The organism is Roseibium sp. Sym1, assembly GCF_027359675.1.
Classification (GTDB): domain Bacteria; phylum Pseudomonadota; class Alphaproteobacteria; order Rhizobiales; family Stappiaceae; genus Roseibium.
Genome location: NZ_CP114786.1, coordinates 171440 through 229110, shown reverse-complemented (window position 1 = coordinate 229110; position 57671 = coordinate 171440). Strand labels below are relative to the sequence as shown.

Sequence of the window (57671 nt, the reverse complement as noted above, 5' to 3'; positions counted from 1 at the left end):
CCACATCCAGCCGGGCATGAAGGTCAGGTTCATGATGATCGAGATGAACGGGAAAAAGCCGATTTCCAGAAAGAACAGGAACGACAGGTGCATGGTCATGAAGGCCAGCATGACGACGGTGCGCAGTGTGCGGTGGAAGATGGGCGAGAAGATCAGGAACGGACCGATCAGTTCGAGCGCGTAGACGTAATAGGTCAGGCCGCTCATGAGATCGTCGAATTGCCGGAACCAGAGCGCAAACGGCGTCACCAGGTAGTCGAGCTGCAAGGCATAGTGGACGGCCGTGCCGTCCTCGTACCAGATCGGATGGGTCTTCAGGAGCGCGCTGAAGAAGTACATCGACATGCCCTGAAGCAGCAGGGCGGCTGTCGCGAGCGTGCAGTAGGCATTGGTCGTGACGCGCTCTGCCCGCTCAAGAGCCGCATCGACGGAGTAACGTGCGCCGAGCGGCAGGAACATGGCCCAGAACAGCAGCAGCACGGACAGATTGTCTTCACCCGACAGGATATACGTGTTGCGGTTCTGCAGTGACAGCATGAGTGCCCAGCAAAGCACCGTCATCAAACGGGTGCGCCAGCCCAGCAACAGGCCGAGCGCCGCGAAACCGGCGATCGTGAACAGAAGCGCCTGGAACCACGCGGCGCCGTTGGCAAGATGCAACGACCAGGTGGTGACGTAGAGATGATCGATCTGGACGGACCGGGGCATGATCCCGGCATCGGTGTAATGGGCCGCCAGATCGCCGGTGCGCATCACCAGATCGATGAGGATATAGACGCCCAGCAGCACCCGGAACAGCGCCAGCGTGCGCAGGTCGATCCCGAAGATCGTTCGTATCGAGGCCAGTTTGATGGTCACCACCGTCACCGCTGTCCCTGTGAGAGGTTCGCTAAGCAAAACTCTGATCAGGGGTCAGGATAGCCACACATGGTTAATTTTTCGGAGAAAACACAACTCACGCAAATGGCCGCAGTGGCAATCGCGCCTCAGCACCCACCTTCCTTCAAAAACGGCAGGAACCCGTCCAGAAACCGGGTCGTTGCCGGCATGAAATGGCTGCCGTGATGATACATCGGGTCGAGCGACGTGATCAGGAGCTTTCCGGGTGTCGACACCGTGTCTTCGTAGAAGATCGATCCGGTGTTACCGACATCGACCAGCGAGCGTGCATCGGCGGGAACCTGGAAATAGCCGTGATAGTGCCAGGTGACGTCGGCCAGCGACAGGTGGCTGAACAGGGGATGGTCGGGCGCGGCGATCTTCAGGCCGATCTCCTCGCCCTCCTTCCACCACCAGAAATTGGTCGGTGTGTCTGTCCAGTCGACATTTGGCAGCCAGGACGGGTGGCCGGTCGAACCCATGGCGACAACGGTCTTTCCCTTGCTCAGGAAATCCGCGATCCGGTCTTTGCACGGGCCGAGGACAGACGGGTCGGTCCGGCAGGAGACCAGCAGGATGTCGACATCGCAGAGGTCGGTTTGCGGCAGGTCGCGCGTGTAGATGATCCGGTCGAAGAAAGACCGGTAGCGCGGTTCGTAAATGGTGCGGTGATGATAATAGGTTCCGGCGTCCAGAACGGCGAGCTGGGGCATGGTCACGTCTTCCTTCCGGCGGCCCAGGCACAGAGTTGCGGCGGGATGCGGGCCGTCGTGTCGGCTGAGCCGACATACATCCACAGGTCATTGCCCGCATGCATCAGGATCCGGCCGCCGCGCGGGCGCTCGTAGACCCAGTCGCAGGGCAGGCGTCGCGGCCCGACCCCGTGCAGCACGGTCGCCCCCTCCGGCGGAGGGTTGCAGCCGCGGGCATAGAAGCCGGCAACGCCGCGGCGGTAGGTCAGGTGTTCGGTCGAGACACCTTCAAAGACAGGGTGCTCCGTGACGCGGTGGATCTGCAGGGCGTCCACGTTGAACCGGTCCAGTGGCTGAAACGGCTCGAACTCCGGCAGCATGGGCCAGGCGACATGGCCGTTGAAGACCAGCGTGCCGCCGCCGTCCAGAAACCGTTCGATCTTTTCGCTCAGGCCGCCGAAAAACCTTTGGTCCAGGTGAGCCGGCAGCAGCAAGGCGCGGTAGGCCGAAAGATCGACGGCTTCGAGTGCGTAGTGATCGATCTCGTCGATGTCGGATACAAAGTCGCCGACATCGGGAAGATCGTTGCCGGCACCCTTGATCGGCTTGAGGAACAGGCAGGAGGCCATGTCGTGCTCCGTGAATATGGCGAGGTGCCCGGCGGTATAACGGCCGGGCACCTTCCTGGCTTACTGTTTGGAAACGGCCTTGAAATTGTAGAAGAACCCGGACGGGTGAACCTTGTATCCGGTGACGTCCCTCGCCGAAGCAGCCACGTAGATCTTGTGCACGAGCGGCAGGATCGGGGCGTCTTCCTGCAGGATCTCCTGGGCCTTGGCATAGGTTTCCAGCGCTTCCGGCCCGGCATCCAGCGTGCGGCCCTTGTCGACAAGGGCATCAAACGCGGCGTTGGACCAGTTCTGGTAGTTGAGGCCGGCCCGGGAGTGGAACTGGGATTTCAGGTGCAGGTCCGGATGGCCGGTCATTTCCGGGGTCCAGAAGACAACCGACACGTCGTAGTCACCCTGTTTGACAAGGTCGAGCATGCCGGCCCAGGTGAACAGCTCGACATCGGTTGCCACGCCCTGCTGCTCCAGCAGCGCTGCGAGGGTCTCGGTGATCGCGGACATTTCGGCGCGGCTGGAATAGCTCAGGATGCGCAGCGTCAGCGGTTCGCCGTCCTTGGTCCAGGCGCCGTCGGTCTTTTCGTAGCCGGCTTCGCTCAGGAGCGTGGCGGCCCGGTCCGGGTCGAAGCTGTAGGCGTCGATTTCCGGAGCCGCCCAGGGGAATTCCGGCGGGAAGAAGGTCCAGGCCGGCTTGCCGATGCCGTCGAGAGCACCCTTGACGAGTATGTCGCGGTCGACGAGCAGGTTGATCGCCTGACGGAGTTTCGGATCCTTGAGCACGCTTGTTTCACCGGCATTGAAGGCGCCGTAGTAAAGACCGGCGCTCGGGTCCATGTGAACGGTGAAGTTCTCGTCCGCCTTCATACGCGCAACGTCGGACGGCAGCAGGTGGACGACAAAATCGACTTCACCTGTTTCGAGCGCGAGTGCGCGGGCGTTGTGGTCCGGGATATAGCGATAGGTGATCTGCTCCAGTGCCGGGGCGTCACCCCAATAGGCGTCGTTGCGGCTCACAACCGTGCGATCCTGTTTCGAATAGGAGCCGAACACCCAGGGGCCGGTGCCGACCGGCTTGACGAATTCGCCGTCGGCGTCGAAGGAGGCGGCGCCATAGATACCCGTGATGGCGTCGGTCAGCTGGTTGGGCAGGGCGGCGAACGGTTCGTTGGTCTCGATTTCAAGCTCGTGGCTGGAGACCGCACGCAGTTCCTTGATGTTCAGAAGGTCCGACGCGTAGGGCAGCAGCGCGATCACACGCTCCAGCGAGAACTTCGCGGCCTCCGCGTCAAAGCTGGCGCCGTCATGGAAGGTGACCCCCTCGCGCAGTTTGAAACGCCAGACGGTGGGGGAAACCCGCTCCCACGAAGTGGCCAGGCCCGGGACCAGTTCCATGTCGAAATCCAGCTTGACCAGCGTGTCGAGGATTTCGCTCTCGTTGAAGAATCGGCTGCGCCGCGGCTTCATGGACAAAGGCAGGGCTTCCCACATGGTTGCGACGGTGAGGGTCTTGTCGGCATCGGCCTGCGCGGGCGCAAGCGGCAGGGCCATCAGGGCGGTGGCGGCCATGGCGAAAGCGAGGCGCGGCAGGGTCTTGTGTTTGAACACGAGGGTCAACTCCTTGAGTTTTGGAGGGTCTTGGGAAGGGTGAGAAGGCTGGTGTGGCGCCGTCGGAGCCGGTCGCCGACGCTGTCGCCGATGAGGTTGATCGCCATCACGAAAGCCATGATCGTGAAGCCGGGCGCCATCACCAGATACGGATGGCTGCGCATGTGGGTACGTGCGTCGGCGATCATCCGGCCCCACTCGGCGGTGCCGGGCTCGACACCCAGCCCGAGGAAACTCAGGCCGGCGAAGGCGAGAATGACCCAGGACAGGGAATAGGCACTCATGGTGAGCAGCGGGCCGGAGATGTTCGGCAGGAGATGACGGCGAATGACGCTTTGCCGCGACGTGCCGAGCGCTTCCGCAGCCATGATGTAGAGCTTGGATCGCTCCACCAGGATCATGTTGCGGACGAGGCGGGCGTATTCGGTCCAGTGAACCGCCGCCAGGGCCACGATCACGGCCCCGAGGCCAAGGCCCATCACACCGGCGATGATCATGGCGATGGCGAGCGCGGGCAGGACGGAAAAGCCCTCGCAGAAGCGCATGAGCAGGCGATCCGGCCAGCCGCCGATATAGCCCGCAACAGTGCCGAGCAGCGTGCCTGCGATCGCCGCGAACAGCACCACCAGAAGCGCGCTGCCAGCCGTCAGCCGTCCGGCGAAGAGCAGTCTCGACAGCACGTCGCGCCCCATCTGGTCGGTCCCAAGCAGATGCTCGAACGTGGGAGGCGACAGCCGGTTCAGGATATCGATCCGGTCCGGTGCGTGGGGAGCCGCCAAAGGCGCGAGAATGACCAAGGCGACAAGCGCCGCCAGAAACAGGGATCTGTTGAGCACGGTTGCCCTGGAGGCGCGTTTCGCACGCGTCGCCATTCAGACGGCCTCCTCGACACGCGGATCCGCCAGGGCTACCAGGTAGTCCACGGCCAGGTTGATCACGATGTAGCCGCCGGCAATCAGGAGAAAACAGGCCTGGATCAGCGGGTAGTCCCGATTGAGCAGGGACTCGACCAGGAGGCTGCCGATGCCGGGCCAGGCGAAGATCGTCTCGATGATGACCATGCCGTCGAAGGCCCGGGCGAATTGCAGGCCGGTGAGCGTCAGCGTGGATGGCAGGATGTTCGGCAAGGCATGCCCGAAAAGCACGCGGGACTGGCTCAGGCCTTTGGCCCGGGCGGTCCGAATGTAGGCGTGATGGAATTCGTCCAGCAGCCGCGCCCGCACGAACCGGGCAAGGACTCCGGTCATCGTCGTCGCGATCACCAGCGTGGGCAGGACTGCATGCGCAAGTGTGCCGTGGCCGGAACTCGGCAGCCAGCCGAGTGCAAGCGCAAACAAGAGCGCCAGCAGCAGGGCATACCAGAAATTGGGAATGGACAGGCCGGCAACGCTGACAATCGCCAGCACCCGGTCGCAGGCACCGCCGGCATGATAGGCACAAAAGCATCCCAGCGGGATGGCAATGGTGAGGGCCAGACAAATGGACAGCACCGCAAGGAACAGGGAGCGGTTGAGGCGCAGAAGAATGTCCGAGGCGACCTCTTCTCCGGTAACGAAGGACCGGCCGAGATCTCCGGTCAGCACACCGCCCAGCCAGCGCAGATACTGGACGGGCAAGGGATCGTGAAAGCCGTTCTCCGTCGCGAATTTCTGCACGGCTGCCTGGTCGGGCAGGGTGCCGTCCATCTGCGACAGCAGCAGGACTTCCGCAAAATCACCCGGCAGCATGCGCAGGAGCGCGAACCCGGCGATGGAGACCAGGAGCAGAAGGATCAATGACTGGATGAGCCGGTGGCCCAGCCGGTGCAGCATCGGTTGGTTGTCCCTCAGTTTTTAAAACCTGAGAGTAACAATCATATTAAAACGGGGGCTGTCGAGAGGTGGGAGTAAAATATGAGAAAAAAATTCAGGAATTATTCGGTTTTAAAATCAGGGGTGGTTCTTGAGCGGATGGAATCAATTCAGGGTTTGGATTCCGCGAGTCAATCTTCCGGCTTCATCCAGACATTTTTGCGGAGGTTTTTTTGAAACTGTCGGATTCCGGTGATGTCAAACGTCGTAACAGCATGACATAGACCGCGACGAAGCGCGCGGAGCAGAGTGAAAAGGGGCTATCGAATGATCAGGATCGGGATTTCAACCTTGGCTTATTGTGCAATCGTGTTTCCGTTGGCACTGATCTGGCACGTCGGGCTGTTCAAGGAACGATACCAGGCTTTCGGGTATTTTGACGGGGAGCCGAATGTGAGCCTGGGGCTGGTGACAATCGTCATCCAGGGCGTGGTGCTTGCGCTTCTGTACCCGGTGATCAATATCGGGAGCAGTGGGTTGGCGAAGGCCGCACAGTTTTGCGCTCTCACGGGCGTTTTTTTATGGACGACGCACGTCCTTGCCTTTGTGGCGAAGCAGCAGGTTCCGGATCCGTTGCCCTTCGTTCTCATGGAAACCGGTTATCTTGCCTTGCAATTCGGGCTTTTCGCCGGAGCGCTTGCCCTGATCTATCGAAACACCTGAGGTGCGTTCGAAAGCATCCGTGCCGCTTCCCGTGCCGGTCGGCGCCGCTGGAGCGATTTCCCGACGGGCCGGGGTCACTCATTCAAGTTGCCCGGGCGCCGGCTGTGCGGTGTTTGCTATCGCATCTTTCCGCTGCCTTGATGAACCCTTTGGGCCGCGAGAAGTTCACTGGTGCACACGGCTTTGATCGCGGGGAAATGTCTCGGAAAATGGCGTAAGCTAATCTTAAGTTGCAGTCCTTATAAGTCTTGACGCTTGATTGTGGTGAGGGCGTCATGAGGCAACAGAATTCCTTCGGCAAGCGCGGGCAGTCCGGGGGACGGCCCGACATGCAGCCGGCAGGCCGGGAAAAGCCGTTTCACCAGGAGGTGGACGATGTCGAGGATCCGGTGGTGACGAGGTTCGTTGCCAACCAACCCTGGCCGGCCTTCGCCGCTGCCGCCATCACCCTGATGCTCACAGGCGGGTTTCTCTTCACCGGTGTCGGCAAGGGCATGCCTTCCCTCGCATTCATACCCGTCATGCTGATCGTCGGCTATGTCCTGTATCTGCAGTTCCGGGGGCTGCAGGCAAACATGGGGGACAGGGAAGAGCGCATCAAGCGCGCGATCGGCGCCAGGTATCCCCTGGTTCCTATCCTGGGCATGATTGCAGGTCTCGTCTATTTCATGGTGACAGAACAACAGAGCCTGAGCGACATCGTCGCCTATGACTGGGCGGATATCTTCGGCCTGCGCACGGATATCGAAGCGCAAGAGCCGCTCTCCGCCACGCTCTTCGACACCATGGCGAGCTTCGGCGGCGCGGGGCTGTTCCTGGCCTTCCTCTGGTATCGCGCCTCAAGGCACTTCAGCGACAAGACCTAGTTGTGGAATCCAAGGCGGGCATTTTCAAAAGCGCCCGGCTTCTTGGAAACCAACGCCGCCCCCCCCCCCCCCCCCGTGCCACAAGGCGGCACAAAAAGGAGTGATGGGCGGCGCAGGATGCAAAAAGGGCGGCCCGAGGACCGCCCTTTCCGTCAAGCTTTTTGAGCGTGGGCTTCTTAGAAGCCCATGCCGCCCATACCGCCCATGTCGCCACCCGGCATGGCCGGACCGGAGTCCTTCTTCGGCAGTTCGGCAACCATGGCTTCGGTGGTGATCAGCAGGCCGGCGACAGAAGCCGCGTCCTGCAGAGCCGTGCGCACAACCTTGGTCGGGTCGATGATGCCGGCTTCGATCATGTTGACGAATTCTTCGCTCTGAGCGTTGAAGCCGAAGGTGTCGTCGTTGCTTTCCTGGATCTTGCCGACCACGATGGAGCCTTCGACACCGGCGTTTTCTGCGATCTGACGGATCGGAGCTTCCAGAGCGCGCAGGACGATCTTGATGCCGGCTGCGATGTCGGCGTTATCGGAAGCAAGCGCTTCGACAGCCTTCTTCGCACGCAGCAGAGCCGTGCCGCCACCCGGGACGATGCCTTCTTCGACGGCAGCGCGGGTTGCGTTCAGGGCGTCGTCGACGCGGTCTTTCTTCTCTTTCACTTCGATTTCGGTCGCACCGCCAACGCGGATCACGGCAACGCCGCCTGCGAGTTTTGCAAGACGCTCCTGGAGCTTCTCACGGTCGTAATCGGAAGTGGTTTCCTCGATCTGGGCCTTGATCTGGCCGACGCGACCGTCGATGTCTTCCTTGGAACCGGCACCGTCAACGATGGTGGTGGTTTCCTTGGTGATGGACACCTTCTCGGCGGTGCCGAGCATGTCGAGCGTCACGTTTTCCAGCTTGATGCCGAGATCTTCGGAGATCACGGTGCCGCCGGTCAGGATCGCGATGTCTTCCAGCATGGCCTTGCGGCGGTCGCCGAAGCCCGGAGCCTTGACGGCAGCAATCTTCAGGCCGCCACGCAGCTTGTTGACCACGAGGGTGGCCAGGGCTTCGCCTTCAACGTCTTCTGCAATGATCAGCAGCGGACGGGAGGACTGAACGACGGATTCCAGGATCGGCAGCATGGCCTGCAGGTTGGAGAGTTTCTTCTCGTGCAGCAGGATGTACGGCTTTTCCAGGTCAGCCAGCATCTTGTCGGCGTTGGTGACGAAGTAAGGCGACAGGTAGCCGCGGTCGAACTGCATGCCTTCGACGACTTCCAGCTCGGTCTCGAGGGACTTGGCTTCCTCGACGGTGATCACGCCTTCGTTGCCGACTTTCTGCATGGCTTCGGCAATGTCCTTGCCGACCTGCTCGTCGCCATTGGCGGAGATCGTGCCGACCTGGGCAACCTCGGCAGAGGTGGTGATCGGCTTGGAAGCAGCTTCCAGGGCCTTCACGGCCGCAGCCGCAGCAAGATCAACGCCGCGCTTCAGGTCCATCGGGTTCATGCCGGCGGCAACAGCCTTGGCGCCTTCCTTGACGATGGACTGGGCCAGGACGGTTGCGGTGGTGGTGCCGTCGCCAGCGATGTCGTTGGTCTTGGAAGCCACTTCGCGCACCATCTGTGCGCCCATGTTTTCGAACTTGTCTTCGAGTTCGATTTCCTTGGCAACGGAAACACCGTCCTTGGTGATACGCGGTGCGCCGAATGCCTTGTCGAGGACAACGTTACGGCCTTTCGGGCCGAGGGTCACTTTGACGGCATTTGCCAGGGTGTCCACGCCACGCAGCATGCGCTCGCGGGCGTCGGAGGAGAATTTTACTTCTTTAGCAGACATGTGGTCGTCTCACTTGTTCTGGAACTTGGTTGAGATCAAAAGCGGTTCGCTGCGTTAAGCGATCACGCCCATGATGTCGGATTCCTTCATGATCAGGAGGTCTTCACCGTCGATCTTGACTTCGGTGCCGGACCACTTGCCGAACAGGACGCGATCGCCTGCCTTGACATCGAGAGCTACGATCTCGCCATTGTCTTTGCGGGCGCCGGTGCCGACAGCGATGATCTCGCCTTCCTGCGGCTTTTCCTTAGCGGTGTCCGGAATGATGATGCCGCCTGCGGTCTTCTCTTCAGAGTCTACGCGGCGAACAACGACACGGTCGTGCAGTGGACGAAATGCCATAAGACTGTTTCCTCTCATGAGCGCGCCCCACGCAATTGGCAGCGCGCGAGACATGATTTCTAGGTTGACTAGGCACGGAGAGGTATTGCCTCCCGTGGCATGTTAGCACTCCCTACAGGCGAGTGCTAACAGCGCCATGGATTTATGAAGCTGAGCCCGTCTTGTCAATGCTCTGTGACGAGAATTTAATCAGATTCCGCGCGCTGTGCCGGAGAGGAACGGCCTTTGACGGGCAGGCAAGCCGCGGTCCCGCCCTCAACCGTCGGGGGTCAATTGGTTCCCATCACCGAAAAAGGCAAGGTGACGGTCGACTGGCTGCCGCCGATTTCGTCCTGGAAACGGGTTTCCAACTGATAGTCGCCGGCCGGAAGACCGCTGAACTGGAAGGTCAGTGCGGCGGACAATTCCCGCTTTTTGGTCCTGCCTTCGCCGGCGAACGTCGCGAAATTGTCCTGCTCCGCCAGCACCTGACCGGACAGGTTGAGCAGACGGAAGCTCGCGGTCAGTTCATAGGCAAAGCTGCCGTCACCCTCGCGGAACCCGTAGCCGACAGGTTCGGCATAGACGGTCAGGGCTTCCTCGTCGGTGAAAACGGTGTTGGTCCGGGGTGTATATTGTCCGTAGCCCGTGGCGCCACCGTCGGTGAAGGTCACCTTGGTGAAGGCGAGGCCGGAGGCGTTCCAGGCCTGGTCGTAGGCGGCAAGGGCGTCCCGGAATGCGTCCGAAGGCTGGACTGTGTCCGATTGGGCAGCAGCGCCCGCCACACCCATGAGCAGTCCGCCTGCAATCACAACCGCAGAAACAATCTGCCCGCGAGCACGTCTTCCAGCCACCATTATCATTTTCCCCGCACGCCTTTAAATCTTTTCGTTTTCAGCGATTTTTTGCCGATATAGACCGACTTGCCCGATTACACAAGACAGGGCGTGCAACGCGGTAAACACCGGAGCGAACGAGAAACGGTAATTTGCACGTGAAAAGATACAACCCGATGAGGGATCGCGTGCCCAGGCCGCCCTTCCGGAATGCGGCGGTCCTCCCCGGTGCGTCAAAGACTGCGGGAGGACCAGGACTGGCGCTTGCGGTAGATGGTCGACGGACTGATCTCCAGTGCGGCGGCCGCCATGGCGATATTGCCGTCAAATGCATCGAGCGCGTCCTCGATGATCCGCCGCTCTTGCGCCCACAGCGGCTCGATCGTGCCGAACGGGCGGCTCGGAGGCGCCGCGCGCGACCTTTCCCGCGACAGGTCGATGATGGCATTCGGACGGGTGCTCTGGTCCCGGATCATCAGGGGCAACATGTCGTAAGTGACAGCCGCGCCGTCATTCATGACGACGATCTGCCTGATCGTGTTCTCGAGCTGACGCACGTTGCCGGGCCATGGATAGGTGATGATGCGGGCTTCGGCATCCGCGTCGAAGCCCTTGAAGGCGCGCCGTTCCTCGTTCGAATAGCGGTCGAGGAAAGCCTGCGCCAGCGGCAGGATGTCGTCGCGGCGTTCCCGAAGCGGTGGCAGGTGGACCGGCAGCACGTGGAGGCGGTAATAAAGGTCTTCGCGGAACCGGCCCGCGGAAATTTCCGTCACCGGATTGCGGTTGGTGGCGCAGATAATGCGCGCATCGACCTTGCGGGTGCTGGTGTCGCCGAGCCGTTGAAAGCTGCCGGTCTGCAGGAAGCGCAGCAACTTGCTCTGCAGCAGAAGGTCCATCTCGCCGATCTCGTCAAGAAACAGCGTGCCGCCATCGGCCTGTTCCGCGGCGCCGGCGCGGTTGTCGGTCGCGCCCGTAAAGGCCCCGCGCACGTAACCGAAGATTTCGCTTTCGATGAGGTCCCGGGGGATGGCGGCGCAATTCAGGGTCACAAAGCGGTTGTTGCGCCGCTCGGACCGGGTGTGCACGGCGTGGGCGCACAGTTCCTTGCCCGTCCCGGATTCGCCGGTGATGAAGACCGGCGCCTGAGAGGGCGCCATGCGTCCGATCTGGTCGTGAATGTCCCGCATTTGCGCCGAGACGCCGATGAGCTGGTTCTGGCCGGCACCGGTCTGCCTGTTCAGCTGCGGCCGGGAAGATGCGGTCTCCTGCCGGAGCGTTGACGGCTCCTTCGGCGCAGGAGGAGCCGTGGCGGCCGCCGCCGATGCCGGACGGCGCTGCTGGAGCTGGAACATGATCTTCGATGCCAAGGCGTCCAGGGAGAACGGCTTGGTGAGAAAGTCATGTGCTCCGGCACGCATCGCGCCAACGGCCCGTGAAACCGATCCTTTCGCGGAAACGGCTATGATGACCGCCTTGGGACAGCGCACCGCGTAGGCTTCCAGCGCGTCGTCACCGCCAATGGTTTCCAGGTCAATGATCAGCAAGTCGGTGGTCTTGTCGGCCAGATCCTGGAGGCAGGAAGCCGACTCCGTGTAGAGAATGGGGTCCGTGCAGGCCGCTGAAAGTTTGGCACAAACCGCGGATGTGCGTGCGGCTTCAGTCGCTGACGCATCCAGCACACGTACGATTGCAGGCAATTCTTTGCCCTCTTTACTCCCCATTGCTGGGCAACTCCCATTCTGCGAACCGGGTCCTTCGAATATCGAAAGATTCGTCAATCTGATAATTCTTCGAACAGGGTAAACAAAGCGTTGTCAGACGGTGCAATTTGCGGAAATAGGAGGGCAGGGGGCCGGTTTCTGCGAATATTGGGGTACGGACCCGAAAAATTGTGCTTTCAGGCGTCGGTCTGGCACGGAAACGCGAGGACAAGCCCGCAGCACCGAGCCGGCCGTGGCGCAAAGGGTTTGACGCGGCTGTTCAACGCCCGATCGGCGTTCTCCGGATCGCTCATGAAGCGACTGGCGCCCGTGTTGTGAAAGCTTGACCCCAACAAGCCAGCGCGCTTTCCCGCCTTGGATACGGGCTGTCACCTAATCCGCGGCAATCAGATAGCCGGCGAGAAAACAGACGATGCCGACGAGAAGTGTCAGCTGCAGCGGCACCGGTCGCCGCGCGAGCTGAGCGAGCTGCAGGAGAAACCGGCCGAACCTGTCGCGTGGCCGGAAGTCTTGCGGCACGGTGACGGTTTTCTCCTGCATGATGGCGTCCGGCCCGGGGAGGGCGTGTCGAACCGGCGTTGCCGTTTCGCCATCCTGTCCGATCTGGTCGACGGCAGGAGCAGGCGAGAAGTGAGCCTCCTCTTCCTGAAGGGCGAGCACATCGCCTGCGGGCTGGTCGCGCAGCTTTGTGAGTTCGTGCAGAAAGAACTCCGGTGCGTAACTGCCCTTGCGAATGACCATGCGCACCGTTTCGCCCGCGCCCGTACCGGAATAGTATTTTTCCAGACGCCGGCGCAGACGGGCCGCCTCGACCCTTACAATCGGGTCGGTAACGGGATTGAAGTCTTCCGGCCGGCCAAGGGCCTCCACGGCGATCGTGTAGCCCTTCAGCTTTTCCTGTTCGTTGTTCAAGGTGGCGCGGACCACAAATCCGAGAAAGGCGCGCAACTGCGGCGCGGATTGAAATTCGCGGCTTTGAAGCGCTGTTACAAGCGCTGCCTGAATGCGTTCCGGGGAAATGTCAGGGTCCGCAGAGGGCGGGTCGGGCGTGGGAAAAGCCTTGTCCGGCTGCGGGGGGTTGGTGCTGATACGCGCGTCGGGGGGATCTTGGGCACAGGAAAGCGGTGCGCTCTGGTCCTGAACGCATTCGTCTTTCCGTGTGTTCCGCGCGGTGCCGTGTGGAACACGACGGGATGTCCGTCCGGCTGCCTGCATACCGGCCCCCATGAAAAACAGCTAAAAAATCATTGCCAAGACACAACTTCCCTTGCGTAAGATTAGCGGAAGCTACCTGGCTTGGAAAGTCCAAATGGCTCGGGCCGGGCCCGCGGCTGCCAAACGGGTGGCCCGATCTTTGCCCGGACGTAGCGTGTTGCAGCGGCGCCTGACGGCCGCCGAATTGCGTGCGGGAAAGCCATAACCGGGGACAAGTTCCGGATTTCATGCCCGAATGCGGGTTGCGGATTCGGTGCCGACTGGTTCTTAAGGCATGATTAAGCAGTAACTTTTGATTCGGGTTGGAACATTTAATCGCCATGGGCCGGACAGGGACCATCTTTGTAGCAGTATGCATGGCCGTGATTGCGCTGTCGTCGGCGACGGTGCTGGTGTTCCAGTTCGGCCGTCCCCTGGGCGAAGCCGTGTCCCTGTCCCTCGCACTCATGTGCACCATGATCCTGTTTCATCTTCTCATCGGCCGGGCACGTGACCGCGGCGCCGTCAACGAGGCGGTTGACCGGCTCGAGGAACGCATGGCGGACCTGGACGAGGATGTCGGCAATCTGGAAGGCCGCCTGACGGGCATGGAGCACTCCGCACCGCGCCGGACACGCGCGGAGATCGATCCGCTGTTCGCGGAGGTCGAGGTCCTGGGCACCCTGGTCAAGCAGATGGCCGAGGCCATGTCGGACCTGGAAGCGAAGGTCGAGGACCAGCAGGCGCTTGCGCCGCCGCCACAGGCTCCGAGCCTGCCGCGCTACGCACCGGCAGCGCCGCACCAGCCGGCTCCGCAACAGGCTTATCCGTCCCCCCGGGACTGGCCGCCGATGCAGCAGCATGTGGAGCCTGCCGCGCAGTTCGCACCGCCGCCGGAAGCAGCGCGGGACCAGCAGGACCCTTATGCGGTCGCGCCGGCTCCGGCACATCGCGGCATGAGCGAGCTTGACCACCGATATGGCGTGCACGCACCTCGGCAGGCTGCCGAACAGGCCCATCTCAGCGCTTATCCGCACTCCGGTCATTATGACGGAGAGCCCCAAGGTGAGCAGCTTGCGGAAAATGCGCCGCAAATGTCCGAAGACCCGGTCATGATGCCGGCGCCGGAAAAACCGCAGCCGAACATGGCCATGCGGGAGCTGATCACGTCCGCGCTCAATGCCAACCGGGTGGAACTGCACTTGCAGCCGATCGTGACGCTGCCGCAGCGCCAGGTGAAGTATTACGAGGCTTTCACGCGTCTGCGCGATACCCAGGGCAACCTGATCGACGCGGCGACGTTCCTGCCGGAAGCTGTCCTGTCCGGTCAGATCGCGCGCATAGACAACCTGTTGCTGTTCCGCTCGATCCAGGTCGTCCGCCGGCTGACCTCGCGCAACCGCAACGCCATCCTGTTCTGCAACATTTCGTCCTTGTCCCTGGTCGACGAAACCTTCTTCCCGGGCTTCCTGGAATTCGTCAAGGCCAACCAGAACTTTGCCGACGTGCTGGTGTTTGAATTCTCGCAGGATGATGTCGCCGAGATGGGGGCCATGGAACTGGAAAGCCTGAGCGCGCTCTACGATCTCGGTTTCCGCTTCTCCATCGACCGGATCTCGGACATGAAGATGGATTTCAATTCACTGGCCGGACGCGGGTTCAAATACGGCAAGCTCCATGCCGACTACTTGATCGGCCGCCGTGAAGCCAAGCATGGCCACATCCACCCGTCGGATTTTGGCGACCTGCTGCATCGCTACGGCATGGAACTCATCACCGATCACGTCGAAACGGAATCCCAGGTTCTCGAGCTGCTGGATTACGACGTGCAATTGGCGCAGGGAACCCTGTTCTCACCACCGCGGCCGGTGCGCGCCGAGGTGCTACAAGGTGCCCCGGCACCCGGGCCGAGACGGTCGGCGGCGGGCTGACCCGCCGCTTCGATACTCTACCAAGCCTGATTTTGCTCAACCCTGCTTCGGTCCGACCGTAACGATGGTCGGGTTTTTCTCCGCCAGAAGACGTTTGGCGACCCTTTGGATATCAGCCAGGGTGATCGCCTCTATCTCGCTGTTGCGGCGGTCGAAATAGTCGATGCCGAGATCCGCGTTCTGCAGGGCGACAAGTTGCCGGGCGATCTTGCCGGAGCTGTCGAAACGCAGCGCGTAGGATCCGGTCAGATACTGCTTGGCGGCACGCAGCTCCTCTTCCCGCGGACCGTCCTCGGCCATGCGCTGCAACTGGTTGAGCATCACCTCGACCGTCTCTCCGGCCCTGTCCGCCTTGGTGGCGGCGGACGCTATCAAAAGGCCGGTATGGGCATAAGGCGACAGGGATGTGCCCGTGCTGTAGGACAGGCCGCGCTTCTCTCGCACTTCCTGGTACATCCAGGACGTGAAGGTGCCGCCGCCCAGAATGTGGTTCATGACATAGGCGGCCTGATAATCCGGATCATTCCGTTTCAGTCCCGGCAGACCCAGCAGGATTGTGGTCTGGGGAACCGCCAGGTCGTCGCTGACGGTGTTGCCGAAGGAGGGAGCCAGTTCCGCAACCGGGACCAGATCGGCCCGCTCGGGCAGGTTCGCAAAGACCTTGTCGAGGATCGCGGCGAGGGTCTCGGCGTCGATTGCGCCAACCACGCCGATTGTCAGGCCGTCCCGGGCAAGGAGCCTTTCCTGATGGTTTTCCAGATCCGCCGGGGTCAGTTGCTCCAGCGAGCCGACGGTGCCCAGGGTCGGCCGGGCATAGGGATGCTCTCCAAACATGGCGTTGGCCAGGGACCGGCCGGCAATGGCGTCCGGGTCGCTCTCGTTGCGCCGTGCCCGTGTGACCAGCTGGGCTTTCATCCGCTCAACCGGCGTGTCGTCGAAACGCGGTTGGTTGACCGCGAGCGCCAGCAGGTCGGAGGCCTCCTGCAGGGTCGGCGTCAGCGTGCGCAAGCTGCCGTAGAAGCGGTCCTTGCCGGTGCTGAAGCTGATGCTCACGGCAAGGTCCTCGAGCCGGGCCTGGAAGGTCTCGGAGTCCAGGTCGCCCGCGCCCTCGTCGAGCGTCGCGGCCAGGAGCCGGGTCAGGCCTTCCTTGCCGGCGGGGTCCTGGGCACTGCCGCCCTCGAAGGAGAAGTTCAGCGCGACCAGGGGAACGGTGTGATCCTCGACCAGCCAGGCCTTGATGCCGCCGGGGCTGGTCACTTCCTGGATTTCGACGGCCTGAGCCATGCGGACCGGTGCGGCGAATGCCACGAGTGTCAGGCAGATAAGGGCGAGAAAGCCGCGTGCCGTAATCGGGTTGGCCATGTCAGGACTTGTCCTTCAATTTTTCGGCGCTGGTCTGGGCGGCGTCGGGAACGTTTGGCGGAGCCACGCGCAGCTCACCGGTGACAGGGCGGCCTTCCAGATAGGCCCGCGCCGCGTCAAGGACATCGTCGGGCGTGACCCGGCTGACCTGTGCCGGCCAGGTCTGGACGTCTTCGATCGTCAGCCCGGTTGTCAGCGCGCTGCCGAAAAGGCGGGCCAGCCCGGACTGGTTGTCCTGCGCATAGATCGCGCCGGCGACCATGGAGTTCTTGGCCCGTTCGACCTCCTCCTCGGTAACGCCCGTCTTCAACAGGGTTTCGATTTCCTCGGAAATGAGACGTTCCATGTCTTCCAGCGTGTGGCCGGGACGCGGCGAGGCGTAGACGCCGAAACGGCCGTCATCGAGTGCGTTGCCCTGGTAGTAGGCACCGGCTCCAAGCGCCGCTTCCTTTTCAAGGACAAGTGACTTGTGCAGCCGGCTCGAAGGGCCTTCACCGAGAATATAGGCCAGCACGTCGAGAGCCTCGGGTGTCTGGCCCGTACCGGTCGACTGGCTCGGCACGATCCAGGTCTGGGAAAGGGACTCCTGACGAACGCGCGGATCGCTGACGGCGATGCGGCGTTCGCCGGACAAGGGGGGCTCGGCAGGGCGAACGCGTACACCTGGCTCGGCGCGCCGCGGTACCTTGCCGTAGGTTTCCGTCGCTATGCGGCGGACGTCGTCCACATCGACGTCGCCGGCGACAACGAGAACCGCGTTGTTGGGGGTATAGAACCGGTCATAGAATGCGAGGGCGGAGTCCTTGTTCAAGGCCTCGATTTCACTTTCCCAGCCGATGACCGGCGATCCGTAGGGGTGGTTGACGAAGGTGATCGCATTGAGGGCTTCCCGCAGGCGGGAACCGGGCTCGCTGTCCACGCGCATGCGCCGCTCTTCAAGCACCACGTCGCGCTCCGGTGCCACGACGTCCTCGGTCAGCACCAGGTGTTCCATCCGGTCGGCTTCCAGTTTCATCATCAGCGGCAGGTGTTCCTTCGCCACCCGCTGAAAATAGGCGGTGTAGTCCGTGCTGGTGAAGGCGTTTTCCTGTCCGCCGCGTTCGGCAACCATCTTGGAGAAGATGCCGTCGGGATAGTCGGTCGTTCCCTTGAACATCAGGTGCTCGAGGAAATGGGCGACACCCGACTGGCCCTCCGGCTCGTCCGCCGATCCGACCTTGTACCAGATCATGTGCGTGACGACCGGAGCCCTGCGATCCGGGATGACGACCACCTGAAGCCCGTTCTCGAGCGTGAAGCTTTCCAGGTTGGGTGCAATGCGGATATCCGCCGAAGGGCCGGCCTTGGCAAATGCGGCCGTCGGTTTGACCAGAGCGACGCCGCTCATGAGAAACACCGGGATGAGCACTAGGGCAGCCGATCGCCCGAGGCGAAGTGCGGACGTGTGCGGATGCCGTTTGGTGGATGGGTTCACGTGCAGCTCCCTTTCAAGGCGACTGGTGCCTGGGATTTTTTCAATCGTCTATCAATATAGGTTTCAGGGACGGAAGGTCCCGTTACAATTTTGTTATTCTCTGGATATGCAACGAAAATGGGGCACTGCCGGCGCTGCGGCCTTCCATCCAGCGGAACCGGGCCTGAACCCGGCCCGTATCGCAGCGGCATTCCAGTCACCGCAGTTTGTTGCAAGGCGCGTGGGGACCCGGGACCGGATGTGCTTTCTCGCGCCAAAACCAAAGAAGCCGCCAACGGGGGGTGGCGGCTCCTTGAACGGAAAGAAACATCAAGTCTGATCCGGAAGACGCGTCAGATTGACCGGGACCGGCTGGTTACTTGCAGTGCGACGTGTCACCATTCAGGCACCGGGGATCGATCGGCTCGGAGTTGTATGGATCGTAGTTGGTCGGCTTCTTGTCTTTCTTCCTCACGATTTCAGGCATCGGAGCGTCCGGCGACGGTGTGCTGAAATCGGTGGGCGGCTCGGTCAGGTAACGGCGCGTTGCCAGACCGCTCTGGTCGATGCCGGCCTGCTGGCTCTTCAGCTTCTGCAGGCGCTCCCATTCCTCGCGCTGCTCGGCGCGGCTGAGCTTGTCGCCTTCGGTGATTTCGTTGAACCGGCGATCTTCTTCCAGGTTTCTGGGCTGTCCGGTCACGCCGGTGATCTTGAAGCCGCGCATCTGCTCCGGGGTCAGCGGTTCGGAGTTCATGCTGCCGCGCTTGCCGGAACTGGCATAGAGCTCTTCCAGTTCGGTGAGCTGCTGGTTTTTCGGGCTTTTCGGCCAGTCTTCGGAGTTGATGCCGGCCACGTTGGTTTCAGGCTCGGGAAGCTTTGCCGGTTCGGTCGGCATGGCCAGCGGCGCACGCGGTTTGTAATCAATTGGTTTTTCGTTCGGATCTACGGCGCCAAGGCCTTTCATGACCGAATTCACGAGAGCGACATCCGGTGCCTGGCTGGTGCCATCGGCAGCCTGGCAGGCGGTCAGCGCTCCCAGGAGCACAACTGCCAGTGTCTTCTTCACGATACCAAACATCGTCCGCGCCACTGCAGACTCCCTGCTCAATCTAGCTTTTGTCGCCGGTGCAAACATGCACGCGACACATTCAGTCCGATCTTAAACCGCTATTTTGCGGCTGAATTAGGACCATTTCGAAAACTGTCATACAGGAGACCGGCCACGCCCGCAATGATCCACACATCCGCCAGGTTGAACACGTACCAGGAGAAGGTGCCTGCGTGGAAATGCACGAAGTCGACCACGGCGCCATACCAGAGCCTGTCGATGCCGTTGCCGAGTGCTCCGCCAATGACCAGGGCCAGCGCGAGGGCAACCAGCCGCGAGGTGCTGCGGGCCGACCAGATCCAAAGTCCGACGGTCACCGCCACGGTGAGACCTGCGAGAAGCCAGCGGCCGAGCTCGCTGTGTTGCTGAAAGAGGCCGTAGGAAATGCCCCTGTTCCAGACGAGCACGATTTCGAGAACCGGCAAAAGGTCGACCGGCCCGTTCAGCTGAAGGTCATATCCATGCACGAGCCACACCTTGGTGCCCTGGTCCAGAACCAGGCCGGCAAGGGCAACCAGGAGCACGAAGCTGCTGAAACGGCCCCAGAAAAGGGGCCGTTTCGCAACGGAGGAACCGGACTTGTCGGTGTCGGTCATGAGCCTTCAGAACACCTTTCGATCAGGCCGCGACATGTGCCGCGTCCCATTCCCGGAGCGCTTCGGCGTCGCGCGGGGTCACGTCCGGATAGTCCGGATCGGAGCCGACCTCGGGAAGGATCTTCCAGGAGCGGGCGCATTTTGTGCCTTCGGCAAGTGCCGGCACGACGGCCACACCCTTTGTGTCGTCGAGCGTGAAGGCGCCTTCCGGGGCCGGATCGGCGGACAGCGTCAGCTGGCTGGTGATGGCGATATCCGCCATGTCCTTGCCTTCCAGCGCCGCCATCAGCTCCGGATCGGTGACATGCACCACCGGATGGGCCTCGAGCGAGGAGCCGATGCGCTTTTCGCGGCGTTCCACTTCGAGCGCCCCGGTGATCACCCGGCGGACGGTCTTGATCTTGGCCCACTTGGCCGCCAGCGCATCGTCGCGCCACTCCGAAGGCACCACGGGGAACTGTTCCAGGTGGACACAGGAGCCCTCGCCGTAACGCGAGGTCCAGGTCTCGTCCATGGTGAAGGGCAGCATCGGCGCCATCCAGGTGACCAGGCAGTTGAACAGCTTGTCGATCACGTAGAGAGCGGCCTTGCGGCGGGTCGACGAGGCGGCGTCGCAGTAAAGCGCGTCCTTGCGGATGTCGAAATAGAACGCCGACAGCTCCACCGTCATGAAGGTGAACAGCTGGTGGGTGATCTTCTTGTAGTCGAACTCCCAATAGGCTTCGCGCACCAGCGTGTCGAGCTCGGCCAGCCGGTGCAGCATCAGCCGCTCCAGCTCCGGCATGTCGTCATGGGCGACCTCTTCTCCCTTGGCATGGGCGAGCGACCCCAGCATCCAGCGCAGGGTGTTGCGCAGCTTGCGGTAGCTGTCGACATTGGTCTTGATGATTTCCTGACCCAGCCGCTGGTCTTCCCAGTAATCGGTCGAGGCCACCCACAAGCGCAGGATGTCGGCGCCATACTGCTTGATGATGTCCTGCGGGAACACCTGGTTGCCGAGCGACTTGGACATCTTGCGACCGTCCTCGGCCATGGTGAAGCCGTGGGTCAGCACCGCGTCATAGGGCGGACGGCCGCGGGTGCCGCAGCTTTCCAGAAGCGAGGAATGGAACCAGCCGCGATGCTGGTCGGAGCCTTCCAGGTAGAGCACGTAATCGTCGCCGCCATCGACCTTGCGCTTCGGCGACAGATCTTCTCGCTCCTCCATGACAAAGGCGTGGGTGGAGCCTGAATCGAACCAGACATCGAGGATGTCGGTGACCATGTCCCACTCGTCGGCCTTGTAGTCGTTGCCCAGGAACCGTTCCCTGGCGCCGTCCTCGAACCAGGCGTCCGCGCCCTCGGCGGCAAAGGCGTCGAAGATGCGCTTGTTGACCGCTTCGTCCTTCAGGATCTCGGCGCTTTCCTTGTGGATGAACACGGTGATCGGCACGCCCCAGGCGCGCTGGCGCGACAGCACCCAGTCCGGGCGGTTCTCGATCATGGAGCGCAGGCGGTTCTGGCCGCTGCCCGGCACGAAACGGGTATTGTCGATGCCCGTCAGGGCGCGTGTGCGCAAGGTGTCTCCCTCGCCGTCGAGCGTCTTGTCCATGTAGACGAACCACTGCGGCGTGTTGCGGAAGATCACCGGCTTCTTGGAGCGCCAGGAATGCGGATAGGAGTGGGTCAGACGGCCGAGGCCGATCAGGTTGCCCGCTTCCTTCAGCTTCTCGATGACCGCCTTGTTGGCCTTGCCCTTCTCGCCCTTGTGAGTGATCACCTCGCAGCCGTCGAAGCCGGGCGCGTCCTTGGTGTAGAAGCCGTCATCGGCGACCGTGAACGGGATCGCGGTGTTGATGCCGCGGCCTTCCAGCTCAGTGCGTTTGGCCATCCAGATCTCGAAGTCGTCCGCGCCGTGGCCCGGCGCCGTGTGCACGAAGCCGGTACCGGCATCGTCCGTCACATGGTCTCCGTCGAGCAGCGGCACATCGAAATCGTAACCGCCGAGGTCCAGCTCCGCGAGCGGATGGGCCAGGGTCAAGGTGTCCAGTTCGTCCGGCGTCACCGCGCGAAGCCTGGTGAAATCGGTGATGCGGGCATTCTTGAAGACATCGTCGGCCAGCGCATCCGCGAGGATCAGCTTGTCGCCCTTCTGCACCCAGTTGTCGTCCGGCAGGCCGTCCTGTGTGACCTCATAGATGGAATAGGCGATGCGCGCGGAGAAGCAGACCGCGCGGTTGCCCGGGATGGTCCAGGGCGTGGTCGTCCAGATAACGACAGACGAGTCCAGCAGCTCTTCCACGGCGGCTTCATCGCTGCCGCCGGCGCTCACGATCGGGAATTTCACCCAGATCATGTCGGACTTGTGGTCGTGATATTCGATCTCGGCTTCGGCCAGGGCCGTCTTTTCCACGACCGACCACATTACCGGCTTGGAGCCGCGATAGAGCTGGCCGGACATGGCGAACTTCATCAGCTCGTTGGCAATCACCGCCTCGCTTTCAAAGCGCATGGTCAGGTACGGGTTGTCCCAGTCGCCCTCTATGCCGAGCCGCTTGAACTCCTTGCGCTGGACGTCGATCCAGTGCTCGGCGAATTCCCGGCATTCCTTGCGGAACTCGTTGATCGGCACCTCGTCCTTGTTCTTGCCCTTGGCGCGGTACTGTTCCTCGATCTTCCATTCGATCGGCAGGCCGTGGCAGTCCCAGCCCGGCACGTAGTTGCTCTCGTAGCCGAGCATCTGCATCGAGCGGGTGACGATGTCCTTCAGCGTCTTGTTCAGGGCATGGCCGATATGGATGTTGCCGTTGGCATAGGGGGGGCCGTCATGCAGCACGAACTTGCTGCGGTCCTTGCCCTGTTCGCGCAGCTTTTTGTAAACCTCGAGCTGTTCCCAGCGGGCCAGGATTTCCGGCTCCTTCTTGGGAAGGCCGGCGCGCATCGGGAAGTCTGTCTGCGGCAGGTTGAGCGTTTCGGAATAGTCGCGTTTATCTGTCTCGGTCATCGTCAAGTCGATCCGGTCGTTCGGGCGCTTTGCCCGCAATCATATGGGAAAAGGACTGCCGTCCCTTGCGGGACTGCAATCTAGAAACAGGAAGATCCCGGTCCCTGGCGCCGCGCAGATCGCGTCAGCCGAAGGCCGGGCAAGTAATTCGCGTCGTCGCGATCATCGGCCTGGCGATGATTATGAGAACCTGGTGATGCATGGCATGGGACATAGCAGCACTTCGCCGATGAATAAAGATGTTCCGCAAATTCATCCGCGGTTTGTCTTGCCCGGCCCGTCGGCCCTTTCCTGAAAAATGCGGAGGGGTAACCGAATATGAATGTCTGTCGGGCATTGATGACCTCCGGACAAGGGGACTGGACAGGACGAAACAGGCGAGATGGACACTTCCACAAAGCTTGAGACTGACGCCGTGACCGGGGAGCGGCCGGCCGACGGGGCCTGGCATCGGTTCGTGCGCGCCGGCGCCTATTTCACCTGGGACCGGATCGGGTTTGCCTGCCTGTGCTCGGCGATCGGCTTTGCCGCCGGCCTGATCTGGATGCTGGCCATTCCCAACACCTATGGGGCGCCCAACGGCACGCTGCTGATGGACTACCTGAGTTTCTGGCTGGCCGGAGGCCAGGCGCTCAACGGCACGCCCGAACTTGCCTATATCCCGCGGGAATTCGCGGCCATCCAGGAAGCCTATACCGGGTCCGACACGGTCTTCGGTTTCTTCTATCCGCCGACATTCCAGATGGTGCAGGCCGTGTTTGCGCTGCTGCCCTACAAGGCCGCCTTTGCCGCCTTCATCATCGCGACCACCTTCCTGCTGGCGCTGTCCTGCCGCCTGATCACCGGAAAATGGCTTCTGGCCGCGTGTCTCATTCTCATACCGGCCTGTGCCAACAATGCCTTTCACGGCCAGAACGCCGCGCTGACGGCGGCGCTCTACGGTTTCTTCCTGGTAGGTGTTGAACGGCAGAGGATGATCCTGGCCGGCATCGCGCTCGGCCTTTTGACCATCAAGCCGCAGCTCGGCATCCTGGCGCCGGTGGCCCTGATCGCCAGCTGGAACTGGCGCGCCTTCCTGAGCGCGTCGGCGACGACGCTTGTTTGCGCGGGACTGAGTGCCGCCGTCCTGGGGGTCGGGGTCTGGCAGATGTTCTGGCAACAGGCGCCGGTTGCCTCCGCGATGATGGAACTCGGCGGTGTCGAATGGGGCAAGATGGTTTCCGTCTATGGCGGGTTGCGCCTGCTTGGCCTACCGCATGTCGCGGCCATGGCCATCCAGGCCGCTGTCGGCCTGGGGTCGCTTGCCTGTGTCTGGCATGCATGGCGCAAGTCCGAGGCGATGGCGGTGCGCGCACCGGTGCTGCTCGGAGGCGCGCTGCTGGTGACGCCGTTCGCGCTTTCCTACGATCTGACGCTTCTGGTGGTGCCCTGCGCCTTCCTGATCCGCGAGGGCCTGAAATCCGGCTTCCTGCCTTACGAAAAGACCCTGCTCGCGCTGGTCATTGTGCTGTCCGCCTCTACCAGCCCGTTCGCGGTCTGGCTGAACCTGCCGGTGGCACCGCTCCTGCCGCTCGTCACCGTCTGGCTGGGCCTCAGACGGATGGATCCGCGCCTGAAGCCGCTCGCCGCACAAACGCGCCCTCAGACTTCCGCGACGACGGCCTGAATCGTCTTCTTCAGCTTGCGCTCCCGGTGGGCGATGTAGAGCCCGCTTCCGATGATCAGCGCGATGCCGATCCAGGTCGGCCCGTCCGGGAAATCGGCAAACACCTGGTAGCCGAACAGGGTCGCGCTGACGATCTCGATATATTGCAACGGCGCCAGCAGGCTGGCGTTGCCCCGCTGGAACGCGGCGACCACCAGCCCGTGGGCGGCAAAGGAAATCAGTCCGATCAGCACCAGCAGTCCGGCCTGGTTGCCGGACGGCATCACGAAAGCGATGCCCTCATAGCCGGCCAGGTTGCCGATCAACAGCGCCGCGCCCAGCATCAGGGAGCCGGAGAGCCCCGCGCTGAACTGGATGGTCAGGAGGCCGTCGGTCACCGGATAGAGCCGGTTCAGCAGCAGGTAGAAGGAAAACAGGAAGGCGGTCGCCACCGGCAGCAGGCTGACCAGTCCGATCTCGGCAAGGTTCGGCCTGAGGATGATGATGGCGCCCAGAAGCCCGACGAGAATGGCGCCGATCCGGCGGATACCGACCTGTTCCTTCAGGATCAGCGCCGCGAGGATGGTGAGCACCATCGGCTCGATGAAGAAGATCGAGATCGCGGTGGCGACGGACATGAATTTCACAGCGGTGAAAAAACACAGGGAGGCGGCCGCCAGGAAAACACCGCGCAGATAGTTGATCACGGGCTGCTTGCCGCGCAGGCCCGCGATCCGGCCGGTGACGATCGCCAGCACAAGGCAGATCAGGAACTGGAAGAAGAACCGGCCGAAGGTGACTTCGAGTGGCGGCAGGTCGGCCGACAGGTATTTGGCGATGATGTCCATCACCGGCACGATCAGCATGGCCGAGCTCATCAGGACGATCGCCAGAAGCGGGTTCTGCTCCATGGCCCCGGGGGCAGGAGACCTTGTCACGCGGAGAAATCCAGCAGCTTCAGGTCTATATCGGACAACGGCCGCAGCGCGGCCAGGGCGGCCCGTGCCTCTGCGCTGTCCTGATCCATCTGCCGGGTCAGGGCCTCTGCGCTGTCGAATTTTTCTTCGGCGCGAAGATAGGATACGAGGTGCACCCGGAGTGTCTGGCCATAAAGATCCCCGGAAAAATCGAACAGGTGCACTTCGAACAGCGCGGCGCCATTGTCGAAAGTCGGCCGGCGGCCGTGGCTCGCCACGCCGTCATGCCAGGTTTCACCGATCCGGACCTTGACCGCGTAGATGCCCTGTTTCAGCGGGCAGTCCTCGCTCAGCGCCAGATTGGCCGTGGGGTAGCCGAGATCCCGTCCGCGCTTGTCGCCGTGGCGGACCTCGGCGTCAAAGAACCACCGGTAGCCCAGGAGACCGTTCGCCTGGGCAATGTCGCCGGCCGCGAGACAGTCGCGGATACGGGTCGAGGAAACGACTTCCGCTCCCTCGTCTTCTTCACGCTGCACGATGGTGACGCCGAAGCCGTGCCGGGCGCCGGCGTCGCGCAGAAAGTCGGGGGTGCCCTGGCGGGCGCGGCCGAAATGGAAGTCGTATCCGGTGACCGCGTGGGAAATGCCGAGCGTACCGATCAGGATGTCCTGGACAAAGGCATTGGCCTCGATGCCGGCAAAGTCCCGGGTAAAGGGCAGGATCAGGGCACCGTCCAGGCCGCAAATGCGCAACATCTCGAGTTTCTGCGCATAGGGCGTCAGTCGGAAGACCGGACTGGACGGATTGAACACGCTGCGCGGATGGGGCTCGAAACTCATGGCATAGACCGGGTGGTGCGTGCCGTGGCCGAGGCCCATTGCAGCGCCCAGCACCGCCCGGTGGCCCCGGTGCAGACCGTCGAAATTCCCGATGGCGACGATGCCGCCTTTCAGCGTCGCCGGAAAGCTGTCCAGGCTTTCGGCGACCAGGAACCTGGAGGTATCAGAGGGGCTCATGCAGCAAACCTTCGCGCAACGTGTCGGCCGGGACAGCTCGGCCAGGCCTTGATGTCCGGAAAGAGAGCCGCCGTGGCACGGTCCATCCGGACCGGCCGCCGACGCTGGCGTGGAACCTGCCGTCAACAACTGGAAAGGTCAAGATGGCCGGCAAGAAGAGTGCACGGCGCGCCCGGCCGAGCCCGCGTGCCCGGTGCAAACCCGTCCTTACGACCGATCAGGCAGTGATGTTCGGGGCCTCAAAGACCGGACCGGTCCTCGTCCCGGCTCGGCACTTTGACGAGCGCTTCGCCCTCGAGGACGATGGTGTCGTCCACGCTGCAGATGCAGGACAGCCGGGCGCGGTTGCCGCGTTCCATCAGTTCCTCGACGGTCACGGTCACCTTGACGTCGTCGCCGATCTTGACCGGTGCCTTGAAATTGAGGGTCTGGGACAGGTAGATCGCGCCCGGACCGGGTAGGCGGGTGCCGAGCACGGCGGAAATCAGGCTGGCCGTGTAGAGGCCGTGGGCGATTCGGGTCTTGAACGGTGTTCTTGCGGCAAAATGCTCCGACAGGTGGATCGGGTTTCTGTCGCCGGAAACTTCGGCAAAACCGACCACATCAGAAGAACTGACGTGTTTTACAAGTTCTTCGCTCATCCCGACCGTGAGATCTTCGAAACACAGTTTTTGAAGTTCCAGCATTGAGAATTCCGCCCTGAAGTGTCTTCTTTTAAGCAACGCGGACGCTAGGCGGCGCAAGGATTTCTGGCAATTGTGCTTTGGGCGAAGAAAAAAGCGCCTGTTATTAACGGTCTTTTCAGGGGCGGCCGGTAAATTGCGTTGAGTGTGGGGAGGTGAGGACACAAGAATATGTGTCACTCTCCTTCGAAGTCATAACGCGATCCAACGGCCCACGGCCAGGGGCCGCGCAATTTGACAGTATGGAGTAGACAATGGCCCTTGATCTTCAGATGCCGGTCCTCGTGGTCGATGACTACAAAACGATGATTCGCATCATTCGGAACCTGCTCAAGCAGCTTGGTTTCGAAGACATCGATGACGCTGCGGACGGCACCGAAGCATTGGAAAAAATGAAGCAGCGCCGTTACGGCCTGGTGATTTCCGACTGGAACATGGAGCCGATGACCGGATACGAACTGCTCAAGCAGGTTCGTGCCGACGGCAGCCTCAGCAAGACACCGTTCATCATGGTGACGGCTGAATCCAAGACGGAAAACGTCATCGCCGCCAAAAAGGCCGGCGTGAACAACTACATCGTGAAGCCGTTCAACGCACAGACGTTGAAAGGCAAGATCGAGGCGGTCTTCTCCGACTGATTTCTTGCACCTGGCGGGGCCGCGGTGTCGAGCCGCCTCTCCGCCGGTGCCAGACGGGTGTCAAGAGAACGGCACGGTCTTGCCGGGCAGGCAGGCCGGGTCTGTCTTGGTGCATCCGCGACGTAATAGCGGTTCCTTCCGGGATCGCTCTTGGGAGGACGCCTCATATGGAAAGGCCGGACCTGGTGGCAAATATGAAGCAGGAAAACATTGCCCGCGTCATCGACTTTCTGCAAGAAAACAAGAACCGGCAGGGCGAGGTATCGCTCACGGATGTGATGCACCTCGCCGAGGTCATGTCCGGTTCCATGCATGATTTCCTGTCGACCGTTCAGCCGGCCGTCACGGAAGAACTGACCCTGATTGCCAAGGAAATCACGCGCATGAAGGAGGAAATCTCCCAGTTGCGCGCCAATGACATGACCGGCAACAAGATTCCGGATGCCGGGCGGGAACTCGACGCCATCGTCGAGGCCACGGAAGAGGCCACCAACTCCATCATGGAAGCGGCCGAGGAGATCATGGGTGCGGATACCAGCGACGCGGAAGCGTATCAGGAGCTGGTCAGCAACAAGATGATCGGAATTTTCGAGGCCTGCACCTTCCAGGACATCACCGGACAGCGCATTTCGAAGGTCGTGGCGACACTCCGCTATATCGACGAGCGCGTGAGTTCCTTCATCGAACACCTGCGCATCCCGGCAGATCTCGAGGTTGCCCTTAACGAGACTGACGAGGAGCGCCGCCAGCGCGAACTGATCCTGCACGGCCCGCAGCATGCCGGCGAAGGCGTCTCCCAGGACGACATCGACGCCATGCTCGGTGACGCGCAGGCGGATATCGACAAGCTGTTCGACTGACCCGGCATCAAAGACAAGATTTCGAAGGGCTCTCCGGCGGAGGGCCCTTTTGTTTTGCGGGGGCGGTCACCGCCGCTTCCGCGATCGTGATGTCAGTAGAGTCCTGTGCCGTGAGGCCAGGCGGGTCTGCTGGCAGCCCGGACATTTGCGGGCACAAGCACCCGAGACAGGTTCCTGCCCGCGTGGAGCTTTACCACCAGAGGCGCGGCAGGGCTGCGCGGGCGCGCAGGCCTTCTTCCGAGAGGCGGCGGCGGATGAGGTGTTCGTCCGGAGCGTCGCTCGGGCCGAAATCGGATGCGTGAATGCCGGCGGTGATGAACAGCACGTCGATGTCCTGTGAGACGGCGCCGCGAATATCCGTCGGCAGGCCGTCACCAATCGCCAGCACGTCCTCCTTGGCCACCTCGGTGCCGGCCAGTTTGGCCAGCCGTTCCATGGCTGCCGTGTAGATCGGCGCATGCGGCTTGCCCAGGATGACGACTTCGCCGCCGAGATCTTCGTAGAGACGGGCAAGGGCACCGGCGCACCAGATCAGCCGGTCGCCGCGTTCCACGACAATGTCCGGGTTGGCGCAGATCATCTTCAGCCCCCGGGCGGCCAGCTTTTCAAGCCGCTCACGGTAATCGTCGGGAGTCTCGACCTCGTCGTCGGTCAGTCCCGTGCAGCTGATGCCTTCGGCTTCGTCGTCCTTCAGGGTGAAGGTCGCTTCGAGATTGTGATAAAGCGGCTGGTCCCGATTGGGACCGATATGAAGCAGTGTCTTTTTGCCTTCGGCCTGCAGCACGGCGCGTGTGACGTCCCCGGAAGTGACAATGTCGTCATAGGTGCCGTCCGGCACTCCGAGTTCGGCCAGCATTTCCCCGACCTGTTTTGCCGGACGCGGGGCGTTGGTGATCAGGACCACCTTGCCGCCGGTGTCCTCGCGATAGGCCTTCAGGGCTTTGTGCGCACCTTCAAAAGCCGATACACCGTTATGAAGCACGCCCCAGACATCACACAGGATGCCCTTGTAGGAAGGCGCAAGGGCATTGAGCCCGTCAACAAGAAGCGGTGCAGAAACGGTCATGTCGGGTCACTCGGATCAAGGTGGGTCTGGTAGGCTGTGCGAAAGAATCGAGACAAACTCGGCGCGGACCATATAGGAACATACCGCGCTGCGAAAGCTGCATGCGTCAAAGGAAGTTTCATGGCAGTCAGGCAACTTGGCGAACAGGTGATCAACCAGATCGCGGCCGGCGAAGTGATCGAGCGGCCCGCCAGTGTCATCAAGGAACTGGTTGAAAATGCCGTCGATGCCGGAGCCTCGCAGGTGGATATTGTCACCGCCGCGGGCGGCAAGACCCTGATGCGTGTCGCCGACGATGGCGCCGGCATGCGCCAGGACGATCTGAAACTCGCCATCCGCCGCCATTGCACCTCCAAGATCTCGGACGACGACCTGTTCGATATCCGCACGCTCGGGTTTCGCGGCGAGGCGCTGCCGTCGATCGGTTCGGTCGCCCGGCTGGCGATCCAGACGCGGCACAAGGACGAGGATCATGCCTGGGCAATCGCGGTGGAAGGCGGCAGGGAACAGCCGCCTGTCCCGGCCGCGCGCACCAGGGGCACGCAGGTCGAGGTCCGTGATCTGTTCTTCGCAACGCCCGCACGCCTGAAATTCCTCAAGTCGGACCGTGCCGAGGCGGCGGCCATCACCGAGATCGTCAAGCGCATCGCGCTGGCCTATCCGGAAATCGGCTTTTCGCTCTCCGGCGCCGACCGGCAACCGCAGAGCTGGCCGGCAGCCCGCGGATCCGATCCGCATCTCGCGAGAATTTCCCAGATCCTCGGCAAGGACTTCGTCGACAACGCGATGGAGATCGACGCCGCGCGCGAGGGCGTGCGCCTGTCGGGTTTCGCAGGCCTGCCGACCCATCACCGCGGCAATGCCCAGCACCAGTTCTTTTTCGTCAACGGTCGTCCGGTGAAGGACAAGCTGCTGCTCTCCGGTCTGCGCGGCGCCTATGCCGATGTTCTGGCGCGCGACCGGCACCCTGTCGTGGTGCTGTTCATCGATCTCGATCCGGCCCAGGTGGATGTCAATGTGCACCCGGCCAAGGCGGATGTGCGCTTTCGCGATGCCCAGCTCGTTCGCGGCCTGCTGGTCGGCGCGATCAAGCACGCCCTGGTCCAGGCGGGACACCGGTCATCGACCTCGAATGCCGCCGTGGCGCTCGACGCCCTTCGAGGCACATCCGGCGGCAGCTATTCTGGCGGCAGCTATTCCGGCGGGCCCCAACCGTCGGCACCAGCCGGACAGGCGGGACAGGGTGGATACGGCGGAAGCTATGGGCAAGCGGCGGCGGCGGCGCGCTGGAGCCCGGACGCCTTTCGGCCCCTGGAAACGGCCGGGGCACCTGCCGCGGGTTTTGCCGAGGCACCGCAACCCGGTCTTCATCCGCAAAACGGTTTCGCGGATTTCGCCGCACCGTCCGCGGATGCGCGCGCCCATGACGTGCCGGTCGAGACCGAAAAGACCCGACTGCCGCTCGGCGCCGCAAGAGCCCAGGTGCACGAGACCTATATCATCGCCCAGACCGGCGATGGCGTCGTCATCGTTGACCAGCATGCCGCCCATGAACGCCTGGTCTATGAGCGGCTGAAGGAAGCGCTGGCGAAGAAGGAGGTTGCGCGTCAGATTCTCCTGATTCCGGAAATCGTCGAACTGCCGGAAGAGGACGCCGCAAGGCTTGCCGAGCGTGCGGAGGACCTGGAGCAGGTCGGTCTGTCGCTGGAAGCGTTCGGGCCGGGGGCGATCGCGGTCCGCGAAACGCCGGCCATTCTGGGCGACATGGATATCAGGGGCCTGGTGCAAAACCTGGCCGACGAGCTTGCCGAGTGGGACACGGCCGACGGCCTGAAGGAAAAGCTCGACCATGTCGCCGCCACCATGGCCTGCCACGGGTCCGTTCGCGCCGGACGGCGCATGCGGCCGGAGGAAATGGATGCGCTGTTGCGCGACATGGAGGCAACGCCGCTCTCGGGCCAGTGCAACCATGGAAGACCGACCTGGGTGGAACTGAAACTGACCGATATCGAGAAGCTGTTCGGCCGCAAATAGGCCGCTCCTGATCGGGAAACGCATGGAATGCGTAACCTTGTGGAGCATTCGAAGGAGACAAGGCATGGCCGACGTGCAAACCGGCAGCACTGAGGGGGGCACGAACCGGCGAACCGGCGTCGGGCCGCGTGCGCTGAGACTGTCCAGGAACCTCTTCGTCGTGGTCGCCGTCGCCTATGCCATGGCCGCCGGCTACATGTATCTCAACCAGCGCAGCTTCGTCTTCCTTCCGACCGGTGACCTGTCCACGCCAGCGGAAAAGGGGCTGGAAGGGGTCCATGTTGAAACAGTCGCAATGGCTGACGGCACCGACGTCACGGTATGGCGGGCCGCGCCGGCAGAGGACGGCGCGCCGACGGTGCTGTATCTGCACGGCAATTCCCGGAATGTGTCGGCGCGCTGGAAGCGGTTCAAGCAGATCCTGGACAGTGGCTTCGGTCTCTACGCGCCGAGCTATCGCGGTTACGCGGGCAGCGGCGGCAGTCCGTCGGAGGCGGCGCTGGTCTCCGACGCGCTGGAACATTACGACCGGGCCGCACAGGACGGGGCGCCGATCATCCTGCACGGCGAAAGCCTCGGCACCGGCGTTGCGACAGCCGTTGCCGCGGAACGCCCCGAAGCGGATCTGCTTGTCCTGGAGGCCCCCTACACGGCGCTGGTGGACATGGCATATGAAAAATACCCGTGGCTGCCGGTCGGGCTGCTGATGAAGGACCCGATGCCGACCCGCGAGCGGATCACCAGGGTCAGGTCACCCGTCCTGATCCTGCACGGCACCGCGGACCGTGTCATTCCGGTTGAGCACGGCAAGCGTCTCTTCGGTCTTGCGTCGCAGCCGAAGGAGATTGTCATCCTGGACGGTGTCGATCACGGTGATCTGTGGGTGAACGGTCTCTGGGAAAAAGTGGTGTCCGTCTGGCGGAGACGGGCCGGCTAGAGTTTCTTGTGTCGGACAAAAAATGCCCCGGGCGAATATCCGGGGCTTTGTCACTACAGCCTAGAAAGTGCGCTGCAGCCGGAAGGTGCCATAGAGTTCGGAACTGTCGCTCAGGCCCGACGCATTGCTGTAGTCGATGTCGCGGTACTGGATTTCCGGACCGATTTCGAAGCCCGGTACCGGATTCCAGACGGCATTCGCCGTTGCCGTCCACTGATCGAAGTTATAGGCGCCGAGGCCGGCATCGACCGTGTGGTAGCCGCCTTCGACATTGACCGCGACCGTGTCGGTGACCCCGAGGTGGACACCGCCGAAAATGTTGAAGGTCTTGGTCTTCTCGGTGGTGGTGCCGTTCCAGACCGCGTCGGTGATGCGGCCGGTCCAGTTTGAATTGCCGTAGCCGCTGGCGCCGTCGGTATAGACAGCCTGCAGCACCACGCTGCCACCATTGGCGAGCCCTCCGAATTCAATCTCGACACCGGCGCCGACAGCCCAGCCGAGTGTATCCTCGGAACTGCCGGTGATACCGTTATAGGTGGCGTTCGGATAAACCTGGTGCAGCGCGCCCATGATCTGGACCTCGCCCCAGCGCTGGTTCAGGCCGAGCGCTGCGACGAAATCCGGCATGCGGGTACCGCCATAGGCGAGTGTGCCGCCGTTCAGGCCAATGTTGGTTGTGCGTTCCGCCTGATCCTCGACCGCGACAGTCGCACTGTAACCGTCTCCGAAGGGGAGGGTATAGGCAAGCTGGTTGGTTTTCTGGTCGGAATAACTCGAAATCTGGGCACCGAAAGCGTAACCGGTGAAGAAATCGAAATTTGACCCGTTGCGCCCGGCCAGAAGCCCGCCCCACTGGATATAGGCCTTGTCCAGCGTTGAGGTTTCGTTGCCGTTGGTGACCGTCATGTAGGTCTCGATGAAGGCGCGCAAGGTGCCGAGTTCGGTCTCCGTGTAGGCGTCCAGATAAAGGTATCCGCGTGATCGCCACTGGTAGCCGTCCGTGTCCCGGTCACCCCAGGCGTTCTCGGCCTCGCCGAAATTGCGGAACCGGAACTCCGTCCGGACACGTCCGCCGACCCGCAGGCAGGTCTCGGTGCCTGGAATGTAGTAGAAGCGGGCACCGTAGGCGTCACAGATGCGAACGTAGTCGACCGGTTCGGGAGCCACGGGCAGGTCGGCGGAATGCGCCGGATTTGCCGCGGCAAGAAGACCGGCGAATGCGCCAAGAACGGCAAGACGTGTCATGTGATACCCCGATGGCATATGGAAACGATCCTGACGCCATTATCATATCTGTACATGATAATTTCTCCCCATGGAGCGCGGGAAATCCGGCATCGCGCGTGTTTTTGCAGGCGGTGTTGCCGTTGTGCCACGTGGCGCCGGGCTAGCGGCGCGACTGGAAAAACGACTTGAGGAGCTGCGCGGCTCCGGACGCGTTGACCCCGGAATAGACGTCCGGTGCGTGATGACAGGTCGGCTGGCTGAAGAAACGGGGCCCGTTGTCGACGGCGCCGCCTTTTTCGTCGTCCGCGCCATAGTAGAGACGGCGGATCCTGGCGAAGGAAATCGCCCCGGCGCACATTGGACAGGGCTCCAGCGTGACATAGAGGTCGCAGTCCGGCAGGCGCTGCGAACCCAGTGCACTGCAGGCCGCGCGGATCACCTGTATTTCCGCGTGGGCGGTCGGATCGTTCAGCTCCAGCGTCCGGTTGCCGTCACGGGCCAGGACCTGGCCGTCCCGCACCAGAACCGCCCCGACGGGGACCTCGCCGCGCTCCGCGGCACGTTCCGCCTCTTCGATGGCCAGGTCCATGAAGGTGGTTTGTCGGGACTGTGTCTCAGGTGCGCTCATGTGCATTCGCATCGCGGGATTGGAGGGGACGGCCATTGCCTTCATAGTTGGATTTGCTCTCGCCGTCAGCCCCGGTGGTGGCGAGCCATGCGGCCTCGGCAGGTGACCCATGCGCCAGATGGTGCAAACAAGCGATTCCCGAAAGGCTCAAGCTCTGCTATGACGCGCGCATGATGACAAGAAATTCTTCCGATCGCCCGGGCCGTGGAAACGGCCAGGGACGCGACAAACGTGCGGCGGACAAGCGCCGCTCAGCTCCCGGCGATTCACGCAAACCGGGCGGCAAGAGGCCCGGGCCCAAAAAGACCGCACCGGTGCCGGCTGCGATCCGCGACGGCGACGATACGGGCGGGCGCGGCGAGCGCATTGCCAAGGTGATGGCGCGCGCGGGCCTGTGTTCGCGCCGGGAAGCCGAGACCTGGATCGAGAACGGCCGGGTCCAGCTCAACGGCAAGGTGCTGACGACGCCGGCGATCACCGTCACGGCCGACGACAAGGTCCTGGTGGATGGAGAGCCGCTGCCCATGCGTGAGCGCACACGGCTGTGGCTTTATCACAAGCCCCGCGGCCTGGTGACCACCAACAAGGATCCTGAGGGCCGTCCGACGGTGTTCGACCGTCTGCCGGAAGATCTTCCCCGTGTTCTGACGGTCGGCCGGCTCGACATCAACACCGAAGGTCTGTTGCTGCTGACGAATGACGGCGGGCTCGCACGCGTCCTCGAACTGCCCTCGACCGGGTGGCTGCGCCGTTACCGGGTGCGGGCTTTCGGCAAGGTCACCCAGGCCGATCTCGACGGGCTGAAGGATGGCGTTGCCATCGAGGGTGTCCTTTATGGCGCCATCGAGGCAACGCTCGACAAGGAGCAGGGCGACAATGTCTGGATGACGGTCGGCCTGCGCGAAGGCAAGAACCGCGAGGTCAAGCGGGTGCTGGAGCATCTCGGCCTGACGGTGAACAGGCTGATCCGGCTGTCCTATGGCCCGTTCCAGCTGATGGACCTGCCGGAGAACAATGTCCGCGAGATCCGCGGCAGGGTGTTGCGCGATCAGCTTGGCGATGCGTTGGCCGAGGAGGCCGGTGCCGATTTCGACGCTCCCATCTTCCATGCGCCCAAGCAGGAGCCGGAAAAGAAGACGGCGGGCAACAAGCGTGGCGGCAGGACCGGCGACAAGCGTGACGCCGCGCAGGGCAAATGGATGACCGCGCGCGAAGGCAAGAGCGAGACCGACCGCCGCAAGGCGGCCAAAGCAGACCGCTCCGAACGCAAGCAGGAGCGCGGCAAGGGCCCGAGCAAGGGTCCGAGCAAGGGTCCGGGTCAGGGACCGCGCAAGAACAACGGCCCGCGCCAGGAAAAGGTGTCGCCGCGTTCGCGCTTCCGCATGACGTCCAGCCCGAAACCGCGCAAGGACTATGGGGAAGAACGCCGGTCGCCGCCGCCGCGAAAAATCTGGGGTGAGGACGGCCTCGTCGAGGACAAGCAGCAGCAGAGCCGCACGGACCGTGACAAGGACGACCGCCGCGGACCGCCCAGGGGGGGACGCGGCCCGCGGCGCGGAGACCGTTCGTGAGAATTGTTGCCGGACGGTTCAAGGGAACGGCGCTGGCCACGCCCAAGTCGCAGGGAACCCGGCCGACAAGCGACCGGCTGCGCGAGACCGTGTTCAATATTCTGGCCCACGGCCTGGAAATGGACCTTGACGGCGTCCGCGTGCTCGATCTGTTTGCCGGCACGGGGGCGCTCGGATTCGAGGCGATCAGCCGGGGCGCGGGTCACTGCACCTTCATAGAGGACGGCACCGAGGCCCGCGGGGTGATCCGCCGCAACATGGAGACGCTCGGGCTGAACGGAGTTGCGAAGATCTTCCGCCGCGATGCAACGCGCATGGGCGCGGCCGGCACGATCGCCCCGTTCGACCTTGTGTTCGCCGATCCGCCTTATGACAAGGGGCTCGGCGAGAAGGCCCTGGCGTCGGCCGCCGCCGGCGGCTGGCTGAAGCCGGGGGCGCTCTGTGTCCTGGAGGAACGCGCCTCTGCCGAGGTCGACATTCCGCAGCCATTTGAAAGTCTGGACACCCGGCAGGCCGGGGACAGCCAGGTCCTGTTCCTGCGCTTCAAGGGCTGAGACGGACGCGTCTCTCTCTCTCTCTCGTTCCCGTTCAGGCGCCGCCCGGCATCATGATGTAGACCGTCGGCTTGATTGGCAGGCTGGTCCGGCTGACGATCACGGAAGGCGTTTCCGCCCGCACGACCTCATAGCCGGCCTCAAGGGCCCGCCCGGTGAACGCCTGCAGGGCGCCGGCAAAATGAAAATGCATCGGGATCACCATCGCGGGGCCGATGCTTTCCAGGACCTCCATCAGACTGTCGAGGCGCAGGGTCGAGGTGTTGTCGATCGCGGCGAACACCACGTCGATCTGACCCAGCCGGGTCAGGTCCTCCTGTGTCAGCCTGTGGTGCAGGTGGCCGAGATGGGCAATGCACAGATCCGCAACCTCGAAGATGAAGATCGAATTGCCGAGGCGCCGGCTCTCGCCGTCCCAGCCGCGAATGTTGGTCTGAATGTTCCGTATGCGGACATCCCCGACCGTCAGGTCGTGGTCCATCGGTCCGCCCTTCGGATTCCAGCCGTAAAGCAGATGTTCGATGTTCGGGTCGGGACTGAGGGAGTAATGGGTGCTGTGGGCGCCGTTCATGGTTGCCACGGTGGGCGGCAGGAACGGCCGGACGCTGTCATTGTAGTCTGTCGCGATCCGGATGCCTTTCGGCGTCTCGAGTTCGAAGGTGGAATGACCGATGTAGCGGATCTGGACTTCACCGGTCTGGATCGCCGCTTGCCAGACCCGCATTTCGCCGGGCTGGGCCGATTTGAAAGGGGCTTGCGCGACCAGCTGGCAAATGGCCTGGGCGGGCGACACCGCCGCAAGCAACAGGGCCAGCCCGGCCGGGGCGCTCAGGATCTTTGCTGAACGCCTCTTGTGGCGGTGGAGGAACCGGAGAAGAACGGAAAGAAACGAAGCCATCATGTGCCACCCGTGTCTGGTCTGTCCGCTTAAGGGTAGGGGGAAGACACGTCGTGGCAAGGCGCGGCGTCCGGTCTGACCCGCGATTGCCGCTTTCCTGAAGGCCAGGGAGGCAAAGTGCCAAAAGAAAAGGCAACCGGCTCGCGCAAGATGCTGCGAAGGCGGTTGCCTGAGGTGGGGGCGGGTGGGAGGAAGAACCTGCCCCGGAAGGGAAATGTCAGATCACATGCAGGCTGACGGGCGCCTTGTGGCCCCTGTGCCGGTTGTCCTTGTCGATGTCTGTGCCCGTGCTGGCCTGGCGGAAGATCACCTCGCCGGCATGTCCCGCCTCGGCGATCAGGGCATGGCGGCTGCAAAGGGCCGCCAGTGCCAGGCCAAGTCGGCGGAAGTGGGCGCGGCGGTAGCAATAGACAGCCAGGGCGGCCCGCTGATTGTCAGGCAGCTGGCGTCCGAGATCCTTGACCGCGCCCAGCGTTGTCTCGAGCAGCCGTTTCAACAAATCGTCCGACACCGGACATGATTCCAAATCTGTCGATCCTGATGGCTGCATTTGTCCTGCTCCTAATATATTAAGAAAATTATTTGGGATTTTTATTAATGTTTTGTTAAAGGCAAAAGCGGCTCTAATAAAAACGATTTATCTGGTCAATTGTGCGTATGTTGCCTTCAAGTAACTTTCATTGGTTCTTTTATCAGGCTTGTCAATTGTTCCCGGGCGACGGTTCTCAGGGATTCGGCGTTGCCCAGAACGCGTTCCGCTTTCATGAAGTCCAGGACCCGGATCGGGTCGTGCGGCGGGCGCAACAGGATATCCGGTTGATCCATCTTCAGTTTTTGCTTGGTGATGGTCTGCATCAGGATCTGTGACGAGCCGAACAACGAGTCCAGCATGGTGATGTCGTCCTTGTCGTCCCGGGGGACGGGCGCGCCAACCACATCTACCGCGACAACGATGTCGCAGTCCTCGCGCAACCCGTCAAACGGCAGTGGATTGACAACGCCGCCGTCGATCAGGCATCGGCGCTCATGCAGGACGGGACGGAAAACCGCCGGCATCGCGATCGATGCGGCAAGGGCCGGCAGAATCGGGCCGCTGTCGAAGGCGACTTCCTCGCAGCCGTAGAAATCAGCGGCGTGCATGCGCAGGGGTATCTGGAGATCCTCGAACCGTTCCGGCAGGTATTCACCGATGAACACCTCCAGAACCCGCTGAGGATCGAATTGGACCGGCGTGGACCGGATCATGTCCGCGAAGCGTTTGGGCCTGAGCTGCCACAGGCGGGAAAGGACGCTGTTGCGGTCCGCGAAGAGCGAACGCGTGATGTCCCGGATATCCTCGCCGCTGCGGCCGTTACCATAGACCGCGCCCATGATGGCCCCGATGGATGTTCCCGCAATCCGCGCCGGTTTCAGGCCCAGGTCGTCGAACGCCTCCAGGACGGGAATATGGGCGAGCCCGCGGGCTCCCCCGCCGCCCAGGGCAAGACCGATCCTTGGGCAAGTGTGGGGATTGAACATGAGGCACATCCTTATAGTGAACGTTGTTCACTTTATGTGGTGGGCCAAAACGGTTTTCCAACCCCCGGCATGTGAAAATGCCGGGAGAAGCCGGTATTCAAAAGGCTGCTGAGGCAGGGCGGGGACGGTTAGAGCGTTTTCCGATCAATCAGGATCATTTGATGAGTGTATCCGGTTCAGTCGGCAAGGCGCGCCGCGAAGCGCGATGCGGTGCATCGGGCAAGCGGCGCAACGCTGCCGATGGGCCGGATACTCTCACCCGCAACAGCCCGGATGCGTATGAGAAACAATTGAAATTGGGCCGGACGGTTTGGCGCGCCGGCGTCGTTGGCCCACCCTTGTGGTGGGAAACACCACCGCGCGTGACCCGCCTGGCCAGCGCGCCAAACCGTCTCGGTCAAATGACCCTTATGGGTCGGAAAACGCTCTAGATGACAAAATAGAGGTCGTCTACCGATTCCGACATCCAGTCGGTTGCCTGGTCGAAAGGCATCGGACGGGCGATCAGGTAACCCTGAATGGAGAAGTCACCCATCATGCGCAGACGGTCGTATTGCGCTTCCGTCTCGACCCCTTCGCAAACAATGCCGATGTTCAGGGAGCGGGCCAGATGAATCAGCTGGTTGACCACGACTTCCTTCTTGGCGTCCTGCAGCATCTGTTTCGTGAACGAGCGGTCGATCTTCAGACCGTTGATAGGAAGGTCCGTGACGTGGGACAGCGACGCATAACCGGTTCCGAAATCATCGAGTTCGACATGCACTCCAAGATCGAACAATTGCTTGAGGGTCAGCAGATGACCGGATCTTGAATCGTTGAGGAAGACCGATTCCAGCACCTCGGCCGTGATCCGCTCCGGACCGACCTCGTGTTTGGACATGGCCGCATTGAAGTGTTCCAGAAGTTTTCCCGATGCCAGGTGCGAAGGCGAGACGTTCACGGAGACGCGTCCGAAATCCAGTCCGCTGTCAAGCCAGTGCCGCGCGGCCGCCAGCGCCTTGTCGATGACGATTTCCCCGAGCATCGGCGCCAATCCGGACTTCTCGACAATCGGAAGAAATTCGCCGGGGGAGATCACGCCGCGCTCGGGATGCTGCCAGCGGACCAGGGCCTCGATACCCGTCACGGCCTGGGAGCGGAGATTGACCTGCGGCTGGAACACCAGGAAGAACTCGTCGTTCTTGAGGGCGTCCTTCAACTCCCGTTCCAGTCTGGCCTCGGTTTCGCTGTCCGCGCGCATGTCCGGCTTGAAGAACGTGTAACGATCCTTGCCGTTTTCCTTGGACTGGTAAAGCGCCAGGTCGGCATTGACCAGCAACGTGTCGAAGTCGCCACCGTCTTCCGGACACAGTGCGAGCCCCATGCTGACCGTGGGCCAGAAACGGTTGCCGTTGTAGTCCATCGGCTGGCGCATGAGACGGCGTGCGCGTTCGCACAATTCGTTGGGATCCGAGCTGCCGCTTTCGGCGAGGATGACGAATTCGTCTCCGCCCCAGCGATAGGCGGTGCCCAGGCCGCGGCAGATTTCCCTGAGCCGGCGGCCGGTCTCCTCCAGGCAGTGATCGCCGGCAAGGTGCCCGAGCGTGTCGTTGACCCTCTTGAAGCCGTCCATGTCGACATGAACCAGGAACGCCGGCTTTTCCTCCCTGGCGAACCGGATCTTGGCGTCTCGCTGGCAGCCGGCCCGGTTCGAGAGCTTGGTCAACGGGTCGAAATAGGCCAGGCGTTCCGCGCGGACCTTGGCCTCACGGGTCTCGTTTTCGCGCTGTACCCGTTCGGACACATCGTTTGCGATGGCGACAAAGAGGTCCCTGTCCTGGTCTTTCATCAACTGAACACGCAGGTCGACCGGGTATTCGCTGCCGTTCTTGCGCCGGTGCACGCTTTCCACCGAAAGGCTCACCTGAACGCCGTCCAGCAGCGGCTCCACGTGACGGCGCACGGTTGCCATGTCATAGACCGGATCGATGTCCCAGATCCGCTGCGACTTCAGTTCCTCGAGACTGTAGCCAAGGTTGTCGAGCGCGCACTGGTTCGCATATTCGATGTGGAAGGTGCTGGCATTCAGGATGTAGATCTCGTTCAGGGAGGATTCCAGAATGCTGGCAAGCAGCTGGTTGCGCCGTTCCGCGTGGCGGCGTTCGGTGATGTCGTGAACGATACCGACCACCTTCGCAGGCTGGCCGTCCGCATCGGGAAGCACATATCCCCGCACATGCAGGTGTTTTTGACCGCCGTCTTCCTGGATGAGCGAATGTTCGACATCGAATTCGCTGCAGGTCTCGATTGCCTTGCGGACCAGGCCGAGGGCGGCATGATGCTCGTGGCTCGGTATGCGGGCAAAGATCTGTTGCTGTATTTCCTTCGCCGGTAGCTCCGCCGACAGGCCCATGATCCTGAAAAATTCTTCCGAACCCCGGATTTCGTTGGTGGCTATGTCCCGTTCCCAGTTGCCGACATGGGCAATATGCTGTGCCTCGGTCAGCTGCTGCGCGCTTTCCTCGAGCTTGCGCGTGTTGTCGCGGACTTCCGCTTCCAGACGCAAGCGCGTTTTCCGGACCGAGGACTGGAGCCTAGTCAGGAGACGGAAGACCACTGCCCAGGCCAGCAGCGCCAGGCCGATTCCGGCCATGAGCGACAGAAGTGTGCCCTCCAGGAACGCCCAGACGTTGCGGGTGATGTCTTTCACCAGAACGAGACGTACGACATGTTCCTGGCTGATGACGGGTATCGGAAGGTTCCGGACCATGAAGACCCTGTTGTCCTGAAACTGGAACCGGTCGAGGCCGTCGACACTGTTGCTGCCGGAAATCACCTTGTCGAAATCCAGACCGGTCGGTGTCAGGTCGCCGAGTACCCGATAGGTCAGGGTGCCGCCACCCTGCTCGCCGGCGGCGCCGATCTCGCAGAGTTTGACAATCTGCGCGTTCACGGCCGAGCTGGCCAGGGCGAGGGATTGTTCGATGTTGAGGGCGAGCTTGAGATAGCCGATCAGCTTGCCGTCGACGATCCACGGGTGGAGTATGCTGACGACGATTTCGTTGCCGGGCCCGAACTCTATGTCATTGGTCTGGCGAAACAGGTTCGCGTTCAATTCGGTTTGAAAACTGTCCGCATGAAGGTTGGCCAGAGCGGTGCCGCGTGCCAGGTAGACCGGCTCCTGTTCCGCGGAGAAAATGGCGAGTTCGGCTATCTTGAGATCTGCCGCCTTGCGGGCGAAAACCCGGTCCGCGACCTGCCTGATCTCGCTCTGGTCCTTTGTCCGGATGGCATTCACGAGGTCCTGGTCCGCGCTGACCGCGGCAACGGCCTCGGTCAGTGCCTCGGTGCCGCGTGCGCGCTGGTGCACAAGCAACCGCTCGGCGGTCTGCATCGTGGCCACCTGCGGTTCGCGCAAACTCCGGTATTCCAGCACGATGTTCTGAAGTGTGAGAGCGGCGACGGTCAGGGCAAGAAAGGACAGGAAAACCACACGAAGCGGTTTTTCGAAACAGGTCTCGTCGGCGCACCATCTGTCGAGCAGACTGTCCAGACGTGCATTGAGACCGCGCATGCGCGGTCTGCCCTCACGCAAGTCTTGTCGCCGCCATGACTGTTGCTTTCCCACGCGTTGCACCTGTTCCCCCGGGCAGCCACCGCTGCGCCCATTCCGGCAGGAACTATCCGCTGGTATTTTTGGCCCTGGGGCCGTGTAGGTTTACGCAAACGATCACTGCCATTTTTCTCAATAGTGGTGAATGGTTAAATTGTATTGAATGGCTTTCTTAAAGCTTATTAACACTAGAATTCTTGAGGGTTTGCAATTTCGGAAGCGACGCAACGGAAAGTTGCTTTCCCGAGGGAACGTTTATCGTTCCGCTGCAGCGTTGTGAGTGCTTTGTCAGCGGCTGAAAAAGTCAAGAAGAGCATCGAACGTCTCGTCCGGTGCCTCCTCGGGCAGAAAGTGGCCGCAAGGCAGGGACAGACCCTCGGCGCCCGGGCACCAGTTGCGCCAGACGTCCAGCGGCGAGTCGACACTTGTCGCAATGCCCTTGTCGCCCCAGAGGGCGAGGAGGGGAATTTCGATTTTCTGACCGGAATCGAGTGACTGCCGGTCATGCTCGTAGTCGGGGCCGGCTCCGGCCCGATAGTCTTCGCAGGTTGCCGATATCCTGTCCGGATCACAAAACCAGGCTCGATTGTGCTTGAGCGCTTCCTCGGAAAAGCATTTCAGGCTTTTCTCGGCGGTCCAGCTTCTGAGCGTGTGAAACAAAAACCGGACCGGAGAGGCGGAGATCAGTTTTTCCGGAAAGGGCGCGGGCTGGGCCAGAAACATCCAATGGTAGATTTTCAGGCCAAAGAGCCGGTCGAGCCTGTCCCAGTAGTCGCAGGTCGGCAGGATATCGAGCACCGACATGCGCTGGATCCGATCCGGATGATCGAGCGCCATCCGGTAGGCAACGCGTCCGCCGCGATCATGTCCGGCAAGGAAAAAGCGCTCATGTCCTAGAACATGCATGAGCTCCACGAAGAGCGCCGCCATTGACCGCTTGGAATAGGCCGCATGATCCGCCGAAAGCGGCGGCACGGACGATCTGCCATAGCCGGGAAGATCGGTGGCAACCACGGTAAAATGTTCGGCGAGCCGCAGGGCAATCTTGTGCCAGCACACATGGGACTGCGGGTAGCCGTGCAACAGCAGAAGCGGCGGTCCTGACCCGCCCACCCGGCAGAAAAGCCGCTCTCCATTGGCTTCGACCGTCATACTGTCGAACCCCGGAAACAGGTTCGGCAAGGTTCTGTGCAAGTCAGTCTCCCCAGGCTGCGCCGGTCAAAGATTACTTGCGATGGGAAACAAATGCCAAGTCCTGAATTTGTGGCGCGTCTCCTGGAGCGTTTTCCGATCAATTCGGATCATTTGATGAGACTATCCGGTTCACTCGGCAAGGCGTGTTGCGAAGCGCGATGTGGTGCATCGTGCGAGCGGCGCAACGCTGCCGATGGGCCGGATCGTCTCACCCGCCACAGGACCGATGCCCATGAAAACAAATGAGAATGGGCCGGACGGTTTGGCACGCCGGCGTCGTTGGCCCACCCTTATGGTGGGCAACACCACCGCGGCTGGCCCGCCTCGCCGTCGAGCCAAACCGTCTCGGTCAAATGACCCTAATTGATCGGAAAGCGCTCTAGTTTTTGTCCTCGCGTGCGATGGCGCGCCAGCCGATATCGCTGCGGCAGAACCCTTCCGGCCAGTCGATGGTCTCAACGACGCGATAGGCGCTTTCCTGCGCCGCGCGCACGGTTTCGCCGAGCGCGGTCACGTTGAGAACACGGCCGCCATTGGCCAGGACCCGGGCACCGTCCCGTTTGGTGCCGGCGTGAAACACCGCCGGTCCATCGGACCCGACAGGTTTCAGCCCCCGGATTTCGGTGCCCTTTTCATAGGCCCCGGGATAGCCCTTGGCGGCCATGACCACGGTCAGCGCGGCGTCATCCTTCCAGCGCGCTTCCGCCGCATCGAGCGTTCCCTCGACGCTTGCCAGGATGAGGTCGAGGAGGTCGCTGTCGAGGCGCATCATCAGCACCTGGCACTCCGGGTCGCCGAAACGCGTGTTGTATTCGATCAGCTTCGGACCGTCCTTGCCGATCATCAGGCCGGCGTAAAGCACACCCTTGAACGGGGTGCCCCGCCTTGCCAGCGTTGCAATCGTCGGTTCGATGATCCGTCGCATGACATCGGCCACCACGGCGTCGGTCATCACGGGGGCGGGGGAATAGGCGCCCATGCCGCCGGTGTTCGGGCCTTCATCGCCGTCATAGGCGCGCTTGTGGTCCTGCGCTGTTGCCAGGGCGAGGGCGTTCTTGCCGTCAGAGAGCACAAAGAAGCTCGCTTCCTCGCCTTCCAGGAATTCCTCGATGACGACTTCGGCGCCGGCTGCACCGAAGGTGCCCTCGAAACAGGCTTTGACGGCGTCTTCGGCCTCCTCCAGCGTCATGGCCACGACTACGCCCTTGCCTGCGGCCAGCCCGTCGGCCTTGACCACGATCGGCGCGCCTTGCGCTCGCACATAGGCAAGAGCGGCGTCCACGTCGGCGAAACGGCCGTAGGCCGCGGTCGGAATGCCCGCTTCGTCGCACACGCCCTTGGTGAAGGCCTTGGAGCCTTCCAGTTGCGCGGCTTCCTTCGTCGGACCGAAAGCCTTGATTCCGGCGGCGTCCAGATCATCGACAAGGCCGGCGACCAGGGGCGCTTCGGGTCCGACCACGACCAGGTCGATCATCTTGTCGCGGCAAAAGCCGGTAACGGCCTGATGGTCGGTCACATCCAGATCGGTGAGTTCCGCCACTTCCGCGATGCCGGCATTGCCCGGCGCGGCATAGAGTTTGGTCAGCTTGGGAGATTTCGCCAGGGCCCAGGCCAGCGCATGCTCGCGGCCGCCGGATCCGATCAGGAGGAGTTTCATGGAGATGCTGCCTCTTCGAGCAGGTTGACGCGGAAAGGCCAGAGCCTGCCGGGCGGCAGGACGGCGTTGGCGGGATCTATCACGGGTGCCGCGACGCTGCAAATCCCGGCCGGGTCCTGCCTGTTGGCAACAGGCGCGGAGGGCTCAGGCAGCTACGCGGCCGGTGCAGGGACTGCGTCATTCCACGACGGTGAAGCGGCAGTAAAGAATATTGTCCTTCTTCAGGTCCGGACCCCAGATCAGCTCTGCCGACCGGTCCCAGTCAATGTGGTCGTAGCCATCCTTCGGACCGACGGCACGGGCGGAGTGCACGCTCGCCCGGGGCCAGGCACGGTCGTCAAAACCGGGGGTCATCCACGTGTCCGGGACAGAGGCCCGGGTCTCGGCGCAGGCCGCCGTTGACGTGTCCGGGTTGCGCTCGCGCGCGCAGGACGCCTCGGCGGGAGCCGCCTGCACCGTCAGGCAGCGCCAGTCGTTCCCTGTCGTGGCGAGCACCTTGCCGCTGGAAGCATCCTTGAACTGCGCAATGGCTCCGCCGTCGCCCATCTGCTGGCGCCTTGTTCCGATATATTCAAGCCCGGTTTCGTTTTCCATGAAATCGCGGAATTCAAAGGCCAGTGTCATTGGCAGGTCGGCTCTGAACTTGAACCTTTCGGCGTTGAAAGAGCGTTCGGTCCTGTACGAGACGCTGTCCTCCAGAAGCGGCTTGCCATTCACATAGAGCTTGAACCAGTTGTCGACCCAGACTTCGCCGATGATCACCCGGGCGCCCGAGGAGGCCGGGGTGCTTTCGTTGACGTCCCTGCCGCCGCCGGGCCGCGGCGGAGGTTTGCCGTCTCCGGAGCGGGGCGGCGGCGGCGGCTTTTGCGCGAAAGACGCCGCCGGGCCGGTCACAAGCCCGAATGTCAGCACAAGAAATAGGATGAGTGCGCGTCTGGTGGAAATTGTCACTACGGTCTCCGTTTTCCGGAAAGCCCGGGCCTGCGGGTACTTTGCCCGGTTCTTGCGGCAGCGTGCCTACGACAGCGGCACTATGACCTGTTGCGGGGTGAAATTCATCTCAAATATCGGTAGAAGTGCGGGGACAGTGGGCCGGAAGGGCGCACGCCGAATATTCAGCCAGCGCGGATGGGCAGCAGAGAAATGTTTACCACCAAGGATACCGGGCCCGTTGCCGATGCCGTCAAGCGGCACTGGGTGGACACGCGACTGCCGCCGGCCCTGCGCCCCTATGCGCGGCTGGCACGCTGGGAACGCCCGATCGGCTGGTGGCTGCTGCTTTGGCCCTGCTGGTGGTCCGCGGCGCTGGCGGCGATCGCGGCCGGAAACGGCTGGCCGAATCCCTGGCATCTTGTGCTGTTTTTCGTCGGCGCGGTCGCCATGCGCGGTGCCGGCTGCACCTATAATGATCTCGTCGATGTCGACATAGATTCCCAAGTCGAGCGGACCAGGTCGCGTCCGATTCCGGCCGGGCAGGTGAGCAAGCTCCAGGCAAGGATCTTTCTTGTCCTGCAGGCGCTTGTCGGCCTGGCGGTGCTGTTGCAGTTCAATACGTTCTCGATCGGGCTCGGCATTGCGTCCCTTCTGCCCGTGGCCGTCTATCCGTTCATGAAGCGCTACACCAACTGGCCCCAGCTCTTCCTGGGGTTCGCGTTTTCCTGGGGCGCGCTGATGGGCTGGGCCGCGACGTTCGGGTCGCTCGGATGGACACCCATCCTGCTTTATCTCGGCGGCATCTGCTGGACCATCGGCTACGACACGATCTATGCCCACCAGGACAAGGAAGACGATGCGCTTGTCGGTGTAAAGTCGACCGCCCGCCTCTTCGGCGCCTACACCAAACCTGCGCTGATCCTGCTCTATAGCGGTGCCACGGTTCTGTTCATGCTGGCGGCCACGTTTGCCGATGCGGGACCGGCCGCGTTTCTGGGCATCGTTGCGGGCGTCGTGCATCTGGGCTGGCAGATCGTGGTGCTCGACATTGACGACGGCGACCAGTGCCTGAAACTGTTCCGTTCCAACGGCACCTATGGCTGGATACTGTTCGCCGGCTTCGTGGCGGATGCGCTGATCGGATGGCTCTGACGCAAAAGGCTCCGCGATGCGGAGCCCTGATAGTGCGGTTCGATGTCAGCGGGCTCACGAGCGCGCGATGATTTCCCGCTCGTTTGCATGGACCGACGGCGCCTGGGACACCCGGCCCGGAACGCGCCGGTTGAGGAAACGCGGACGGCGGCCGGTCAGGAGCCGCAATTTGCGGCGCGGTTTCGGCAGTGCTGCCGGCACGGCGCTGAAGGCCTCGATCGGCTTCACCTTGCCGCCGAGGTCGCACACCAGCATCGGCAGGTTGAAGACCTGAGCCCAGCGGCTCCACAGCACGGCCAGGTCGTCGGAATGCTCAGTCTCCGCCAGCGTGATCGACAGCGCGTTGTCCGGATGCTTCAGGATCAGCGCGGCGACGATTTCGCCCGCCACCGCGCCGGGCACGATGCGCACCATGACGCCGTCGAACCCCTGGGCGGGCACGACAACGGTGACCGGAACACCGGCGACGCGGCGCTTGATCACCGCCCGGTCACGGTCGAGGAAGATTTCCGAAGGGAATGATGGTGTCCCGGGCCGGGTTTCAAGGCGTTGCTCGAAGCGGACCGGAAGGCAGCCGGGGTGGGGCATTGAAGGAATGCCTGCCCCGGCTGCCGCTGTTTCCTGATTTTCTGTTTGACGTCTCAAATGACTCTCCACCGGACCTTCTGGTCGGACCTTTTTGGTCTCTCGATGCCTTCAAACCTAGCCGAGAAGAGTCGTGAACCACTTAAGATACAGAGTTAAAAAAGTCTGATTTTAAAGAGGGTTACTGGAATGTAATCAATGTCGTAACAACTTGTTCAGGTCTGTGGCGGAGGTCATGCGACCACACCTTATAAGTGTGCCGCTCCGATTTCGCGCGCCAGGCTATGCTCCGGTGGCAACTGCAGAAATCCGGCTGGCACTTTCAGCAATGCAACCTCTTGCCGCTTCGGTGGCTTGGCCCCATCTCCCGGCGAGCAGCCCGTAAAACGAAGCGCGTGGCGGCCCCGGGCGGCACTGGATTGTTGGCAAACCGCTCCGGCGGTTGCAGCGTGGCCGTGCGGAGCGTAAACAACAGCCGGACCAGAAGGCGGATGAGCGAGAACATGTCAGACCTGATTGACCAGAGTGAATTGCAGTCCCGCGCGGCGCGCCTTGTCGAGGCCGCCCGCAGGGCCGGGGCCGATGCGTGCGACGCGATTGCGGTGACCGGCGTGTCGCTTGGCGTCGATGTGCGCGAGGGCAAGGTCGAGGAGACGGAGCGCGCGGAGGGCGACGATGTCACGCTGCGGGTTTTCGTGGGCAAGCGCACCGCGGCCGTGTCGGCCAACCGGCTGGATGACCCGGCCAGCCTGGCCGAGCGCGCCGTTGCGATGGCAAAGGTGGCGCCGGAAGATCCCTATGCCGGCCTCGCCGATCCGGATCTGCTCGTGAAGGACTTTCCCGTTCTGGAGTTGCTGGACACGACGGAGATGACGGCGGAGCAACTGACGGAGATCGCGCTGGCCACGGAAGCGGCAGGCCTGGCCGTCGACGGTGTCAGCAAGTCGGGCGGCGCCGGAGCCTCCTGGCGCCTTGCCGGGGTTGTCCTGGCGACGAGCCATGGCTTTGAAGGCTCCTACATGTCGTCCCGGTTCGGAATGTCGATGACGGCCGTCGCCGGCGACGGCACCGCGATGGAACGGGACTACGACTTCGACAGCCGGACCTTCTTCGAGGATCTGGAAACCCCTGCCGAAATCGGCCGCCGCGCCGGAGAACGGGCCGTCAGGCGCCTCAACCCCCAGAAACTGTCCACCCGGACCGCCAATGTCATTTATGAATCGCGTGCGGCCCGCAGCATCCTCGGTCACCTGGTCGGTGCCATCAACGGGGCGTCGATTGCCCGCAAGACCAGTTTCCTGAAGGACCGGATGAACGAAGCCGTGTTCGCACCCGGCATTCAGGTGGTCGACGACCCGTTCAAGCGCCGCGGGGCGGCGACTCGTCCGTTCGACGGCGAGGGCACCCGCGCGGAGGTTCTCAACGTGATCGAGGACGGTGTTCTGAAGGACTGGTTCCTGGACGGCGCTTCCGCGCGCGAACTCGGCCTCACTCCCAACGGACGCGCCCACCGCAGCGGCAGCGGGACGGCACCGGGTGCCACCAACATCACGCTCATGCCCGGTGAGAAGTCGCTGGAGGAACTGATGGCGGACGCGGGTGAGGGCCTGCTGGTGACGGACCTGATCGGGCATGGCGTCAACGGGCTCACCGGAGACTATTCCAGAGGCGCTTCGGGCTTCTGGTTTGAAAACGGCAGGATCATCGAACCGGTCAGCGAAATCACCATAGCGGGCAACCTGACGGACATGTTCAAGCGTCTGGTGCCGGGCAACGACCTCGACAACCGGTACTCGGCCGCAACCCCGTCCGTGATGATCGAAGGGATGGCTCTTGCCGGAAGCTGACACGGGCATGGCGGCGGCCGCGTACAAGGACGACCTGCATCTGCTGGAAGGCGCCGCACGCCAGGCCGGCGATCTGGCCATGACCTATTTCGGGAGAAACCCGGAAACCTGGTTCAAGGGCAAGGCGGGTGTGTCGCCCGTTTCGGAAGCGGACCTTGCGGTCGACAAGATGCTGGCCGAGACCCTGCGTGTCGCCAGGCCGGATTACGGCTGGCTGTCGGAGGAAACGGCGGACGACCGGTCGCGTCTCGCGCATGACCATGTCTTCATCGTGGATCCCATCGACGGCACGAGAGCCTTTCTGGCCGGGGGAGACGAATGGACTGTGTCCGTTGCGGTTGTTGCCACCGGACGGCCGGTCGCTGGTGCGGTTTTCTGTCCCGTGCGCGACGAGATGTTCCTGGCGCGCTCCGGCGGCGGGGCATTCCTGAACGGGACCTCCATCAGCGTGTCGGGTCAACGGCGCATAGCCGGCGCGACACTGACCGGTCCGCATTCTGTCGTTGCCAACACCGATGTCCTGGCATGCGGATTTGTCGCCACCGATATCCTGAGATCCCTGGCCTACAGGCTGGTCACGGTTGCCGCCGGCCGGGTGGATGTCGGTGCGGCGCGGGGCGGACCCAGCGATTGGGATCTTGCGGCAGCTGATCTTTTGGTGCAGGAAGCAGGCGGGAAACTGACCGATCTTTCCGGCCAGCTCCTGACATACAATCGTGCCAGGACCGGACATCCCGCCTTGGTCGCGGCGCCGGGTGGCTTGATCGGGCCCGTGCGAGACGCGCTTGGCGGCATTATCGGCTGACCCCTGGAGCAACCCGTGTGCGAAGGGCGCATACCGGTTGCCCCGGCAAATAGGATATGACCTGATTCTGGATGTTGCGGCGAAACCGGCCGGATGTCCCCCGGTCCGGATTGCAGCGACGAGAAGCGAGGAAACTCATGAGCGAGACCGAAACCCCGAAACAGCTTTTGCACCTTGTCTTTGGCGGTGAACTGGAATCGCCGGACGGGCTGACATTCCGCGATCTGGACGCTCTGGACATTGTCGGCATCTATCCGAACTACGCCGAGGCGTACACTGCCTGGAAAGCAAAGGCCCAGGCAACGGTCGACAACGCGCACATGCGCTATTTCATCGTACACATGCACCGCCTTCTCGATCCGGAAACGGCGTCCTGAGCAGGCGCCAGTTCAGGCGATAAGAAAAATGATCAAACGCCTTGGCCGGCAGCCCTGGGTTCTCGCCACGATTGGCTCCCTGCTCGCCGGATATCTCAAGCTGGTCTACCACACCAACCGTTTCGTCGTGGAACCGGAAGGGGTGCACGAGCGGACCGAAGCGGATCTGCCGGTGATCGTGGCCATGTGGCACGGTCAGCATTTCATGGTGCCCTTTGCCAAGCCCGCGCACTGGCCGGCCAAGGTCATGATCTCGAGATCCGCAGATGGCGAGGTCAACGCGATCGCGGCCAGCAAGTTCGGTCTCGGCCTGATCCGCGCCTCGGGCGGGCGCAACGCCCGCCAGATCAAGAAACGCGGTGGCATGAAGGGCTTCATCGAAGCGCTTCGGGCGCTCAAGGACGGCTATTCGATCGCCATGACGGCCGACGTGCCCAAGGGACCGTCGCGCAAGTCCGGCGTCGGCATCGTCCAGCTTGCCAAGCATTCCGGCCGCCCGATCCTGCCCGTGGCGGTCGCGACCAGCCGCAGCATCGAGCTCAACAGCTGGGACAAGGCCAGCGTCAACCTGCCTTTCGGTCGCGGCAGCATTGCCGTCGGCGAAATGATCTGGGTTCCGGGAGACACCGAGGAAGATGCGCTCGAAACCTACCGGCTCCAGGTGGAGGACGGGCTGAATGCGGCCACCAGGCGGGCTTACGAGCTGGTCGGCAGGTCGGATGGCTGAGCGGCGCCCCTTCCTGATCAGCGCCTATCGGGGCTTCGCGTGGAGCCTGACACCCCTGTTCAACCTGCTGTTCATGCTGCGCAGCCGCTCCGGCAAGGAACTGCCGGCAAGAAAAGGGGAGCGTTTCGGTACCGCCGGCATTGCGCGCCCGGAAGGCCGGCTCGTCTGGATCCATGCGGCAAGCGTCGGCGAGACCGTGTCGGTTCTGCCCCTGATCAGCAGGCTTGCGGCTTCGGACACGAAGGTTCTGTTGACCACCGTCACGGTGACGGCCGCCGAACTGGCGCGGCAACGTGTGCCGGACGGCGTGTTGCACCAGTTCGTTCCCTATGACGCGCCCGGTCCCGTGACCCGGTTCCTGGCCCACTGGTCACCTGATCTGGCGATCGTCGTGGAATCCGAGATCTGGCCGTGCCTCTTCGACGAGATGCGCCGGAGGGCAACTCCCTTCGTCCTCCTGAACGGGCGTCTGTCGGACAAGTCGCACCGCACTTGGGCGCGGCTGCCCGGTGCTTCCAGATATGTCTTTCAGTGCCTGGACCTTGTCCTTGCACAAAGCGACGCGGATACGAGGCGGTTCCGGCGGCTTGGCTGCAAGCGGGTCGCCACACCGGGGAACCTGAAATTCGATGCGGCCGAGCCTTTGGCGGACGACGCCGAACTGGCCCGGTTGAAGGCACAGGCGGGAGACCGCCCGGTTTGGCTGGCCGCGCTGACGCATCCTGGTGAAGACGAAATTGCGCTTGGCGCCTTCGAGCGGCTGCGCAGGACCTTCCCGGATCTCCTGCTGGTCCTGGTGCCGCGCCACCCCGTGCGGGCGGATGAAATCACCGAACTGGTTCGGGCGCGGCACCTGGGTGTTGCGCGCAGAAGCCTTGGTGAGGCAATCTCCCCGTCCATCGATGTCTATCTTGGTGATACGCTGGGCGAGATGGGACTTTATTACAAGCTGGCCCCGGTGACGTTTCTCGGCGGCTCCTTCAACGATGCCGGCGGACACAATCCCGTCGAGGCGGCCCTGTGCGGCTCCGCGCTGGTCACGGGCCCGCGCGTCTCGAATGCGCGCGCGGTCTACAAGGAATTCTGGATCAACAAGGGAGCTGTAAGGGTGGAAACCGCGGACGCGCTTTGCGAACAGCTGCACCAGCTGTTGTCAGAGCCGGAAAAGGCCCGCAGGCAGGCCGCGCGGGCCAGAACCCTTGTCGACGCAGGGCGCGGCGCGCTGGACAAGTCCCTGGAGTATCTGGAGCCCTATCTCGGCGGAAAGAGCCCCGAGGTGACATCGGAGGCCGAGCGTGAAGACGGCGCCTGACTTCTGGTGGACACCGGAGTTTTCGCTCGCGTCCACTCTGCTGGCGCCTGCGGGCTGGATCTACGGTCAGGTCGCGGGCCGGCGCATGCTGAAACGGCCGAAATCGAGAAGCCGTCTGCCCGTGATCTGCGTCGGCAACTTCGTGGTCGGGGGCGCCGGAAAGACGCCATTCGCAATCGAGCTTGCCTATCGGCTCCAGGAAGACGGTCATCGTCCCGGTTTCCTGTTGCGCGGCTACGGCGGCAGGCTCAAGGGCCCCGTGCTGGTCGACAGTGAACTGCATGATGCCGGTGAAGTGGGCGACGAGGCCCTGCTGCTCGCGCGCCACGGCCCGACGATCGTGGCGGCGGATCGCCCGTCAGGAGCCCGGCTGGCCGAGGGGCAGCCCATCGATGTCATCATCATGGATGACGGATTCCAGAGCCCGGCCCTGGCGAAGGACCTCGCCCTCGTGCTGGTGGATTGCGCAACCGGGTTCGGCAATGGCAGATGTCTGCCGGCCGGACCGCTCAGGGCACCGGCCGACCGGCAGGTGCTGAAGGCGGACTGCCTGATCCTGGTCGGCGAGGGGGACGCCGCCGAAGACGCTGTCCATCTGGCCGGCCGCAAGGGACTGCCGATCCTCCACGCCCATTTGATACCGCAGCCGAATGACGACCTTTCGGGGAAAAAACTCTTTGCCTTTGCCGGGATCGGGCGGCCTCAGAAGTTCTTCGGCACGTTGAAATCACAGGGATACGAGGTCAGGAAAACCCGAGAGTTTCCGGACCACCACGCCTATTCGCAAGCCGACATCAAGGCCCTGCTGACGGAGGCGGAAGAGGGTGGCCTTCAACTTGTGACCACGTCCAAGGACATGGCACGGCTGGAGACGTCAAGCGGCGAACTCTTTCACTGGATTGCGTCCAGCACGGAAGTGTTGGATGTGCGTATGGAAATCGACGATGAAGACCGGTTGTCCGGGCTGATAAAGGAAAAGTTGCGGCGGCGAAAACTCACCGGATGAAGCCGCGTTACCGGCTTTCCAGATAGCGTTTCATCGACGCGTTGGCATCGACATAGGCTTCCTGGCGCTCGACCGACCAGTATTTCAGTTCATCCAGCGGAATGGCCGTTCCCGTCACCGCGCAACGCACGAAGGTGCCCGGTGTTTCCACCTGGTAATCGCCATCCAGGTAACGGACGCGCGCCTCGCTTGGAACGCGCGGGTTTTCGTAACGGTTCATCATCGGCGGAACTGCGGCCTTGCTTGTTTTGCTATGCCTGTCTTTTTACGGCAGATCGCTGCGGTTGAGCAAGTGTCAGAGTTGGCAAAGCCACGGGAAAGAGAACAATTGATGGGATCGGCCACCGGACAGTCGACATATCGACGGTTGCCTCTCACGGCTTCTCCTGCCGGCCGGGCGGTTCCCGCGCGGGCTGCGGCCGGTGTCCGCTGAAAGGCAAGCAGATCTCCAACAAACATGAGGCCTGGTTCGAAATTTGAAAACGGCAAGTGGAATTCTGAGCTTTTGGGGTGATTTGTACGCCAAAACGCCTATGTTGAGGTTCAAACGGCGACGTCGCCCAAAACACTGGATGACACGCGGCAACGCGGTTTCCCGGACGAATTCAGGACCTGCACATGACCCTTTCCACGACCGATCTGATCGAATCCTCCGGCCTCGGACTGGAGACCGCCAAGCGGCTCACCGGCGAGGCGCTCTCCGGTGCGGATGACGGCGAGCTGTTTGTCGAATACCGGCAGACCGAAGGCCTTGTGTTCGACAACGGCCGGCTGAAAGGGGCCAATTACGACACGGCCCAGGGCTTCGGATTGCGGGCCGTGGCAGGCGAGGCGGCGGGTTATGCCCATGCCGGCGACATTTCCGAAGGCGCGCTGCAGAGGGCCGTGGATGCGGTCAGCGCCGTCAAGAAAGGCTATTCGGGAAGCTATGCGGCGGCCCCTGCGCGCACCAACCTGTCCCTCTATTCGGATGTCAATCCGCTCGGCGGTCCGAGTTTCGAGGACAAGGTCAAGCTGCTGCAGGAAATCGATGCCTATGCGCGTGCCAAGGACCCGCGGGTCCGCCAGGTATCCGCGTCGCTGGCCGGGTCCTGGCAGGTGGTGGAAATCCTGCGGGCCGACGGTCATCTGGTGCGCGACGTCCGGCCGATGGTGCGCATGAGCATTTCCGTGGTTGCCGGCTCCGGCGACAGACAGGAAAGCGGGTCGTTCGGCTGTGGCGGCCGGGAAGGGTTCGAACGTTTCATCACCACGGAAAACTGGCAAGGCGGCGTTGACGAGGCGTTGCGCCAGGCGCTGGTCAACCTGGAGGCCGTTCCGGCTCCGGCCGGGACCTTTGACGTGGTACTGGGCCCGGGCTGGCCCGGAATCCTGTTGCATGAGGCGGTCGGGCATGGCCTGGAAGGCGATTTCAACCGCAAGAAGACCTCGGCATTCGCGGGATTGATGGGAGAACGGGTGGCGTCACCCGGTGTCACGATTGTCGATGACGGAACCATTCCGGACCGGCGCGGCTCGCTCACCGTAGACGATGAAGGCACACCCGCAAGCAAGACGGTGCTGATCGAGGACGGCATCCTGACGGGGTACATGCAGGACCGGCAAAACGCCCGACTGATGGGAATGGAGCCGACGGGCAACGGCCGGCGCCAGTCCTATGCCCACATTCCGATGCCGCGCATGACCAACACCGTGATGATGGCAGGCGACAAGGAGCCGGAGGAAATCCTCCGCTCGGTCAAGGACGGCATCTATGCGGTCTCCTTCGGCGGCGGACAGGTCGACATCACCTCCGGCAAGTTCGTGTTCTCCTGCACCGAGGCTTACAAGGTCGAGAACGGCAAGGTCGGCGCGCCGCTCAAGGGCGCCATGCTGATCGGCAACGGTCCGGACGCGCTGACACGGGTGTCGATGATCGGCAACGACATGAAACTCGACCCCGGAATGGGCACTTGCGGCAAGCAGGGACAGGGGGTGCCGGTGGGTGTCGGGCAGCCCTCCATGCGCATCAACGCCATGACGGTCGGCGGCACGGCGGTCTGATCGGCGGAAAGCGGACCAGGACATGCCGGACATCAAATTCGTCATCTTCGACATGGACCAGGTGCTCTACGACTATGAGCATCCGGTCCGGCTGAAACTGCTGGAGGAATTGACGGGACGCCCGTCCGAGCAGATTGACGCCGCCGTCTGGGGCGGGCCGCACGAAAGCGCCGCGGAAGCCGGACACCCGGACACGGCGGAAGGCTATCTGGCGCAGTTTGCCGACCTGCTGGGATATCCGATCGATTTCGACACTTGGTGCGACATTCGCAGGCAAATGATGCGCGCGCGTCCGGAAGTGCTGGAGCTTGTCCGGCGGTTGAAGGCGTCGGCAGACGTCGCCCTTCTGACCAACAACGGCATGATGCTCAAGGCAGCGCTTCCGGTCTGTGCACCCGAGATGATCGAGATATTCGGCAGCAAGGCGCATGTGTCGGCGGAGTTCAAGGTCCGCAAACCGGATCCGCTCATCTATCGCCGGATCTGCTCCAGATACGGCCATCGGCCCAATGAAAGCGCCTTTGTTGACGACAAGGCCGAGAATGTGCGTGGGGCCGAAGAGGCAGGCCTGACAGGGCATGTCTACACGTCGGCCGGGGCGTTCGAGGCCTTTTTGAAACAGTACGGGCTGATTTGATATTGTCAGTTGTGACCGGCATCATGAGGCTTGGGGAACGAAACGCCGCCGAACGCGAACCGCAACGAGTCATATTTTGGATACCTTGCGGTTTTTGACTGAAAACAAAGCACTTTCGCGCCGGCCGTGCTGGTATTGAAGCGGGGATCAGGCGTATTCTCTGAAGCAGCAGGAATCGCAAATCTGTTTCGCTCCCGCAAGGGAGGCACCGTCTGCCCGAGGACATGGGCCCGAGGACAAGGGAGAGAGAATGGCCGCAGAAGGAGCTCCTCCGTTTTTTGCCGAGTCTATCGTGTTCCTGGCCGCGACAGTCGTGGCCGTGCCGATTGCCAAGCGGTTGGGACTTGGGTCCGTGGTCGGCTACCTTGCCGCGGGTGCGGCCATAGGACCACACGGACTGAGGCTTCTGGGCTCCGGCGAGGATGTACTGCATGTTGCGGAACTCGGTGTGGTTCTGCTCCTTTTCGTGATTGGGCTCGAGCTTGACCCGCGAAAGCTCTGGCGCATGAAACGCGACATCTTCGGGCTCGGCACGGCGCAGGTTCTTCTTACCGGCCTGACCCTGTTCGGCATTGGCCGGCTGGCCGGCTATCCCTTCTCGACAAGCCTGATTGCCGGTTTCGGCCTTGCCCTTTCCTCGACGGCCTTTGCGTTGCAGATCCTCCAGGAACGCGGGCAATTGTCTTCCGCCTACGGCCAGCGCGCCTTCGGTATTCTGCTCTTGCAGGACATTGCCATCGTTCCGCTTCTGGCGATGGTCGCGATCCTGGCTCCGGGCGAGGGGCCGTCCACCTTCTCGCAGATCGCCAGGGAGATCATGATCGTCCTGGCGGCGGTGGCGGCCGTTGTCCTGACGGGCCGGTACCTGATCTCGCCGGTGTTCCTGTTTCTGGCAGCCAGCCGCGCGCGCGAGGTCATGCTGACGGCCGCGCTTCTGGTTGCGCTCGGCAGTGCCGGCATCATGCATTCGGTCGGCCTGTCCATGGCCCTGGGTGCATTTCTGGCGGGGGTGCTGCTCGCTGAATCCAGCTTCCGGCATACGCTCGAGGCGGATATCGAACCGTTCCGGTCCCTGTTGATGGGGCTGTTCTTTGTTGCCGTCGGCA

At 62.6% G+C, this 57671-nt stretch carries 51 protein-coding genes (2 of these 51 running past the window's edge); 20 read left to right on the top strand and 31 right to left on the bottom strand.

What is annotated here, in order from left to right; genetic code table 11:
- The 6 genes from O6760_RS01045 to O6760_RS01020 all read right to left on the bottom strand — a co-directional run.
- Positions 1 to 858, bottom strand: the beginning of a protein-coding gene (locus O6760_RS01045) for an HTTM domain-containing protein (RefSeq protein WP_269583640.1). 933 nt of this gene lie to the left of the window's left edge; the window shows 858 of its 1791 coding nt (coding positions 1-858); it begins with the start codon at positions 856 to 858; its stop codon lies beyond the left edge, outside the window.
- Between the two features lie 128 nt (positions 859 to 986).
- A complete protein-coding gene (locus O6760_RS01040) occupies positions 987 to 1592 on the bottom strand; it encodes a hypothetical protein (RefSeq protein ID WP_269586194.1) in 606 nt (201 codons plus the stop codon).
- Positions 1593 to 1594: 2 nt separating this feature from the next.
- Positions 1595 to 2200 (bottom strand): hypothetical protein, encoded by a 606-nt coding sequence (locus O6760_RS01035; RefSeq protein WP_269583639.1) that lies wholly within the window; start codon positions 2198 to 2200, stop codon positions 1595 to 1597.
- A 60-nt stretch (positions 2201 to 2260) separates the two neighbouring features.
- On the bottom strand, positions 2261 to 3802 hold the full coding sequence (locus O6760_RS01030; protein WP_269583638.1) for an ABC transporter substrate-binding protein: 1542 nt from the start codon (positions 3800 to 3802) through the stop codon (positions 2261 to 2263).
- 5 nt (positions 3803 to 3807) lie between these two features.
- The gene (locus O6760_RS01025; RefSeq protein ID WP_269583637.1) at positions 3808 to 4674 is read right to left on the bottom strand and encodes an ABC transporter permease; all 867 of its coding nucleotides are present in this window, start codon (positions 4672 to 4674) and stop codon (positions 3808 to 3810) included.
- Positions 4675 to 5613, bottom strand: coding sequence for an ABC transporter permease (locus tag O6760_RS01020; protein ID WP_269583636.1), 939 nt, complete (start codon positions 5611 to 5613; stop codon positions 4675 to 4677).
- A gap of 306 nt (positions 5614 to 5919) precedes the next feature.
- Between O6760_RS01020 and O6760_RS01015 the strand changes: the two genes are divergently transcribed.
- Together O6760_RS01015 and O6760_RS01010 are read left to right on the top strand one after the other, a co-directional pair.
- Complete coding sequence (locus O6760_RS01015; RefSeq protein ID WP_269583635.1) at positions 5920 to 6315, top strand: hypothetical protein; 396 nt, start codon at positions 5920 to 5922, stop codon at positions 6313 to 6315.
- A 275-nt stretch (positions 6316 to 6590) separates the two neighbouring features.
- A complete protein-coding gene (locus tag O6760_RS01010; RefSeq protein ID WP_269583634.1) occupies positions 6591 to 7181 on the top strand; it encodes a hypothetical protein in 591 nt (196 codons plus the stop codon).
- Between the two features lie 176 nt (positions 7182 to 7357).
- Here the strand turns inward: O6760_RS01010 and groL are convergent, their stop codons facing one another.
- The 5 genes from groL to O6760_RS00985 form a co-directional block, all read right to left on the bottom strand.
- Positions 7358 to 9001 carry a chaperonin GroEL gene (gene groL, locus O6760_RS01005; protein WP_269583633.1) on the bottom strand — a complete coding sequence of 548 codons (1644 nt, stop codon included), beginning with the start codon at positions 8999 to 9001 and terminating at the stop codon, positions 7358 to 7360.
- A 54-nt stretch (positions 9002 to 9055) separates the two neighbouring features.
- Entirely contained in the window at positions 9056 to 9343 is a 288-nt protein-coding gene (gene groES / locus O6760_RS01000) for a co-chaperone GroES (protein ID WP_094074079.1), read from the bottom strand.
- Positions 9344 to 9612: 269 nt separating this feature from the next.
- On the bottom strand, positions 9613 to 10113 hold the full coding sequence (locus O6760_RS00995; RefSeq protein ID WP_269583632.1) for a hypothetical protein: 501 nt from the start codon (positions 10111 to 10113) through the stop codon (positions 9613 to 9615).
- A 278-nt stretch (positions 10114 to 10391) separates the two neighbouring features.
- The gene (locus tag O6760_RS00990) at positions 10392 to 11879 is read right to left on the bottom strand and encodes a sigma-54 dependent transcriptional regulator (RefSeq protein WP_442969843.1); all 1488 of its coding nucleotides are present in this window, start codon (positions 11877 to 11879) and stop codon (positions 10392 to 10394) included.
- 372 nt (positions 11880 to 12251) lie between these two features.
- Positions 12252 to 13094, bottom strand: coding sequence for a hypothetical protein (locus tag O6760_RS00985; protein WP_269583630.1), 843 nt, complete (start codon positions 13092 to 13094; stop codon positions 12252 to 12254).
- 356 nt (positions 13095 to 13450) lie between these two features.
- On the opposite strand from O6760_RS00985, the gene O6760_RS00980 reads away from it, so the two are divergent.
- Positions 13451 to 15004 (top strand): EAL domain-containing protein, encoded by a 1554-nt coding sequence (locus O6760_RS00980; RefSeq protein WP_269583629.1) that lies wholly within the window; start codon positions 13451 to 13453, stop codon positions 15002 to 15004.
- 36 nt (positions 15005 to 15040) lie between these two features.
- Here O6760_RS00980 and O6760_RS00975 read toward each other — a convergent pair whose 3' ends face one another.
- The 5 genes from O6760_RS00975 to ileS form a co-directional block, all read right to left on the bottom strand.
- Positions 15041 to 16288 carry a M16 family metallopeptidase gene (locus O6760_RS00975; protein WP_442969908.1) on the bottom strand — a complete coding sequence of 416 codons (1248 nt, stop codon included), beginning with the start codon at positions 16286 to 16288 and terminating at the stop codon, positions 15041 to 15043.
- A gap of 79 nt (positions 16289 to 16367) precedes the next feature.
- The gene (locus tag O6760_RS00970; protein WP_269583627.1) at positions 16368 to 17753 is read right to left on the bottom strand and encodes a M16 family metallopeptidase; all 1386 of its coding nucleotides are present in this window, start codon (positions 17751 to 17753) and stop codon (positions 16368 to 16370) included.
- 442 nt (positions 17754 to 18195) lie between these two features.
- Positions 18196 to 18909, bottom strand: a complete 714-nt coding sequence (locus O6760_RS00965) for a hypothetical protein (protein ID WP_269583626.1) — start codon at positions 18907 to 18909, stop codon at positions 18196 to 18198.
- A gap of 77 nt (positions 18910 to 18986) precedes the next feature.
- Positions 18987 to 19523 carry a signal peptidase II gene (gene lspA, locus O6760_RS00960; protein ID WP_269583625.1) on the bottom strand — a complete coding sequence of 179 codons (537 nt, stop codon included), beginning with the start codon at positions 19521 to 19523 and terminating at the stop codon, positions 18987 to 18989.
- A 22-nt stretch (positions 19524 to 19545) separates the two neighbouring features.
- Positions 19546 to 22506: an isoleucine--tRNA ligase gene (gene ileS / locus O6760_RS00955; protein ID WP_269583624.1), complete on the bottom strand. Its 2961-nt coding sequence runs from the start codon at positions 22504 to 22506 to the stop codon at positions 19546 to 19548.
- A gap of 382 nt (positions 22507 to 22888) precedes the next feature.
- Between ileS and O6760_RS00950 the strand changes: the two genes are divergently transcribed.
- Complete coding sequence (locus tag O6760_RS00950) at positions 22889 to 24172, top strand: glycosyltransferase family 87 protein (protein ID WP_269583623.1); 1284 nt, start codon at positions 22889 to 22891, stop codon at positions 24170 to 24172.
- Here O6760_RS00950 and O6760_RS00945 read toward each other — a convergent pair.
- The 3 genes from O6760_RS00945 to O6760_RS00935 all read right to left on the bottom strand — a co-directional run bounded on the left by O6760_RS00945 (position 24148) and on the right by O6760_RS00935 (position 26770).
- A complete protein-coding gene (locus O6760_RS00945; protein WP_269583622.1) occupies positions 24148 to 25089 on the bottom strand; it encodes a DMT family transporter in 942 nt (313 codons plus the stop codon). The two genes, O6760_RS00950 and O6760_RS00945, sit on opposite strands and share 25 nt — an antisense overlap.
- The gene (locus O6760_RS00940) at positions 25086 to 26084 is read right to left on the bottom strand and encodes a bifunctional riboflavin kinase/FAD synthetase (RefSeq protein ID WP_269583621.1); all 999 of its coding nucleotides are present in this window, start codon (positions 26082 to 26084) and stop codon (positions 25086 to 25088) included. Before O6760_RS00940 ends, O6760_RS00945 begins: the two co-directional genes overlap by 4 nt.
- A gap of 239 nt (positions 26085 to 26323) precedes the next feature.
- Positions 26324 to 26770 (bottom strand): MaoC family dehydratase, encoded by a 447-nt coding sequence (locus O6760_RS00935; RefSeq protein ID WP_269583620.1) that lies wholly within the window; start codon positions 26768 to 26770, stop codon positions 26324 to 26326.
- 251 nt (positions 26771 to 27021) lie between these two features.
- Between O6760_RS00935 and O6760_RS00930 the strand changes: the two genes are divergently transcribed.
- Together O6760_RS00930 and O6760_RS00925 are read left to right on the top strand one after the other, a co-directional pair.
- Positions 27022 to 27405: a response regulator gene (locus tag O6760_RS00930; RefSeq protein ID WP_006935666.1), complete on the top strand. Its 384-nt coding sequence runs from the start codon at positions 27022 to 27024 to the stop codon at positions 27403 to 27405.
- Positions 27406 to 27572: 167 nt separating this feature from the next.
- Positions 27573 to 28265, top strand: coding sequence for a chemotaxis protein (locus O6760_RS00925; RefSeq protein ID WP_269583619.1), 693 nt, complete (start codon positions 27573 to 27575; stop codon positions 28263 to 28265).
- 190 nt (positions 28266 to 28455) lie between these two features.
- On the opposite strand, the gene O6760_RS00920 is transcribed toward O6760_RS00925, so the two are convergent.
- The gene (locus O6760_RS00920) at positions 28456 to 29331 is read right to left on the bottom strand and encodes a TIGR01459 family HAD-type hydrolase (protein ID WP_269583618.1); all 876 of its coding nucleotides are present in this window, start codon (positions 29329 to 29331) and stop codon (positions 28456 to 28458) included.
- Between the two features lie 120 nt (positions 29332 to 29451).
- Between O6760_RS00920 and mutL the strand changes: the two genes are divergently transcribed.
- Positions 29452 to 31365: a DNA mismatch repair endonuclease MutL gene (mutL, locus tag O6760_RS00915; RefSeq protein WP_269583617.1), complete on the top strand. Its 1914-nt coding sequence runs from the start codon at positions 29452 to 29454 to the stop codon at positions 31363 to 31365.
- Positions 31366 to 31429: 64 nt separating this feature from the next.
- On the top strand, positions 31430 to 32302 hold the full coding sequence (locus O6760_RS00910; protein WP_269583616.1) for an alpha/beta hydrolase: 873 nt from the start codon (positions 31430 to 31432) through the stop codon (positions 32300 to 32302).
- A gap of 60 nt (positions 32303 to 32362) precedes the next feature.
- Here O6760_RS00910 and O6760_RS00905 read toward each other — a convergent pair whose 3' ends face one another.
- Positions 32363 to 33547, bottom strand: a complete 1185-nt coding sequence (locus O6760_RS00905; protein WP_269583615.1) for a porin — start codon at positions 33545 to 33547, stop codon at positions 32363 to 32365.
- 142 nt (positions 33548 to 33689) lie between these two features.
- Positions 33690 to 34157 carry a nucleoside deaminase gene (locus O6760_RS00900; protein ID WP_269583614.1) on the bottom strand — a complete coding sequence of 156 codons (468 nt, stop codon included), beginning with the start codon at positions 34155 to 34157 and terminating at the stop codon, positions 33690 to 33692.
- A gap of 170 nt (positions 34158 to 34327) precedes the next feature.
- On the opposite strand from O6760_RS00900, the gene O6760_RS00895 reads away from it, so the two are divergent.
- Positions 34328 to 35728 (top strand): pseudouridine synthase, encoded by a 1401-nt coding sequence (locus O6760_RS00895; protein ID WP_269583613.1) that lies wholly within the window; start codon positions 34328 to 34330, stop codon positions 35726 to 35728.
- On the top strand, positions 35725 to 36282 hold the full coding sequence (gene rsmD / locus O6760_RS00890) for a 16S rRNA (guanine(966)-N(2))-methyltransferase RsmD (RefSeq protein ID WP_269583612.1): 558 nt from the start codon (positions 35725 to 35727) through the stop codon (positions 36280 to 36282). The genes O6760_RS00895 and rsmD overlap by 4 nt, the downstream gene beginning before the upstream one ends.
- 34 nt (positions 36283 to 36316) lie before the next feature.
- Here the strand turns inward: rsmD and O6760_RS00885 are convergent, their stop codons facing one another.
- The 7 genes from O6760_RS00885 to O6760_RS00855 form a co-directional block, all read right to left on the bottom strand.
- Complete coding sequence (locus tag O6760_RS00885) at positions 36317 to 37183, bottom strand: MBL fold metallo-hydrolase (protein ID WP_269583611.1); 867 nt, start codon at positions 37181 to 37183, stop codon at positions 36317 to 36319.
- A 214-nt stretch (positions 37184 to 37397) separates the two neighbouring features.
- Positions 37398 to 37691 (bottom strand): hypothetical protein, encoded by a 294-nt coding sequence (locus O6760_RS00880; RefSeq protein ID WP_269583610.1) that lies wholly within the window; start codon positions 37689 to 37691, stop codon positions 37398 to 37400.
- Positions 37692 to 37846: 155 nt separating this feature from the next.
- A complete protein-coding gene (locus O6760_RS00875; protein WP_269583609.1) occupies positions 37847 to 38698 on the bottom strand; it encodes a patatin-like phospholipase family protein in 852 nt (283 codons plus the stop codon).
- A gap of 427 nt (positions 38699 to 39125) precedes the next feature.
- Positions 39126 to 42251, bottom strand: coding sequence for a bifunctional diguanylate cyclase/phosphodiesterase (locus tag O6760_RS00870; RefSeq protein WP_269583608.1), 3126 nt, complete (start codon positions 42249 to 42251; stop codon positions 39126 to 39128).
- A 327-nt stretch (positions 42252 to 42578) separates the two neighbouring features.
- On the bottom strand, positions 42579 to 43442 hold the full coding sequence (locus O6760_RS00865) for an alpha/beta fold hydrolase (RefSeq protein ID WP_442969907.1): 864 nt from the start codon (positions 43440 to 43442) through the stop codon (positions 42579 to 42581).
- Between the two features lie 421 nt (positions 43443 to 43863).
- Positions 43864 to 45141, bottom strand: coding sequence for a phosphoribosylamine--glycine ligase (gene purD / locus O6760_RS00860; protein WP_269583606.1), 1278 nt, complete (start codon positions 45139 to 45141; stop codon positions 43864 to 43866).
- 177 nt (positions 45142 to 45318) lie between these two features.
- A complete protein-coding gene (locus O6760_RS00855) occupies positions 45319 to 46092 on the bottom strand; it encodes a PEBP family protein (RefSeq protein WP_269583605.1) in 774 nt (257 codons plus the stop codon).
- Between the two features lie 192 nt (positions 46093 to 46284).
- On the opposite strand from O6760_RS00855, the gene ubiA reads away from it, so the two are divergent.
- A complete protein-coding gene (ubiA, locus tag O6760_RS00850) occupies positions 46285 to 47226 on the top strand; it encodes a 4-hydroxybenzoate octaprenyltransferase (protein ID WP_269583604.1) in 942 nt (313 codons plus the stop codon).
- Between the two features lie 54 nt (positions 47227 to 47280).
- Here the strand turns inward: ubiA and O6760_RS00845 are convergent, their stop codons facing one another.
- Positions 47281 to 47871 (bottom strand): DUF6101 family protein, encoded by a 591-nt coding sequence (locus tag O6760_RS00845; RefSeq protein ID WP_269583603.1) that lies wholly within the window; start codon positions 47869 to 47871, stop codon positions 47281 to 47283.
- Positions 47872 to 48314: 443 nt separating this feature from the next.
- On the opposite strand from O6760_RS00845, the gene O6760_RS00840 reads away from it, so the two are divergent.
- The 6 genes from O6760_RS00840 (at position 48315) to lpxK (ending at position 53885) form a co-directional block, all read left to right on the top strand.
- Positions 48315 to 49658, top strand: coding sequence for a TldD/PmbA family protein (locus O6760_RS00840; RefSeq protein ID WP_269583602.1), 1344 nt, complete (start codon positions 48315 to 48317; stop codon positions 49656 to 49658).
- On the top strand, positions 49645 to 50463 hold the full coding sequence (locus tag O6760_RS00835; RefSeq protein WP_269583601.1) for a 3'(2'),5'-bisphosphate nucleotidase CysQ: 819 nt from the start codon (positions 49645 to 49647) through the stop codon (positions 50461 to 50463). Before O6760_RS00840 ends, O6760_RS00835 begins: the two co-directional genes overlap by 14 nt.
- Before the next feature lie 137 nt (positions 50464 to 50600).
- Positions 50601 to 50840: a DUF4170 domain-containing protein gene (locus tag O6760_RS00830; RefSeq protein ID WP_269583600.1), complete on the top strand. Its 240-nt coding sequence runs from the start codon at positions 50601 to 50603 to the stop codon at positions 50838 to 50840.
- Between the two features lie 28 nt (positions 50841 to 50868).
- On the top strand, positions 50869 to 51567 hold the full coding sequence (locus O6760_RS00825) for a lysophospholipid acyltransferase family protein (protein ID WP_269583599.1): 699 nt from the start codon (positions 50869 to 50871) through the stop codon (positions 51565 to 51567).
- A complete protein-coding gene (locus tag O6760_RS00820) occupies positions 51560 to 52879 on the top strand; it encodes a 3-deoxy-D-manno-octulosonic acid transferase (protein WP_269583598.1) in 1320 nt (439 codons plus the stop codon). Before O6760_RS00825 ends, O6760_RS00820 begins: the two co-directional genes overlap by 8 nt.
- Positions 52863 to 53885 (top strand): tetraacyldisaccharide 4'-kinase, encoded by a 1023-nt coding sequence (gene lpxK / locus O6760_RS00815; protein ID WP_269583597.1) that lies wholly within the window; start codon positions 52863 to 52865, stop codon positions 53883 to 53885. Before O6760_RS00820 ends, lpxK begins: the two co-directional genes overlap by 17 nt.
- A gap of 7 nt (positions 53886 to 53892) precedes the next feature.
- Here lpxK and O6760_RS00810 read toward each other — a convergent pair whose 3' ends face one another.
- Positions 53893 to 54108: a DUF2093 domain-containing protein gene (locus tag O6760_RS00810; protein WP_269583596.1), complete on the bottom strand. Its 216-nt coding sequence runs from the start codon at positions 54106 to 54108 to the stop codon at positions 53893 to 53895.
- A gap of 395 nt (positions 54109 to 54503) precedes the next feature.
- Here O6760_RS00810 and tldD point away from each other — a divergent pair, with 395 nt between their 5' ends.
- The 3 genes from tldD to O6760_RS00795 all read left to right on the top strand — a co-directional run.
- Positions 54504 to 55928 (top strand): metalloprotease TldD, encoded by a 1425-nt coding sequence (tldD, locus tag O6760_RS00805; protein ID WP_269583595.1) that lies wholly within the window; start codon positions 54504 to 54506, stop codon positions 55926 to 55928.
- Positions 55929 to 55950: 22 nt separating this feature from the next.
- Positions 55951 to 56565 (top strand): HAD family hydrolase, encoded by a 615-nt coding sequence (locus tag O6760_RS00800; protein ID WP_269583594.1) that lies wholly within the window; start codon positions 55951 to 55953, stop codon positions 56563 to 56565.
- 250 nt (positions 56566 to 56815) lie between these two features.
- Positions 56816 to 57671, top strand: partial view of a monovalent cation:proton antiporter-2 (CPA2) family protein gene (locus O6760_RS00795; protein WP_269583593.1) — the beginning only. It continues 935 nt past the right edge of the window; 856 of the gene's 1791 nt are visible here — the first part of the coding sequence; the start codon lies at positions 56816 to 56818; its stop codon lies beyond the right edge, outside the window.

Bases quoted from the DNA above. Each gene is read 5' to 3' on its own strand.
- O6760_RS01040 (WP_269586194.1), bottom strand. From the start codon at position 1,592: ATGCCCCAGCTCGCCGTTCTGGACGCCGGAACCTATTATCATCACCGC.
- O6760_RS01035 (WP_269583639.1), bottom strand. From the start codon at position 2,200: ATGGCCTCCTGCCTGTTCCTCAAGCCGATCAAGGGTGCCGGCAACGAT.
- O6760_RS01025 (WP_269583637.1), bottom strand. From the start codon at position 4,674: ATGGCGACGCGTGCGAAACGCGCCTCCAGGGCAACCGTGCTCAACAGA.
- O6760_RS01020 (WP_269583636.1), bottom strand. From the start codon at position 5,613: ATGCTGCACCGGCTGGGCCACCGGCTCATCCAGTCATTGATCCTTCTG.
- O6760_RS01015 (WP_269583635.1), top strand. From the start codon at position 5,920: ATGATCAGGATCGGGATTTCAACCTTGGCTTATTGTGCAATCGTGTTT.
- O6760_RS01010 (WP_269583634.1), top strand. From the start codon at position 6,591: ATGAGGCAACAGAATTCCTTCGGCAAGCGCGGGCAGTCCGGGGGACGG.
- groL (WP_269583633.1), bottom strand. From the start codon at position 9,001: ATGTCTGCTAAAGAAGTAAAATTCTCCTCCGACGCCCGCGAGCGCATG.
- groES (WP_094074079.1), bottom strand. From the start codon at position 9,343: ATGGCATTTCGTCCACTGCACGACCGTGTCGTTGTTCGCCGCGTAGAC.
- O6760_RS00995 (WP_269583632.1), bottom strand. From the start codon at position 10,113: ATGGGTGTGGCGGGCGCTGCTGCCCAATCGGACACAGTCCAGCCTTCG.
- O6760_RS00990 (WP_442969843.1), bottom strand. From the start codon at position 11,879: ATGGGGAGTAAAGAGGGCAAAGAATTGCCTGCAATCGTACGTGTGCTG.
- O6760_RS00985 (WP_269583630.1), bottom strand. From the start codon at position 13,094: ATGCAGGCAGCCGGACGGACATCCCGTCGTGTTCCACACGGCACCGCG.
- O6760_RS00980 (WP_269583629.1), top strand. From the start codon at position 13,451: ATGGCCGTGATTGCGCTGTCGTCGGCGACGGTGCTGGTGTTCCAGTTC.
- O6760_RS00975 (WP_442969908.1), bottom strand. From the start codon at position 16,288: ATGGCTCAGGCCGTCGAAATCCAGGAAGTGACCAGCCCCGGCGGCATC.
- O6760_RS00970 (WP_269583627.1), bottom strand. From the start codon at position 17,753: ATGAGCGGCGTCGCTCTGGTCAAACCGACGGCCGCATTTGCCAAGGCC.
- lspA (WP_269583625.1), bottom strand. From the start codon at position 19,523: ATGACCGACACCGACAAGTCCGGTTCCTCCGTTGCGAAACGGCCCCTT.
- ileS (WP_269583624.1), bottom strand. From the start codon at position 22,506: ATGACCGAGACAGATAAACGCGACTATTCCGAAACGCTCAACCTGCCG.
- O6760_RS00950 (WP_269583623.1), top strand. From the start codon at position 22,889: ATGGACACTTCCACAAAGCTTGAGACTGACGCCGTGACCGGGGAGCGG.
- O6760_RS00940 (WP_269583621.1), bottom strand. From the start codon at position 26,084: ATGAGCCCCTCTGATACCTCCAGGTTCCTGGTCGCCGAAAGCCTGGAC.
- O6760_RS00935 (WP_269583620.1), bottom strand. From the start codon at position 26,770: ATGCTGGAACTTCAAAAACTGTGTTTCGAAGATCTCACGGTCGGGATG.
- O6760_RS00930 (WP_006935666.1), top strand. From the start codon at position 27,022: ATGGCCCTTGATCTTCAGATGCCGGTCCTCGTGGTCGATGACTACAAA.
- O6760_RS00925 (WP_269583619.1), top strand. From the start codon at position 27,573: ATGGAAAGGCCGGACCTGGTGGCAAATATGAAGCAGGAAAACATTGCC.
- O6760_RS00920 (WP_269583618.1), bottom strand. From the start codon at position 29,331: ATGACCGTTTCTGCACCGCTTCTTGTTGACGGGCTCAATGCCCTTGCG.
- mutL (WP_269583617.1), top strand. From the start codon at position 29,452: ATGGCAGTCAGGCAACTTGGCGAACAGGTGATCAACCAGATCGCGGCC.
- O6760_RS00910 (WP_269583616.1), top strand. From the start codon at position 31,430: ATGGCCGACGTGCAAACCGGCAGCACTGAGGGGGGCACGAACCGGCGA.
- O6760_RS00905 (WP_269583615.1), bottom strand. From the start codon at position 33,547: ATGACACGTCTTGCCGTTCTTGGCGCATTCGCCGGTCTTCTTGCCGCG.
- O6760_RS00900 (WP_269583614.1), bottom strand. From the start codon at position 34,157: ATGAGCGCACCTGAGACACAGTCCCGACAAACCACCTTCATGGACCTG.
- O6760_RS00895 (WP_269583613.1), top strand. From the start codon at position 34,328: ATGATGACAAGAAATTCTTCCGATCGCCCGGGCCGTGGAAACGGCCAG.
- O6760_RS00885 (WP_269583611.1), bottom strand. From the start codon at position 37,183: ATGATGGCTTCGTTTCTTTCCGTTCTTCTCCGGTTCCTCCACCGCCAC.
- O6760_RS00875 (WP_269583609.1), bottom strand. From the start codon at position 38,698: ATGTTCAATCCCCACACTTGCCCAAGGATCGGTCTTGCCCTGGGCGGC.
- O6760_RS00870 (WP_269583608.1), bottom strand. From the start codon at position 42,251: ATGCGCGGTCTCAATGCACGTCTGGACAGTCTGCTCGACAGATGGTGC.
- O6760_RS00865 (WP_442969907.1), bottom strand. From the start codon at position 43,442: ATGACGGTCGAAGCCAATGGAGAGCGGCTTTTCTGCCGGGTGGGCGGG.
- purD (WP_269583606.1), bottom strand. From the start codon at position 45,141: ATGAAACTCCTCCTGATCGGATCCGGCGGCCGCGAGCATGCGCTGGCC.
- ubiA (WP_269583604.1), top strand. From the start codon at position 46,285: ATGTTTACCACCAAGGATACCGGGCCCGTTGCCGATGCCGTCAAGCGG.
- O6760_RS00840 (WP_269583602.1), top strand. From the start codon at position 48,315: ATGTCAGACCTGATTGACCAGAGTGAATTGCAGTCCCGCGCGGCGCGC.
- O6760_RS00830 (WP_269583600.1), top strand. From the start codon at position 50,601: ATGAGCGAGACCGAAACCCCGAAACAGCTTTTGCACCTTGTCTTTGGC.
- O6760_RS00825 (WP_269583599.1), top strand. From the start codon at position 50,869: ATGATCAAACGCCTTGGCCGGCAGCCCTGGGTTCTCGCCACGATTGGC.
- O6760_RS00820 (WP_269583598.1), top strand. From the start codon at position 51,560: ATGGCTGAGCGGCGCCCCTTCCTGATCAGCGCCTATCGGGGCTTCGCG.
- O6760_RS00810 (WP_269583596.1), bottom strand. From the start codon at position 54,108: ATGATGAACCGTTACGAAAACCCGCGCGTTCCAAGCGAGGCGCGCGTC.
- tldD (WP_269583595.1), top strand. From the start codon at position 54,504: ATGACCCTTTCCACGACCGATCTGATCGAATCCTCCGGCCTCGGACTG.
- O6760_RS00800 (WP_269583594.1), top strand. From the start codon at position 55,951: ATGCCGGACATCAAATTCGTCATCTTCGACATGGACCAGGTGCTCTAC.